Raw genomic sequence first — 51,781 nt, 5'->3', positions numbered from 1 at the left:
TAGCTATGAAGATTTACATGAAATACAAGGGAAATCTGGATAAATAGAACTTGAAAATGCTGTTATTGTTCATATTGCAATGAAAATCACGAACTACAGAACGAAGATAGCAGAATTAGGGTGGTTATTCGAAATCCTCTGGAGATAAATTTACATTATAATTGGAAATTCTATCAAACTGTAATTGGATACACCTAAATCCCCTTTAATTTTCCCTTGATGTACCGTACTATTTTGATCCTTAGGAAGAATAAATAGATTAAGGGAGTAGCCAATTTTAATAAGTAGCTTTGTATAATCCCTCACGTACCAGGCAGATAAACCTATAAAACCGGATACTCCATATGTCAAAATTGATAGGGAAAAGTGGAAAAGACTGCGAAAACGCTTGAAAATAGACCTCACGCAGGAACAATTAGATGAAATTCAAGGTCTGAATGAGAAACTCTCTATGGAAGAAGTAAGGGAGATTTATGCCCCGCTGTCAAGGCTCCTCAAGGTATATTATGACAATTATCGTAGACTGAACGAAACAAGAAGGGAATTTCTTGGAATAGAGAATGAAAATATACCCTACATCATAGGAATTGCAGGTAGTGTAGCAGTTGGGAAGAGTACGACAGCCAGAATATTGAAGAAACTGATTTCTTTATGGCCCGAAGCTCCAAATGTATACATTGTGACAACAGACGGATTTTTATATAATAACTCTGAACTCGAGAGAAGGGGGATTCTTGACAGGAAAGGATTCCCCGAGAGCTACAATCTAAAAGGGATGCTTTCCTTCCTGTATAGAGTCAAATCAGGTGAAAATAATACAAGAGTGCCAATTTATTCCCACCTTATTTACGACATAGTTGAAGGAAAATATGAAATTATCAAAGATGCAGATATAATAATATTTGAAGGTTTGAACGTATTACAGACTCACACGAGGAAGATAGATGGAGCCAATCCTGACCTCATGGTATCGGATTTTTTTGATTTTTCAATTTATGTAGATGCAGAAGAAGATATGATAAAAAAGTGGTTTATTGAAAGATTTCTGAAATTGAAGAGAACGGCCTTCACTGATCCTCAGTCATATTTTAAGAAATATTCTGAAATAGATGATGAAACTTCCATAAGAATTGCAAGCCAGATCTGGGATAACATAAATGGAAAGAATCTGAAGGAGAACATTGAAGGAACAAAATACCATGCAGATCTTATTATGAAGAAGGTCGAGGATCACAGTGTCAGATTTGTGCTCCTGAGAAAGATCTAACTTTATTGAATATGGTGTTTAAATGAGGAGTGTTTGGAAGACTAAAATTAAGATGGTCTGGGATATTTATGCTTACATTGAATAATGGAGATGTGGATTCCCATATTCAGGTTGAGAATTCGGTAAAATATTCAAAAATAAGATCCAAGTATGGAGAGTGCCTATTGTGACAACGATAGAAGAAAAAATAAAGGAAATAGAAGATGAAATACATAAAACAAAATACAATAAAGCAACTGAATCTCACATAGGTCTCCTGAAGGCAAAGATGGCCAGACTACAGATGGAGGCTGAGAGTCACAGGCATTCAGGTGGTGGATCTGGTTTTTCCGTACCCAAATCTGGAGATGCAACGGTGGCTCTTGTTGGGTATCCAAATGTGGGAAAAAGTAGTTTATTGAACGCGATCACGGGCACTGAGAGTGAGGTTGGAAATTTTGCATTCACCACCCTGAAGGTTATCCCGGGAACTCTAAAATACAGGGGAACACAGATACAGATACTTGATCTTCCTGGAATTATTGATAATGCAGCACTTGGATCGGGAAGGGGAAGAGAAGTTCTGAGCATGGTAAGAGCGGCAGATCTGATTCTTCTGGTAACAGACAATGAATGCAAGGGAATGGATCGTATTATTGAGGAATTGAGGAAGTCTGGAATTGTTGTGAACAGAAAAAGAAAAAACATCTCCATGAAAAGGGCAAATACAGGTGGAATAAGAGTCAGGAAGCCCAAAAGCGTAAACATTGACGATAATAGAATAAGGGAAATGGCAAAGGAATTTAAAATAACAAATGCAGAGATATTCATAAGGGAAAACGTAAACGACGATGATCTGATTGATTTTTTCAGAGGAAATGTTGTCTATCTCCCGGCACTGGTGGTCATAAATAAAATGGATATGCCCCATGATGAAAAACTGGTTGAGGGAATGAGAAAATATGGGGAGATAGTCAAGGTTTCGGCCTCTTCAAGGATGGGTATAGATGATCTAAAGGAGAAATTATATGAATCTCTGGAGCTGGTGAGGATTTTTCTGAGAGATAAGTCAGGAAGGACAGATATGGAAAGACCATTAGTTCTGAGGAAGGGAGCAACCGTCAGGGATGTTTGCAGAAAAATAAGCAGGGAAATGCTCGAATCTTTTAGATATGCCGTACTTTCAAGCACCAGATCAAGGGTAAATGATATGAGAGTTGGTTTGGACTACGAGCTTGCCGATGGTGACATAATCACGATTGTCAGCAAAAACTAGTCCTTCACTATATGGAAATGATATCCAATCTCGCTCAGTTTTTGAAGAAGGCCATCCAGGTGATCACCATCACGTACATTTACACTGAAACGAATGCTCTGATAACCCACAGGAGTATCCTGGGAAAGATTATCGACTTCAGCATGGAATATGTTTGCTCCGGACATGGATATGGCTGATGTTATTCTGTGTAATGTTCCAGGTCTATCAGGAATTTTGCATTCTATCCTGATCAATCCCATATCGGTCTCCATCCCCTTATATATTATCTTTGAAAGAAGTAAAAGATCTATATTTCCCCCAGATACAACCAGTACAGTGGGCTCACCTCTGAGATCAATCTTACCTGACATAAGAGAGGCCAGTGGAGCTGCTCCTGAAGCCTCAACAACTATCTTTTGCCTCTCCAATAACTTGAAAAGTGCATATGCCATCTGTTCGTCGTTAACTGTGACAATTCTGTCAACGTACTTTTGTATCATCCATATGTTAATATCTCCTGGATTTTGAACTGCTATTCCGTCGGCAATAGTGAAACCACGGGATGAGGGATTGGGATTTCCCTCCATGGTCTGAATAACACAATCACAGTTTTCACTTTGCACCCCATAGACCCTAATATCCTTCCCGGATTCCTTTAAGGCCGCGGAAATTCCAGAAATCAAGCCACCCCCACCAACAGGAACTATGACATTTTTAACAGATGGGAGATCTTCCAGGATCTCAAGACCAATGGTTCCCTGGCCGGAAATGATCCAGCGATCATTAAAACCGTCTATGAATGTTCTCTTTTCCTCCACAGAAATTCTCTTTGCCTCCTGAAAGGCCTCCTTGTAACTATCCCCCTTTAGTACTACCTCTGCTCCATAATTCTTTACTGCATTTATCTTGGCACTTATTGTATAAGTTGGCATTACAATTTTACAACTTATTTTACTAATCTTTGCTGCAAAGGCAACCCCTTGTGCATGATTGCCTGCGCTGGCAGCTACAACTCCTGAAGACTTCTCCTCATTGCTCAACTTAGACATCTTAAATAGGGCACCTCTTGTTTTGAATGAACCGGTCTTCTGAAAATTTTCAAGTTTGAGATATATTGGTGCTCCAAACATATCGGAGAATGTTCTGGAGTATATCATTGGAGTCCGCTCTATCTTTTCCCTCAGGAATGCTGATGCTTCCCTTATATCCTCAATCCTTGCCGCTTTTTCATTAACTTCCAGAAAAATCACCACATAAATTCCTTGCCAATTGACTTTCTTACCCTTTCTTCCCCCAAAGACTTTAAGGAATGAACATCCTCCATGAATATCTTGATCTTTATTGCCTCGTTCTCCACATAATCTTTGTTGCCCATATATTTGAGGTTGATGGAGACGTTGTAAAGAGAGCTCTCGAGCGCAGAAACTGCCATATTCATGGATGCAGCAGCATCGGTTATGGCCCCCGGTATACCAATGTCCATCATTCTAAGTGATATGGAGAGAACCCTTCTACAGGCAGATGCAACTCTCCATGGAGAAGATATTGCCGCCTTTGTGGCCTTCTCTATAGCCAAATCTCTCGTTCTTTTCTCCTCATCCGTATTCTTTGGGAGACGCCTTGCTTCCATTATATTATTGAACGCAATGGTATCCATTTCGGCTAAGTCCGAAAAATGTTCCATTAAATCCTTACACTCTCTCACAATGGATTCAAATTCATTTCTCCTGTCTTCATAACCCTTTTTCTTCATGGAAAGGCCTGCCACCATTGAGGAGAGCGCAGCCGCTACCATTCCTGTAATTGCCGATGCAGAACCACCTCCCGGTGCAGGAGAATCTGATGAAAGCTCATTTAGGAATTTGTTTAGATCTATCATTCCCATACCTTCCTTTCAAATATCTGATCACTCTTAAAACTATGAGCCCTCATATAAAACTTCATTGAATCAATAAGAGCATCCATTGGAATTAACCCCACAACTTCAGATTCAATTACATCTATCCCGTAAGATGACGCTTCCATCTTTACCATCTCATATGCTCTGTATACTGGTGTTCTTCTGAAACTGGTTAAATTCATGGATATCTGCACACATTTTTTATCATCCAGATAGAATGCCAGTGCCTTAACAAATGCCAGTCCACCATCTTTGGCCCTGAGTGCCTTTGCTATTTTCTTTCCAATGCCTATATCTTCTGTTCTCAGATTAACATTGAATGCGATTAGAAAATCTCTTGATCCAATAATAGAGGCACCCGCCGATCCAACCTCAGATGGCCCAAAGTCCGGTTTATATTTCTCCTCCTTAATGTGCTCCCTTATCTGTTCAAACTGGAAATTCTTGTTTCTTATATTTTCCAGATTCTTTCTAAATTCTGACCTTGCGGCTTCACCATACAGGAACACAGGAATTCCAAGATCCTTTCCAACTCTTTCCCCCAGATTTACAGCCAATTGATTGCATTCATCTATTGTCATCTCTGATACAGGTATGAATGGAATCACATCAGCAGCTCCAAATCTTGGATGTTCCCCTTTGTGCGTGTTCATGTCTATGAGCTCTGACGCTTTTTTTATCCCCCTGAACGCAGCCTCGACCGCCAATGATGGGTCACAGATAAATGTGACCACAGACCTGTTATGATTCGGATCCATTTCCGAATCAAGGATCTTGACTCCTTCCACTGATGAAATTTCCTTAATTATCATTTCAACTTTTTCCCTATCTTTACCTTCACTGAAATTTGGAACGCATTCCACAATCTTCATAATTACTGTATTGGTAGTTCCCATTAAAAATATTGCAGGTGTGTCATTCCTTTATATGCATTTTTATGCGCCGGTTGATATCATTTCTGACATGAGAGAAAAGATTGAGCCGTTGTTATAGAACAAAATTTAATTAACCGTATTCGATCTTGATATGATAACCCATGAGAAAGAATATAGTCATAGTGGGAATTGTACTTTTGATTATTGGTGTTGGATTATTCTTTGGTGGAGCTCAAATATTGGCCCCCCATGTAAAGATAAGTACCACGCAATCCACTGAGGTAAGCCTCGGAAATAATTTATGGAGAACAAATGCCATAACCGTTAATGGTACAAATTATTTAATTGAAGATAAGTCGTCATCAAGCAGTGTTTACCTTGTATCTGCTTCTTCTTTAAGTAGCCTCAATCAGAGTAACCTTAAAACCCTAGGCATTGCGCCAAGTACCCATACAAGTGTATCCTCAAAAATTCTATACACATTCACTGTAAGCAGCCCTGGAAATTATTACATAGTTTCAAACTCCACATCACAACCAAGCAATTCTGTGAGCGTATTGAATCCTGATTCTATAGTGGGCGACGCAATCATACTTCTGGCCGGTGGTGCATTAGGTTTCATTGGCTTTATAATACTTATAATTGGATTGGTGCTAAAGAAAAAATTGCCGCCAAATCCTGAGCAGTACTAATTTTTTTAAAAACATTTCAAAGCGATCCTTTGGGTCTGCATATGATTCATTTTAATTTCCCTTTACTTTTTTCGTCCCGTGAAAAACGATTACCATTGATCTAATGAAGATATAAAATCAGATAATTTATAATAAACCATATTTCAAGTTAAATTTAAAAAATTTTTTCTATGAAGAAAGTTAATAGTTTCCCTTTGAATCTTTTCTTCCGCCTTCATCTGGGAGTGTAAGCACCTTATAAAAAATAGAGGTAAATATCCACGTTACTGAAATGGCAACCCACAAAGCGTTGGGAATCACTGCTATTGAAACGATGAACAGAATTGCAGGCAACAGGTATAAAACTATACCTGATATAAACTCCTTCCAGTTCATCATTTTTTCATCCGAACAGTGAGCTCAGACCTGCCATTGCATCTTCGTCATTTGCCTCTGGCTTTTCTTCCTTCTTCTCTTCCTTCTTTGCAGGTGCCTCAGCCTTTGCAGCTGGTGCGGCTGCTGCTACTGGTGCTGCAGCAGCGTTCTTTATCACATCGTCTATGTTAACCTCCATGAGGCTTGCAACCAGTGATTTTAGTCTTGCTTCATCTGGTGTGACTCCGGCCTGTACCAGTACCTGCTTCAGCTTGTCCTCATCAATTTCCTTGCCTGCTGCATGTAGCAACAGAGCTCCATATACATATTCCATTTTTCTAACCTCCTTATCCAAACAGGGCTCCAAACCCTGCTCCTGTATCTTCTTCCTTCTTTTCCTCTTCCTTAGTTTCTTCCGCTTTTGGCTTATCCTCGCTTAATTCCTGAATAGCCGCTGCCTGTGATGCAGCTTTCATCAGGAATATCTGGATGTTAGCCTCATCAACGTAGTTACCTGCCATTGCAAGAGACTCTGCCTCTCTCCTTGCTTTCACAATGAGCTCAGGCACAACTTCCTTCACAAGGAATACAGCGCCTGTAGCCAGTGCCTTTGCCTTGGAAAATGCACTTGCAATCTCCAAAGAGAGTGACTCCGGTGTAATAGACATAGCTTCTTTGCTGAATATTACTCCTTCCTCATATGCAGTTATTATGTCTAATCCTATATTAAGGGGCAATATTTCAAGTTTTTCAAGTACTTTTGCCTTTTCCTTGGAAATCTTCTCGCCCTTTTTCACCATCACCATTTCTTTTTTGATTACAATCTTTCCCTTTTCAATGGCGGCCTGTAAACCGACCTTCTGAAATTCGCTTATCATGGGTCCCGGAGGGAAATTTGTTTCCTTGGCAGGAACCACTATGTCCTCGTCAGCGATTTCTCCTCCCCTGGCAGCAGCCTTCTGTCTTGATTTCTCCAGACTTGAGTAAAGAGCTGAAGGTGACATTGATGTTGTGACCAGTGCTATCTGCCCATTTACATACTGGTTAAGCTTCTTTATCTCAGGGAGTTGGACCTTATCAATGGCCTTCTCCAATAATGTTCCTCTCATTACTTTTATCTTAGCCTTCCCCCTTAAGGCCCTCCTTATTCCCTGAAATTGCTTGTTTCTGAGACCTTTAATGCTTACAATTGCTGTGACAGGGCTCTTGCTTATTTCATCAGCTGTCTCATTGACGGCTTCTACCTTCCATTGAGGTGTGTTCGTCATTGTATATCACCTTCCCTGATCCTTACGGCCTTGCCCATTGTGGTCTTAATGTAAATTGAATCTATGTTACCGGAGCCTTTTTCAAGCTTTCCGGTTATTCTCTTTACAACTTCCCTTACATTCGTGGCAATATCCTCATCACTCATTGCTCTTGTCCCCACAGGTATGTGAAAAGTCCTCTTATCTCTGCTTCTTGCCCTTACGGTTTTCTTCAAGGAATTGATGAAAGGACTTGGATCCTGACCTGGAGGTAGTGGTTTTGGAACCTTTCCTCTTGGACCGAGAACCTGACCCAAGGACTTACCAATTGCAGTCATTAAGCTTGCCTCAGCTATGAAGAAGTCAATCTGATTTACTAGCGCCTTGAAAGTCTTCTTATTATCTGCAAATTTTGAAAGATCCTCGGCACCATATATAAAATCTGCTGAATTCTTGGCTTTTTCTTTCATATCTTCGCTTCCAAAAACTGCCACCTTAAGGTCTTTTCCCCTACCCTTGGGTAGTACAATCTCTTCATTTATCCTGTTTTTAGGGTTACTAAGATCAACTCCCTTCAGATTTATGGATAACTCCAGACTTTCCAGGAATTTTCTCTCTGGCCCTGCTTTTTTTGCTTCTTTGATTATTTCTTCCAATGTCATACATTTCCCTCCTGTGGACTGTGCCTCAGTATTACGGGATAACCCTCACGGGTTATGAGTAGACGTATACATACATATGATTAAATAGTTTCCCTCATTCGACGGAAATCTGACCTTCCTTAATCATTTTCTGAACGTCCTTTGCATCCTTTCCGTCAACCTTTATCCCCATTGAGAAGGCTGTTCCAAGGACTTCCAGTACTGCCCCCCTCAGATCGTTGGCCATCATACCTTCCATCTTTGCAGAGGCAACTCTTTTAATCTGTTCCATAGTGGCATCCCCAGCGGTGACCTCTTTTCTCTTTCCTGATGCGGTTTGTATCCCAAGTTCCTTCTTTAAGAGGGCAGATGTTGGGGGTACTCCTACCTTTATTTCGTAGGTTTTCTTTGCAGGATCAATCACCGTTAAAATGATTGGTACCTGCATTCCTGCGAAGTCCTTCGTCTTCTCGTTGATCTCTTTTACGATCTGTCCCAGGTTCAAGCCAAGTGGTCCAAGTGCAGGACCGAGAGGAGGCCCGGTTGTGGCCTTTCCCCCTTCTACCATTGTTCTAACTTCTTGTGCCATGTAATTTCTCTTACCCATATTCATTTCATTTTAATACCTTTTTACCTTCTACTCATATGGATGTAAATATTATTGATGGTCGAAGCACAAAGGAATTTAGCAAAAATAGTAAGATTCTAGTGGATGTTTACAGATCAACATCGACCATGCCCATAATGTTGAAAAACGGGGCATCATACATAATACCGGTTGGAACAATTGCTGAGGCAAAGGAACTTAAAAAAAATAATTCAGATTATATCCTTGCTGGAGAGCGATACGGTTTCAAAGTTCCGGGATTTGATATTGGAAATTCCCCCTATGAATCGTCCAAAATTGATTTTAATGGTAAAATCGTTATTTTCACATCAACCAATGGAACAAAGGTTTTACAAAAGATAAAAAATAGTGAAATAATTTTCATTTCGTCCTTTGTGAACATAGACAGTACCTATAAAGCTGTGAGAAATCTAAATCTGGAAAAAATTGACATAATAACTTCCGGAAGGCCCGACGGAGTTGCTGATGAAGATATATTTTTCGCTCAGAGTTTCAGGGAACTTCTGATCAATAGTAGGGACATTGTGTCAGAATTCATAGGGAAGACTAGGGAAGGAAAAGGGACAAAAAGACTATCCATGATAGGGGGAGGAAATGATGTGGAGATTGCCCTATCCAGAGGAATTGCTGATTTTCCCGTGATATATAGAAACGGAAAAATTGAAAAATATTGAATTTAATTGCTCTCCTGAATTAATCAGGAATTTACACATACAATATCTCGACGTCTTTAACTGATTCTATAATTTTTTTGGCAAATTGCAACTTTTTCATTTTCAATACTGTATTGCCCTTTTCATATGCTCTTTCAAAGGAAAAACCAAAGAGCCTTATTCGTTTAGCACCCAAAAATCTTGCTATCATTACTGCCCTGTCACCGTCCGTAAATCCGCATGGATTAAACATAGACTTGGGTCTTCTCCCCTGCCTTGTAGGGATATAGAAACCATCAAATCCCTTGATATTTTCTTCTATTTTGTTCATATTATCACCATGTGAATGAAGAAATAGAATGCTACCCTCTTGAACCCTCAAGACTATGTCGGGAATGCTTCCATCCAGATCTGAAACGATTATTTCTGGCACAATCCTACTTGGGATTAGCCTGAGTGCACTGTCTCCAACCACTATCACTTCATTTTTTTCATATGCTTTGATGAAGTCCTCCTGGGACACATCAGGACTATTCCCAATCACTATGAAAGGTCTTCCAGTCAGATATTTGAGCCTCTTCCATAGGAAATGAGATTTGCTTTCAAATTTTGAAAGATATAGTGCGGATATATCATCATCAAGACAGTTTATTTCCAGATTTCTGCAAATTTCGTCATATGTGAGGGACCAGTCCAAATCACTGACCATCCTTACCAATGGGAGATATTGCTGTAGCGATATCCTTTCTTTTGTGAATTCCGGCCGTTATAAGAGCAATTGAGACACCCAGCACAATTAAAACTATGGAGAATAAGGAATAACCAAAACCTGTGAATTTCAGGGCATATCTGATGTAACCTATGATACCGAATAATAATATCTCTGCTGAAACAGAGAATGATATGGCATAGTAAAGTGTGGATGAGGATTTTGAACCACCTACATAAATATCTGCAATCTTAAAGAGTGCCCTTGAGATGATCGAGGCATATACCCATAGACTGAATATCTGGAAAAAGTACAATACACGGTTCAGAGGGAGCATGGATGTATTATAGAAAATACTGTAAGTGGATGCGATACCCACAAGTATTATGCCTATGGATATTATGGAAGATATGAACATAAGTCTGGCCTCCTCTGAGTAGGTCTCTATATCCCGTATCATAACCATCAGATGATCCTTTATGTCAAACCCTCTCTCTGTAAAATAACCACCTATTACAACTGTTACCAGAGTAAAGGCATAAAATGATGGATTTACAGCGCTCTTTCCTATAAAATCAAAAAATATGGCAAAGGAAAGTGCTGTTACTCCATAGGTAAGAAGTATGAGGCCTACAGGGATATATATTTTCTTTATCAGCTTCTTATCCTGCATTGCTTTTACTATATAATAGTAAAGAGATTCTATGTTTTGATTGTGCCTCACTATTATATGCTTCACATATCTTATCTTGGCCCTTGACAGAATAAGAGGTATTATATAATCATCCTCTGCTCCATCAGATATGAGCACCACATCATTATATTTCCCAGTACCAATCACCTGCTCAATTTGGGAGGAAAGGATCTCATCTGACTTCTCCCCAACATCTTCGTCGCCTGTTATTAGGGCTATATCTACATCCTCACCCTTCGACTGGAGATGCTCGTAATGTTTCAGTGCGCCAAAAAGAGCGTTCGCATCAGAATCCTCAGGATCTACCGTAATAAGTTTAACTGCTGCATTATAACATTGGGAATAACCAATCAGCGGCCCCTTAATGCCGGCCTTAACACCGAAGTCGTTGTCCCTATCAACATTCAAAACCAAAGTAGTCATTGCAGCAGTTATTTGATAAAAAGTCAATATTTAAAAGTATTGAATCTTAATTATTTAGAGGCAAAATATCCGGCGCTTTTTTGCCTTGCTACCCTCTTCACATAACCCTTATTTGTCAATTCTTGAAGGGCTGATGCTACAAGAGCCTTTCCAAGACCGGAAGCTTTCATTATATCGTCAGCAGTTTTAAGCTTCTCTTCAGAAACCGCGCCAATTTTTTTTAGCGATTCATAAACTTTTTTTGCGTTTGGGGACATTTCGTCCATAAATACACCTTAAAAGGTATTTTTAAAGACTATTTAGAATTTATGAGTACATTGTATACCTTTTTTGCCTTTATATTTTAACCATTATCTTGCTGAGTGCACTTTCCTTATAGGCACACTTCATTTCTTAAAGAGGGATTAATTAGACAATTGCCGAATACATATTCAGCAATTTTTAAATAAAATCATGAAGTGTTTGGCGGATAATAATGAGTGGAATCGTTAGTTATGGGAGCTATATCCCCAGATTCAGGGTTAAACCTGATGAAATAGCAAGGGTCTGGGGAGAAGACCCTGAAAACATCAAAAATGGGATATTCATATTGAGTAAGTCTGTTCCTTCGCCTGATGAGGACACCGCAACCATATCGGTTGAAGCTGCAAGGAATGCTCTGAAAAGGGGAGGAATGAAGGGAGAAAGTATTGAATCAATATATGTTGGTTCTGAGAGCCACCCCTATGCTGTCAAACCCACTGCAACCATAGTTTCTGCAGCCATAGGTGCCAACTTTAGCATGTTCGCTGCAGACTATGAATTTGCCTGTAAGGCTGGAACTGCCGGTATTCAGAACGTGATGGGGCTTGTTGACTCTGGAATGATAAAATATGGAATGGCCATAGGTGCAGATACTTCTCAGGGTGCCCCGGGAGATGTCCTTGAATACAGTGCCTCAGCAGGAGGTACTGCTATGATTGTGGGTAAAGAGAATGTTGCAGCAGAGATAAAGAGCACACTTTCAGTTACATCCGATACACCAGATTTCTGGAGGAGAGAAGGCCAACCCTATCCGACTCACGGTGAAAGATTCACGGGAGAACCTGCATATTTCAGGCATGTAACAAGTGCCGCCAAATTGATGATGGAGAGAATGAAGACAAAACCTGAGGATTACGATTATGCTGTATTCCACCAGCCAAATGGAAAATTCCCAACAAGGGCAGCCAAGGTGCTTGGCTTCCAGGAAAAGCAGTACAAGGAAGGCCTTTTGACACCAGTGATTGGAAATACATATTCCGCATCTATGATGACTGGTTTATCCGCCATACTTGATGTGGCAAAGGAAGGGGATAAAATACTGGCCGTTTCTTTTGGATCAGGTGCTGGTTCAGATGCTTTTCACATAGAGGTTACAGATAAGATAGAGGAATTGCATAGAAGGAATGTAATAACCATTAGAAAAATGCTTGAGGATGTTAAATTTGTTGATTACGCAATTTATGCTAAATTCAAGAAAAAAATAGTTTTTGGTGAGGAAATTGAATAATGTATACATAATTGGAGCAGGAGAGGCCAAATACGGAGAACTCTGGGATAAGTCTCTCAGAGAGATAGCTGTTGAGGCCGGACTTAAGGCAGTAGAAAGTGCAGGAATAAGGACCAAGGATCTGGGTGCCATTTACATGGGTAATGCCCTGGGTGGTGATATCAGTATGCAGGAGCACCTCAGTGCACTGATGTCTGATCACGCAGGAATTGCCTCTGAGTTTATACCATCCGTGAGAGTGGAGACATCCACAGCTTCCGGAGCATCAGCATTCAGGGAGGCCTATCTCGGCATAAGGTCAGGTGAATTCGATCTGGCCATGGTTGGAGGGGCTGAAAAGATGACTGAACTTTACGGCAATGAAATCATAGATATCACCTCATCCATCATAGACAGAGAATGGGAGGCGTTCATTGGAGCAACACCTGCTGCCCTTGCAGCCCTATCTGCAAAAAAATATATGACTGATTTCGGTGTTCCCAAGGATATTCTTGCACAGATTTCGGTAAATGACCATTTCAATGCAGCACTTAATGAGAGTGCCCATTTCAGAAACAAGATCACAATCGAGCAGGCTCTGGGAGCTACACCAATTGCCGAACCTCTGAACCTTATGGACTGTGCACCCCTTAGTGATGGGGCTTCAAGCGTTATTCTTGCCTCTGAAAAATATGTGAAGGAACACGGAATCGAAGGAGTTAAGGTCATGGGCTCCGGAATTTCTCAGGGTCCCTTTGCGTTGCATTCCAGAGAATCACTTTACACGGTGGAGCCAACAAGAATAGCTTCAGAAAATGCCCTTAAGCAAGCTGGTCTGAAACTGAAGGATATCTCCATGGTTGAGATACACGATTCTTACAGCATTTATGGCCTCATGGCTCTGGAGGATCTTGGATTTGCAAAGAAAGGAAAGGCATCGGAACTCATTAAGAACGGTATTGGTTTGGATAGCGATCTTCCTGTAAACCCGTCCGGCGGTCTAAAGGCTAAGGGATTTCCATATGGAGCATCTGGAGTAGGCCAGATAGTTGAAGCTTACTATCAGCTGAAGAATAAGGCTGGCAAGAGACAGATAAAGAATGCAAAGTATGCCATGACACACAGTCAGGCTGGTTCCGGAGCTGCTGCTCTTGTTCATATACTGGGGGTGGAATAAATGGGTGAGCTTTCAAGAATGTGGAGAGAAATGCCAAGTAGATACAGAATGGTTGGCAGGAGATGCGAAAACTGCAAGAGAGTATACTTCCCACCAAGGGAAATATGCCCTGTCTGTCACAGAGACTCAATTGGAAAGATGACGCAGGTGGAAATCGAGGGAAATGGGGAAATTGTCTCCTATACAGTAGTTCATGAGGCGCCTCCGGCCTTTGTGAGACAAAAGCCATATGTACTTGCCATAATAAAATTGAATGAGGGGCCAACAATTACTGGACAGATAGTGGACTGCGAACCAGAGGATGTAAAAATTGGTGCAAAGGTAAAAAGCGTCTTCAGAAGAATTTCTGAAGACGGCAAAAGTGGTGTTATCCACTACGGTTACAAATTTGTCCTGGACAAATAATCCCTTTTATTTCAATAATAAAATAATATATTTTTTTAGATAAGATTGAGTTCCCTTATTTTTCCAATTACCTCTGAAGAATGGCCTTTTGGTGAAACCTTTGGAAATACGTGTCTTATCTTACCCTCCTTGTCCACTATGAAGGTAACCCTCTTTGCACTTCTTTCCCCAAGCACACCAAACATTTCACTTATCTTCTTGTCCTTGTCTGCAAGAAGGGTAAAGTTTAGTGAATACTTGTCAGTGAATTTCTTGTGAGAATTTTCACTGTCCACACTTATTCCGTAAACTTCTATGCCGTTCTTTCTGTACTCTTCCATAGAATCCCTGAATTCACAGGCCTCTGTTGTGCATCCGGGTGTGTCATCCTTTGGATAAAAGTACACCACTGAGACTTTCCCCTTAATGTTCTTCGAACTAACCTTATTTCCATGCTGATCTACGGTTTCAAACTCAGGTATTGTACTACCAACACTCAATAATTCTGCCATAAATAATCAGTATTTCTATAGATTTAATTTTTTCTCAAAAACGGAATTACATCTGACAGGGATCTTTGCCACTCACAAGCAGGGTTGTTGCGGCTATTCCCTCCTTCATATCCTTCAGTTTGTCATAGGAGGCTTCCGATCGGGCGACGGCAATGAAGTGATTATCAGGACCCTTAATGTAAACAATGGAATCCTTTTCAATATTCTGATCCATTGCTGTTACACCCTTGATAAAAAGATTTGAACCGTTAAGAATATGGGGGACAGCTCCTTTATCAACTGTAATCACACTCCTTGAAGGTTTAACTGCATTTAGAAGTTCAACAGATGGGAGAAGGATTTTGTTTTCCACAGCTATTATGATATTTCCAACAGAATAACATTTTTTTCCCTTCTTCTCTTCGACCTCTATTTGCGCATTTTCAAGAAAACCTGCCCATAGACCAAAGGTTTCCATATTCTTTGAAAAAATTTTCATATCCTTTTTTGAAAGCATGTGTCTAGCCATAATTACCTCAAAAATTTTTCAGTCTCAAGAAAGGCTGACCTGGCATCCTCCGGTGTTCCATTAAGCATACGTCTTACATAAGGTATAAGCATTTCACCCTTTAGCTTCGCATTATCTGATGCCTTCCATGATTCAGATTTGCCTGTTTCTGTAACAATCACAAATGCGTGATCCACTGCCATAGCATCCGGGTCAGATATTTTCTTCGAACCCATCACCTCTAGGATCTCATCCTTTCCTCCGTGTCTGCCTGCAATCACCAGAGATGCCAGATACTGGGATGCAGGTGACCATGGCTTGAGATCAATTTCCTTTGATACCTTGGATATTTCCTGAATCTTTCTCGCCTTTTCGATCATTTCAGTTGGGTTTCCCTTCAGTGAACTGATCTGTTCATCTGTGAGACTGGGGGAAAGCATCTTTAGAAGATCTGTACCTATTTTATCCCAAACAGCCTCGAGAAATTTTCTTCGAGTTGAAGTTTCAATGTAAATTCCATTCTTGGTTGACCATAATGTTTTTATTGCATCCCTTTCAACTTTTTCCAGAGGAATTGCAGTCAGAAAATCTTCAAAATTTGGAAATATGCTTTTGCCAATTATAAATTTTCCAGAATCCCTGGCTCTGTTTATTCTCTCGTTCATTATCTCATTTATGAATTCTGAGTCGTTCATTTCTCCATTTACATACTTCTGAAACAACACATATTCTGACTTTGAACTGAACTCATTGAGGTTCTGGAAGAGATAGGAATAAGTTTTCATTGGATCCTGACACAATATGTGCTTCATTAATTTCCAGAGTGTCTTAACCTTTGAACTGGAATATACCCTCACTACCGGGTGGTTGTATATGGATATTGTAAATGACTCGTCCCCCTGCCCAATAGACTGAAGACCATCATTGTCCTCTTTATGCTCTATCATTTCTTCATCCAGTACCTTGACGATGAACTCATCCTCCGGTGGACTTCTTTTACATGAACCTTTGAAATAGTCACCTGCGGAATATATGGTGAGCTTTCCATTTATTACATCTCTTGAAAATGCAAGCATTCTGAAAATATCATTCTTGCTGTTTTGAATTCCTGCAAGAACGTACTGATCCGTATCACCTTTTTTGTAAAACGTTGCACTTCCATGTGGGGTTTTCAGGAGACCAGAAAATGATACATCCTTATCCCTTATTGCCCTTGCAGTTTCTCCTATTCCTCTGAGAAACTCATCCTTTGACTTTCCCAATTTTTCCAGTTCCTCAATACCGTGAACATTCCCCAATTTTTTTGCGTAGGAACCAAGGGGACAGAACATTCCACCATCTATACATTCTGGAACCAAGGAAATTGGATTCTCAAGAGATTTCTCAATCTCCATTATCCTTGAACTGTTTTTCTCTTTGGATTCCCTCTTATATCTCATTATTACTTTCCCGAATCTATGACTCTTATATCCTCTGCCCTTACCTTTACTGGAATCAGCATAGCGGATTCTATAAACTGTACAGTCACTTCCTCCTTTTCGTGATCTATGTTCATTATCCTGGCCTTTTCTCCCTTGAATGGACCTTTTACCAATTCTATGAATGATCCAAGTTCAAGGCCAGCAACAGCAGGCTTCGGTGTGAGCTGCTCTGAGATTTCATCAATCTTAATCTCACCATTCACAACACCCTTGAAGTTTCTCATCTTCTTTGCAATGTATGTTATCCTGTCAGGGTGCATTGTCTCCAGATAAAAATATCCCTTCAGTTCATAGGGTGACATTATGGCCATAACCTCCCTTGTGGCAGAAGGGTTTATCTCTTTCCTCTCTTCATAATCTTTTTTATCCTGATTTACAAGATTCTGTGCCACTTCGAATTCCTTACCCACGTTGGTTTTAACAGCCATTATTATGGGTACAAGCTCAATAGTCTTGGAATAATTGGCCCTGTGTATATCGTCCTCAGAAACAACGCTTATGTTGAGTGTCATGGTATCTCCCATGCTACCTCCCTTTGGAGTGTCCAGTTTTATCTTAAATTCTCTTATACCTCTTTTGTCTATTTCAAGGCGCTTTTCTATGACCTTGGGATCATCAGGACTCATCTGAACAATATCGCCTTCGTTACCTGAGTAATCGATTTCCCATGAAACCTTTGGATCATTCTGATTAAAGCCCGGGGTAATTTTGACCCTGAAATTCCTCTTTTCTGACTGTATATTCTTAATTACCAGAAGCATGCTCAGTGTCTTTCCGCAAGAACTCTTGACCTCTGAGTCATCGAATTCGATCCATTCATATTCACTTTCCTGTACCATTTCTATCACTTAAACATGAAGAGTTGTCATAATGTAGTAAATTGCAAAACCAAGAGCTCCAAGGAGTATAAGCCCTACCCCCGTTATGGCAAGAACCTTAACATATTCCTGTTCGTTTGGCTTCTTAGCCATCTTGATTATTCTCGCGTACTTGCCTTTCCCTATTCCAGAGAAACGCCTCTCGACTTTTTTCTGAACCTCTATAAGGTCTTCCTCTACTGACATGTAAAATCTTCCTTCCACAAAGTCAATCAATCTTAAAAAAGTTTATGAAAAAACTCACTTATTACAAAAAACTTTACAAATACCTAAAATAAATAAAAAAACTAAAATACGCATAACCTGAAATGAGTATGCTTGTGGCCCGCCATAATTATATTTAGGAGGTGATCCATCCGCAGGTTCCCCTACGGATACCTTGTTATGACTTAACCCTCCTCACTGACATCAGATTCGAATTTACCCTTAAGAGCAAACCCTCATCCAACACCAGCTCGGATGGTTTGACAGGCGGTGTGTGCAAGGAGCAGGGGCATATTCACCGCGGGATGTTGACCCGCGATTACTACGGAATCCAGATTCATGAGGGCGAGTTACAGCCCTCAATCCTGACTACGAACAGGTTTCGGGATTAGCTTCCCCTTTCGAGGTTGCAGCCCATTGTCCTGTCCTTTGTAGCGCGCGTGTAGCCCGGAAGATTCGGGGCGTACTGACCTGCCGTCGACCCCTCCTTCCTCCTGCTCTGCGCAGGCGGTCCCCTCAAAGTGCCTCCGACCTCGCGATCAGACTGGCAATTGAGAATGGGGGTCTCGCTCGTTATCACACTTAAGTGAACGCCCTACGGTACGAGCTGACGACGGCCATGCACCACCTCTCCTGCTATCGAGTAAACTCATCAGGTTGACTCTCATCCACAGGTCGCCTCCGGTGAGTTTTCCGGCGTTGAATCCAATTAAACCGCACGCTCCTCCCGTTGCGGTGCTCCCCCGCCAATTCCTTTAAGTTTCAGCCTTGCGACCATACTCCCCAAGCGGCCCACTTAACACCTTCGCTCCGGCACTGCACCCCCTTACCGGAGATGCAACACCAAGTGGGCAGTGTTTACAGCTAGGACTACCCGGGTATCTAATCCGGTTTGCTCCCCTAGCCTTCGTTCCTCACCGTCGGATCCGTTCTAGTTGAACGCCTTCGCCACCGGTCGTCCTTCCAGGATTACAGGATTTTACCCCTACCCCAGAAGTACATTCAACCTCACCCGGTCCCTAGATCCGCAGTCTCTCCAGAATTTCTTCTGTTAAGCAGAAGTATTTTCCTAGAGATTTACGAATCCGGCTACGAACGCTTTAGGCTCAATAAAAGTGACTACCACTAGAGCCGCGGGTGTTACCGCGGCGGCTGGCACCCGTCTTACCCAGCTCTTATTCCACAAGCTTTTTAGGCTTGTGAAAAGCCTTAACAAAAAGTTAAGGCACTCAGGCTTCCCGTGTCGCGCTTTCGCGCATTGCACAGTTTTCGCGCCTGCTGCGCCCCGTAGGGCCTGGACTAGTGTCTCAGAGTCCATCTCCGGGCTCCCTCTTTCAAGGCCCGTACCCGTCTTAGGCTATGTGGTCCTTTACACCACATACTACCTGATAGGCCACAGACTCATCCTCAGGCAAAAAATCTTTCATCGCCAAAGCATTCCAGCATATGGCAACTATGGAGTATTAGCCTCAGTTTCCCGAGGTTATCCTCCACCTGGGGGTAGATTGTCCGCGTGTTACTGAGCAGTACGCCAGTGTCTTGCGACCCTTTGACTCGCATGGCTTAGTCGAAACCTGATAGCAGTAGCCGCCGGCAGGATCAACCGGAGTTAATCCGATACCGGACAATTATTATATTTAGAAATTGGCGAGCCACAAATTGCACCATTATCTCTCATTTCAGCTGTAAAGCCACTTACAGCCACATCTTTACCCAATCTTGAATCAATGGATCATCTAAAGATCACTCTCATTCACCATATACGCCTAGATTGGTTTCTTTTCAGGCTTGTGCGTAATTCACAGTATGTTAACGTGGTATATAAGAATTATGAACAATGAAAAATAGTGGATTATTAGTAGTAACCTTTCTCCAGGATTCCACTGGGAACATACCCCCTCCGAGGTTACTCTTTCCTATATTATCCACCTTCAGTTGCTAATGCAGTTATCAATTAAAACCGTGAGCCAGGCCCACTTACCCTATCTGGATGCTCAGGCTTTCATCCGGACAACTAAGATAAAGAGCATTTTTGATACACTTTTGTACGACATCAGTTACGTATTTTTATTAATGAAATAGATCAACGTGCTTTACATCTTCTCCTTATTAGTATATCGTGGAATGAGCATTTTTGAGATTTTCTGTAAACCTGTCTGTGGGTACACATTATTTTCATTGCTTTCATGTTCAATTTATTTCTTATTATCACATGCACACAATGTATTTAGAGAGAAGAGTTTCTCAGTGGAGTGCACTTTTATCTGTGATAGTTAGATCTTTTAAAAGCTTTCAGCTATGAACAGATACCTTGTTTTAGGTTGAAAGAAATGCATCAATGTTATTCAAACAATTGTGAAAGAGGTCAATGTGAGTAAAGCGGATGATTTTGCAGAAACAATTGAGGGTAATCAGGCTGGGATCAAAATATGGGTATATAATGGATAAGGCAATAATATAACTTGAATCTGAGAATCTGAATGAAACCATAATTCTTCCATCACTTGAGTGGATCAGAAGAAAATGGATGAATGTCTATCCACGATGGAAAAGAATGTCATATTCGCAAACATTATGTATGTGGATTCTGCTTCAATAATGGACCCTGTAAGAAAGGAAACAGTGTGTAAAACTGCTTCCGAACCATAAACAGCATGGGCATTCAATTTCCATTATATCACATAAATCCACAGAAGATTAGGATTCACATTTTTATGTTTCTTCTTGACTTTTGCTTCCCATCACTGATGTATGATGAGATGCACAGGATATGGGAGAGTCTATCTCTTCCATCACCAGTTGATGTTGTGAAAAATAAAATGGATGTAAATGGTTGTAGGCGAAAAAGGTGGGCGAGGGATTGGATTTCAAGACAGAAACATGAAGGAAGATTGAAATGAACATGAAACTTGATCTTGTATTGAAACAGTATTGCACTCACAATGGCGGTTTGGAAAAACAGCCTGAAAATTATATTGGGAAGTATACAAAATTAAAATAGACGTAAAGTCGCGGATCAATATTTTTCAAAATTTCTCATTTCCTTAACCTCTTTGAAATTTCAGTAGTGACGGCATACGCAAAATCCCGTTAAAACACCTATTTTTGCCATAGGAAAGGATAATGTGTTTAATAAAATGATAAAGATATGGTTTGTTTTTATCCCCTTCCTTCGAAAGGGGGTTTAGGCTCACAAAGGTTAAAACTCTTTCAGAGGCACCCCCTGTTCTGCCAGTATATCCTGGACATCAGCCTCATCGTATCCTGAACTCACTGCAAAGTAGAAGAACAGTATGGAAACAAAGATCACAAGTATCGTGTCGTATGGGAATGGAATAACTGGAGATATGGGGAATGCACTTCCAGGAAGAGGCGTCAGGTACGGTCCAAAGGCACCTATATAGGTCATTAGAAGCATAAAGAGCATGTAGAATATGAGCCAGACACCAGACTTAATCTCCTTCTTTCTTTCATCTGGCACCCAGAGAAACATGAGAACTGTGACGATAAGTGTGGCCATTACGACGATTGGATACATTATTCCAAAGTAATTGAATATAGAACCTGGAGCCTGAATCTGATTTCCAAGGTTAGCGGCGGCTGGCACAATTATGTACTCATAGAATACAAACAGGGACAACCCCATTACTATCCAGTATGCTATACCGGCGACATAAACTTTAAGTGGTGCAATTTTGAAACTACCTATACCATAGTATATCATGTAAACTGGCAGACCGAACATTATGATGAACAGGAGGATTGTAAGTGTTATGTAACCTGACCAGTAAACTATCAATGAAGCACTTATAAAGGCAATTGGCGCTATGTATCTGCTGTAGGATAGCCTGAATGGTCTTTCCACATTCTTGGCTGTCTTTCTCAAAACTCTCAGACTCACTCCGCCCATAATGTAAGTAAATACTGTTGCACTTGATATGAAACCTACCAGTATATACCATGACGGAAAAGGCGCTATGAATATGCTACCCACTACTACCGAAAGTATCAGTGCCAAAACCGGAATTCCTGTTTTCTTTTCCACTGACATAAGTCTGGATGGGTAATATCCATCTGTTGCTAATCCATACAGAACCCTTGTGGAGGTACCCATATACACCCAACCGGTTCCAGAGGGTGATATCACGGCATCAATAAGCAATATTTCTGCCCATGCACCAAATCCTGCTATATCGGCCTTTATGAATACCGTATATATAGGTGCCGCAGAATAGCCTGATGCATTTGTGGTCAATGCCCCCCATGAGAATGGATTCAGATCGGATACACTGGCCCTTATGGCTCCAGTATATGCTATCTGAAGTACTGTATAGATTATCATACCTATAATCACTGATAGTATGAGTGCCCTTGGCACATCTTTCTGTGGATTTTTGGCTTCACCACTGAATTCCAGTGCCTGCCTGAAACCTAGATATGAAAAAATTATACCTGCACTTGGAATTGCAGTGAATATGAATGGTGTTCCTATTGGGTTTAGGCCTCCTCCAAGAGTGGTATAATTGCTTGGCCTGAACAGCAAGAAAAGCAGTATAAAGGTAAGTGTAGGTATCACCAGCTTCCAGTATACAAAGTATTCATTCCACTTTCCAAGGAATTTTATTCCAAAATAGTTGAGGAAAAAGAAACCAATCATTAAAAGAATTGCTATTATTATACCATAAAGTGTTAATGAAGTAAAATTTCCAAGAACTGTCGAGCCTGATTCTACAAGTGAAATACTGTTTGGGAATATGGATGAGATATAGGTAACGGCTGCTATTGCCTCAATTGCAGGAACAGTTATGGCCGAAAGTAAATATGACCATCCAAGTATATAGCCTGTGTAACTTCCGTGGGTGAAATGAGGATATCTTACAATAGCACCGCTCCTTGGTATCATTGAAGATACCTCAGCATAGGTCAGCGCAATGAATATAACCATTATTCCACCGATTATCCACGACAGAAAGACTATTGGACCTGCAGTGGCAGCAGCGGCGTTTACTCCAAATAACCACCCTGAACCAATAATTCCTCCGAGTGATAGGAACAGGAGTTGTATAAATGTTAGATCCTTCTTGAGCTTCCTATCCTCTTGAACAACCATGTTTTCGTTAGAACTGTTAGTATCCATTACGATTGATAACACGTATCACATATTTAAATTCTTTCATTAATTTATCTTCATCTGTGTTACTAATACACATTCCACCCATTCTGTTAAACTCTTAAATGAATATAAAAATTTAATTGCTATAAATAAAAAATTAAACAATTTACGATACTGGATGACCTTTTCTTGGTGATGACTTAATGATCTTAACATCTCTTGTTTTAATTTTATTAAGAGACGTGTTTATATCTTTAACGAATATATCAATCATGTCCTTTGTAAAATTTTCCCTAACAACAACTCTCATTACAGTCATATGTTCTGCATTTTTTGGAAGTGAATAGGCTGGTACTATCCATCCCCTCTCTCTTAAATTATAGGATATTTCAAAGGGTGAAATTTCTAAGGAATCCTTAGGTTTAAATGTTACTACAGGCACATGGACACCTCTGTTTATTATATCAAATTTGCCAGTTTTCTCTAGTTCTTGGGCAAGATAATGTGCGTTGTCCATCATACCTGACACAATTGCCCTGTACCCACTTACCCCAAGTCGGATTATGTTGTAATATTGCGCCACTATCATAGAACTGCCCTCTGAAAAGTTCAGAGTGTAAGTGGGCATCTCATCTCCTAGATAGTTTACATTAAAGCCTAAATCCTCAGGCAATGCACTTTCGTCCCGAAATATTAACCACCCAATACCTGGATATACAAGCCCAAACTTATGTCCCGATGTATTTATGGATTTTACCTGTTCGAGACGGAAATCCCACTTAAAATCAGGCTCATAAAAGGGAGTTATAAAGCCAGCACTAGCTGCATCGACATGAATTGGGACGTCCAGACCCCTATTCTCTTTCAATTGCACCAAAGCGTCGTTAATATCCTGAACGGGATCGAAATCCACTGTAAACGTTGTTCCCAGAACTACACCCACAGCAATTGTATTTTCATCCACTAAATTTACTGCATCTCTCCAGTCTATATTGAAACGAGTTTCAGATATTGGAACAATTCTGGGCTCGACATCAAAATATCTTGCAAATTTATCCCATGAAATATGTGTGTCTCCTCCAAACACTATATTGGGTTTATCATAGGGAAGACCAGCTTTCTTCCTTTTCTCTCTCCAGTTAAATTTATGGGCTAACAGACCTAACATTATTGCCTCAGAAGAGCCGATAGTAGATGTTCCTGCAAAATTGGCCTCCTCAGGAGCATTAAAAAGCTCAGCCATAATATTTACTATTCTTTCCTCAATCTCCTTAATTTGAGGATATTCGAAGTGATCTATGAAGTTCTTGTGCAAATTTTCAATTATTAACTTATCTGCTTCAGGTTCCATCCAGGTGGTTACAAAAGTAGCAAGATTAAGATCCGGATTTCCGTCCAGATTAAGTTCATCATGTATAAGCTGATATGCAACCCGTGAGTCTATTCCGTCTTTGGGGAAACTATATTTCGGGATTTCACCAATATTGTATCTGCTTCTTAACCTTGAATGACCTATACTTCTTTCCTTTCTTCCTTTCTCAATCTTCTTAGATACCATGTATTATCTCCATCCTTATATGTGAAGCATTTTACTTAACCCTATGCCAGGATTCCAGAAGGATCAATTTTTTCCAGAAAAATGTAATTTATGCTACATATTCATTATAATATGAAAATAACAATTTTCCACATATGAATTTTCAGTATGGGCTTGAGGTAAAGTGATTGATAAGACTTCCCATCATAGATAAAAAAATATCATGTTTGATAGAAAAAAACTTATACTGACATTCATTACCTAAAAGCCATTGATTTATATGAATTATACTAAATTCGAAAAAGCAAGGATAATTGGTGCAAGATCCTTACAAATTTCTATGGGTGCCCCCGTTATCATAGATCTGCCAAGAAATATAATAGATCCCGTGGATATTGCAATGCTTGAATTCGAAAGAAACGTGTTACCAATTACTATAAAATCTTAAAGTCTTTATTATTTTTTAATGAAAAATGTTTTGATGGCCTTTATCTTATCTGGGATTTTCCCTCAACCTTACTATCGATGTATATCTTCTTTCCGTTTGCCATTAGATAGTGACGATCCCTGCCAAGTACGGCAGTTGGAAATAGGCCCTCATTGTCAACCTTTAAGTCGTATCTCTTTAAATCGTCGATGGAGACCTTTCCTTCTCCAGAGAATTTGTGATCACCTATACTGATCTGTGTTCCCTCTTTCTCTTCTGAAGTCAGTAAATGGGCCCCCTTAGAATCCTGAGCAGCCAGAAGCATTCCCTGGGATTCTATCCCTCTTATCTTGGAATGCTTCAGATTTTCAACCACTATAATCTTCTTCCCCAGAAGATCCTTCAGATCATAATATTTCTTTATTCCTGCAACAAGTTCAATGACCTTGGTTCCCAGATCCACCTTCAGATGAAGCAAGGTATCGGCATTTGGATGATTCTCTGCCATGATAATTTTTCCAACTACAAGATTCAATTCGTTGTGCTCTTCCTCTTCAATTTCTATTTTGTGAAACAGTGGTCCATCATTCCTGATTGAAAACGTGCATTTTTCATCAAGATGTTCCATTGGTTGATGCGGCATATTTTCTCCATGAAGTGAGTTCCATACTCTTTGGGCTCCCGATGGCACAAATGGATATAGAGTGACAGTGAGGTATTCTATTGCTTTCAAGGAGTACCATATCTTGGATTCTACGTTTCCTTTCCTGTTTTTGACCATATCCCATGGCTTAGAATCATTAAAGTATGAGTTTACAGCCTTCACAGATTCTAGCCATAGATTAAGGGCATTTCTGAATTCCAGTTTGCCCATGGCATCCTTATAAGAATCTATGAACAACCTCAATTTACTCTCAATTTCACGATCAAGCTCATCACCCTCACCATACATTGGGTTTATTCCCTTACTGGCTGCAAATGAAACCACCCTGTTTACAAGATTACCATATTTGCCGTTTAATTCTGAATTTACCTTATCCTTCATTTCAGGTAGTGTAAAATCTGAATCAGATGATTCCGGCAGAATTGAGGATAGATAATATCGGAGTGAATCCTTATCAATTATCTTCAGTATATCATCCACAGAGTACCCTATCCCTCTCGATTTTGAAAATTTTTGACCATTAAAGCGAAGATATTCGTTTGCATTAACCCTTTCAGGCAAAGGATATTTGCCTGATGCCATATGCATGGCGGGAAGAAGAATCGCATGGAAGAAAATGTTATCCTTACCCAGAAAGTAGTATGTGTTTCCCTCGGAATACATTTCTCTCCAGTACTCCTCATTACCACTTATCTTTGAAAACTTTTTCGCAAATGAAAGGTAGCCGAGTAAAGCCTCGAACCAGACGTATATGCGTTTTCCTTCCATTCCCTCCATTGGGGCAGGTACACCCCAGTCTATATCTCTTGTTATTGCCCTGTCCTTCAAACCACCCTGAAGCATGTTGAGGGAAAAAGCTCTGACGTTCTCCCGCCAGTCCTTCTTTCCCTCTAACCATTCCTTAATCCTTTCCTCGAGCTTACTGGCAAGGAAAAACACATGATCCGTTTCTCTGAATTCGGCAGGAGAACCGCATATGGCACATCTTGGACTTATCAGATCCTGTGGATCATTTGTTCTACCACATTCATCGCATTGATCCCCTCTCGCATTTTCATAGCCACATCTTGGGCATGTTCCGTTAACATATCTGTCCGGAAGAAATCTCTTTTCATTGGGACAGTAAGCAGAAATCATCTTCCTTCTCTCAAGATATCCTGATTTTTCAAGGTCTATGAAGAAATTCTGGACAAATTCAGTGTGTTCTGGGTCGGTTGTTCTTCCAAAATAGTCGAAGAATATATCAAGACTCTCAAAGGTGTTCATGTGTTCCCTATGATACTTTTCAACAACTTGGGTCGGCGAAACGTGTTCCTTTTCAGCCTGTATTGAAATGGGCGTTCCGTACTCGTCACTGCCGCATATGAACATGACATCCCTACCGATCATTCTCTGGAATCTGTTGAATATATCTCCGGATAAATAAGCGCCAGCTATATGCCCTATGTGCAGCGGACCATTTGCATAGGGAAGAGCGCAATTAATAACTATCCTCTTTTTATTCATTTTTAACACCGCAGATGAATGATAATCTGCCTTTTACCCTGTTTTTTTCCATACTTTCAAGAAAGAAGCCTATTCTTGGCCCTCTTTCCTTTCCAATAAGCGCCTTATACAGTGCAACGAATCCTTCCGATGGCGAAAGACCCGATTTTTCAATGGCATTCCTGGCAGCCTCATGAATCAAATCTGCCTTCCACTCATCCATAGAGTTGATGTTTTTAAGGAAACTGCATATAACCTCTTTCTCTGTTTCACTCATGTTTACCTGATCAGTTTCGCCAGAAACCTGAAACTTTGAAGATTCCGGGGCATAGTGATTAACCCAGTATCTTGCCTGTTTTATCCTTCTTTCAAGTAATTCATCTGGATATGTCTTTCCACTCCTTGCGAGAACATTTTTTATCTGTTCATCCTTACTGTAAATTTGAACCAAAGTTGTTAGGTGCCTGTAATCGGGCAGATCATCCAGAGCATTTTCTGTTGATGATATGTGTAAAAGTGTCTTCTGATCCTCGTCAAGCTTGTTATCCTTGCTCAATTTGATCAATCTTTCGAACTCATCCATCAAATTTAAAAAGCCTACCTCCGGATCGAACTCGATATGCCGGGATGGAGGGACTCTTGCCATCATATATCTCACTATTTCAGGAGGTGCAAAGTCAAGAATTTCTGTTGCTGGAATGTTTACTCCTGTTGATGAATGCATTGCTCCCTTTCCCTTGAGAAGTATTCTCTCAAACATCTGCGGAAGTGGAGCGGGATAGTTAAGTATGGCCTCACTAATTGCCTTTCCTGTGTCATACGAACCACCCTGAGTCCCGTGATCCTTTCCAAAGGGCTCTATGGTCACGCCAAGAATTTTCCATTTTGCAGGCCATTCAAGTCTCCATGGAAGCTTGCCTTCATCCTTATAAATATCACTTTTCCCCTCGTTTCCACAGCTGCACCTGTAGTATACAAAACCATCAGAATAGTCGTATGCCGTTGCACTGTTTATTCGTCCACACTTGCTGCATTTTGGATTATAGGGAAACCAGTTATCTTCAAGCTCCCTTCCAGATATATCCTGAATTATATTTCGAATCTCTTCCCTCTTTTTGATCATAAGATCAATTATATCTCCAAATTTCCCTTCTGCATACAGTTGTCCAGTTCTTATTACCTCTGGCTTCACATCCAGAGTTTCTATGGATTTTAGAAAAGGCCTAAGAAAATACTCAGAATATGAAAGATCACCCTCTGGTGCCGGTATGTCCCTTAAGGGTTTACCCACGTGGACTGAATAGGATTGAGGCAGGAACGGATATACCTTCCTGAGTGGATCTATGTCATCGCACAGATATATGAATGAAGCATCCTTTTCTGATATGACCAGAGACTTATAAATTATGTCCCCTGTAAGTATCTCCCTTAGATTTCCGAGATGTATTGGCCCTGAAGGTGATATACCTGTGGAGACTTTCTGCTTTCCCTTCTGTTCCTTAATTAATGAAAGACCCCAGTACATATTTACTCTTTTCCAATAAGGGAAGCTCTGAACAGTGACCTAATTCTTACACCATCAAGTTCGTCTTCCTGCATCTTTGATGTAAGAACCACTGCAAGCTTCACTTCTCCTCCCTCGTCTCTCACATCTCTTATGGTTCTTCTCAGAGTTTCGCCAGTACTTGAAACGTCATCAATTATGACGACCCTTTTGTTTTTAACGCTAGCAAAGTTACTGCTAAAATAACCATCCTTTCTTGATGGATGAGGCCTGTAAACAATGAGCTCCTTGTTCATAAAATAGGAGGCCATTGTGGCATAGGGAATTCCATTTACGGTAATTCCAAGTATGGAATCGATTTCGAAATCCCCAATTGCTGATTCCTCCTGAATTATGTCGCATATTACTTCTGAAATGGAGGCTATTCTTCCGCCATTTACACCAATACTCCTCCAGCCTATCTTCACATCCTGAACGTTCTTCTGCTTTGTGAACTCCCTGCTTAAAAGCCAGGTCACAGTGTTAACTGAAAGATGAAGCTCTGTTGATATTTCCTTATCTGACATGCCCTTACTCTTTAATTCTACTGCTTTTTTATACAATTCTTCAAGGCTGTACATGATTATACGAAACTCAAATTTCTCAGGCGTATTATAATTTATCCTTTTTAACTGTCACCTAAATCACAGTGAAGATTTTCTTAAAATGTCAGCATTCTTCCTTCATAATTCTATCCAGTGATTTTTTTATTCGACCTGCCTGATCTTCCAGTTCTTTTGGAGTCATTTTGAGCCGGTCCCATCTTATATCATTTCCACAATGCCGGGGGATAATGTGAAGGTGATAGTGCATGACAACCTGCCTGGCACATTCCCCGTTGTTCTGACCTATGTTGATCCCATCGGCGTCAAACACCTCCATAAGTGCCTTCGACAGATATCTTGCCAGATTCTGTATTTCCAGATATACCCCTTCCTCAATTGAAAATATGTTCTCATAATGCTTTACCGGTATTATGAGGGAGTGTCCAGCCTCCACCGGAAACCTATCCATAAAACCTATGATTCTTTCATTCTGATAAAATATGTATGCCTCTTTTCCAGAAACTATATTCGTGCAGAATACGCATTCTTTCAAGGATCATTCCTCTGAACATGATTTTTTCAAGCTTAATAAAAAGTAAGGTACACATAAAAAAAAGATATGATTTTTATTAACTATCTGCTGCAGTCTCTTCTTGCTTCCCTAAATAGTGAAGACGTAAATAGTACTTAATCCATTCTGCATGTTGATATGCCCTGTCTGCGGAAAAATTGGTGATGCCAAGGCCATTGATAGTTGGAATATGGGCAGTTACAAGCTCGTAAGATACAGGTGTAAAAGTTGTGGAGCAATGTGGAATGATTACGAGAGCAATGATAGTCTACGCCCAAAGAACTTTTATTCCTGATCATATCATAATCTTTCTCTTATAATCGCTGAGGCGTTTGGCATCATAAGATATCTGTTTCCATCTATGGGTGCTGGTAAACCCTCTACGTCTGGCAGGTTTGTATCTGCGTAAACCTCCCACCTCTTTCCATGATCCGGCAGTTTGAACATAACCTCATTACGGGAGCTGTTGAAAAGTATCAGAAGATCGCCTCCTGTTATGGAGTTATCCTCATATTCAATCTCTTCTGTCATTCGGCCATTTAACCACACCATAAGGGTTGATCTATGTGGCTCATTCCATTTTTCTATGGTCATCTCCTCGCATTCCGGTGTCAGCCATGTTACATCCTTGAGTGAAGTTCCGGTTACGGTGCTTCCCCTGAAGAAATTTTTTCTCGCCAGAACTGGATTTGATCTTCTCAGGGAGATAATATGCCTGAGGAATTTTCTGAGATTTTTCTCTTCCTCGCCTATGTTCCAGTTATACCAGCTTATTTCGTTATCCTGGCAGAATGCATTGTTGTTTCCCCTCTGGGTTCTACCGATTTCATCCCCTCCAAGTATCATAGGTGTCCCCTGAGAAACAATGAGTGTGAGAAGCATGTTCTTAATCCTCCTGTACCTTAACCCTCTTATAAATGGGTCATCTGTGTAACCTTCGACCCCAAGATTATCACTGTAATTTTCAGACGATGAATCCATGAAAAGAGGTCCGTTTGCTTCATTGTGTGGATGGGAATAGGATACAAGATCCATCATTGTAAATCCATCGTGACATGTTATAAAATTTATACTGGAGTGGGGTCTCTTGTTACTTGCTTCATACAGATCAGGGGAGCCGGAAAGTCTTGTCGCGAATTCACCCAGGAGTCCAGGTTCAAATCTCCAGAATCGCCGCATGGAATCCCTGTATTTTCCATTCCACTCAGCCCATTTCGGTGGAAAATTTCCCACCTGATATCCACCAGGACCTATATCCCATGGTTCTGCTATGAGTTTTGTTTTTGAAAGTATAGGGTCCTGGTGAATGGTTGCCATAAATGGGGAGAGCATATTAACGCTGTAAAGGCTCCTTGCCATTGTGGAAGCAAGATCAAATCTGAATCCGTCCACTTGCATCTCCGTAGCCCAGTAACGCAGGCTGTCCATTATGAGCTGAAGAACCTGTGGATGGCTTGAATTGAGGCTATTGCCAACACCTGTGAAGTCGATAAAACTTGATTTATCCACAGGGTCAAGAATATAGTATGTCCGGTTGTCAAGGCCCCTGAATGAAAGAGAAGGGCCCATGTGGTTACCTTCTGCTGTATGATTATAAACCACATCCAGAATTACTTCAATACCCCTTGAATGAAAGGCTCTTACCATCTCCTTGAACTCCCTGACCTGATCCCCTGGTTTTCCCTTGGAATACCGGATATCAGGTGCAAAATATGCAATCGTATTGTAACCCCAGTAATTTGTAAGGCCATGGTCCACGAGAATTCTATCGTCAACATGATGATGAACTGGCATCAATTCCACTGATGTTATTCCAAGATCAGTGAAGTAATCCAGCATCCAGTCCTTTGACAATCCGGCATATGTACCCCGTTCATCTATGGGAATTTGTTCGTTTTTGTAGGTTATTCCCTTCACATGGGTTTCGTAAATTATTGTATTATTCCATCTACGCTCAGGTTTTTCTATACCTTTCCAGTCAAAGGAACTGTCAATCACTATACTCTTTGGAATAAATTCACTGTCTGGTCTTTCATCCATCTTCAGAACGTTTGAGTTCTCAACATCATAAGGAAATACCGCATCATTCCATCTTAAAGTGGAATCAAGAGCACGGGCATATGGATCTATTAGAGTCTTATTTTCGTTGAAGAAAAGGCCCTCTGATGGATTATACTTACCTTTTGCACGGTATGCATAGAGCTGCCCTGGTTTTATTCCAGGCACTTCCATATGCCACACGTATGAATCCTTCTCCTTTATCTCAATGGTTTCAGATGGTTCTTTCTGGCTTGAAGATGAATACAGATCCAGATATATACCACTTGCATTTTCAGAGTAAACCGCAAAATTTACGCCCTCCTGTGTTATGGTAGGTCCAAGTGGATAGGGTGATCCTGCCCTTACTTTAATCACACCAAGGGTAGTAGTATTCCGGATTAATCCTTTTTGTCTTTAAATAGACTGATTCAGTGAGAAATATGCTGCATTTTTCATCCTATAATTTAGATACCGTGTGTCTCAGATATTCCATGGGTATCCAGAGCATCTCAGGGCGGTTATTCCATTCATATACCGCCTCGTAGATGGCCTTTTCTGTTTCGAAAAAGGATAGCACATCTTTCCATCCTTCTTTCATGTTTCCACCTGATCTTATGACTTCCTTCTCATAAGCCTTAATCGTAATGCTTCTGAATTCATCAGCTATTTTTTCAGGTAGTTCGCCATGGCCCAGGATGAAATGCCAGATGTAATTCCATGACCTTGTCAGGCCAGCCAGATCTTTCATGGGTGATCCTTTGGATATTCGATCTTCCATACTTGCCATTGGTTCTCCTTCGAAATCTATTATTACTGGGCCATTTTCAGTTTTCAAGATCTGACCAAGGTGCAGATCACCATGTATGGGTTGCTTCATCTCCCCGTTTTTTGAAAGGTTAATTGTGAAAAATTTTTCTGTTAATGGTGAAATATCCCTGTAAAGTACACCGTATGAGGATGAGAGAATTCTGGAGAATTCATCCAGGAGATATTTATCCTGCCTTTTCATTCTTACATAATCAGACTGGCTGAATGGCTCCTGCCTGTAATTATCCTCATCAATTTTTCCCATAGCCATGTGCAGGGAAGCCACTGCCTTCCCTATATTCTCTGCTTCTATCCTGGCCTCAATAATGAAGTCCCCATGATCCTTTGTTCTTGATGCATCAAAAAGATACTTCCAGTAATCACCGCTGTTTTCGATATATGAACTGAATACACATATACATAGATCCTCCGTTCCGTGATAGATTATGGTTCCAAGATTCTCTGGAACACCCTTAAAGTCACTGTATTTTCTAATGAGCAATGGTAACTTATAGTCTGGATTATCTATACCTGATGGTGTTCTTAAAAATTTACCTATAATCTTTGACCCAAGAAGAAAGGAACTGTTTGACTGTTCCAGCTTCAATGACTTAAATTCCTCTTCCTCCACTATGGCTTTTCTTAAAGCTTCAACAGGATTTTGAATCTCAAACTGGCCATGGTCCCGAAGCATCCTTTCCAGCAGTTTTGGGAATCTCCCATCTTCTATGCTATCAGTAAAGTGAAAATTACCCTTTGTATCCTGATGAAGAGTCAGTGCAAGATCCATATATCGTTTTCCTTCCTTTGTGTCCAGGGAAAGAATTATGATTAATGGGTCTCCATCTTCAACCTCCTTTGGATAAGCACAGAGCACTTCTGCAGAAATTATCTCTTCTGGCCTCAGGAAAAACCATCTTCTTGAACTGAATTTCCTTATTGTTTCATCCATTAATTGGTCAGTAACTATTTCCTCAATTTCACTCACTTTGTATCACCTGGATTTTCAAGAGTGAACCAGAAGAAGGAATTCCTCGGTAGTGTAAGAAAATAGGGCAGTTCTCCTATGTCTGGAAAGAGCGCAGAAGAGATCATTTCCCTCACGTGCCATCCATTGTACTCCCTGAGGTCCAGTTCTACATATGATGGTGTCCTGGACATGTTGAATACACACATAATGTGTTGATTTTCAAATATTCTCAAAAAGGCCAGTATTGGTTTCTGCTTTACCTCTATGAATTTGATGGACCCTCTGCCAAAAACCTTTGAGTTCTGCTTCCTTACAATCATTATTCTTCGGAACCAGTTTAGAAATGAAGAACTCAACCTTGACATGGATTCTACATTATTTGATTCGTAGTGATAGTTGGGATTCACAATTACCGGTGCATAGAGTTGTTCAGGATCCACCTTTGAAAAACCGGCATTTCTGTCGTAAGACCACTGCATAGGAGTTCTGACTCCGTTACGATCTCCAAGGTAAATGTTGTCGCCCATATTTATCTCGTCACCATAATAGAGTACAGGGGAACCCGGGAGACTCAGGATGAGAGCGTGGAGTAATTCCAGTATATACCTATCGTTATCCACCAGAGTGGCAAGTCTTCTCCTTATGCCAAGATTGAGACGCATCTTTGGTATTTTGGCATATTCACCCCACATAAGGTCCCTTTCTTCTGGTGATACCATTTCCAGCGTCAGCTCATCGTGATTTCTCAGAAACAGACCCCATGTACATGCATCGGGAACAGGAAGTGTCTGTTTTATGATATTTTCTATTGGAAATGAATCACCCTGCGCAAGTGATATGAAAATTCTTGGCATCAGTGGGAAATTAAAATTCATGTGAAATTCGTCCTGGTTTCCAAAATAGGCCTTTGCATCGCTTGGCCACTGGTTAGCTTCTGCAAGAAGAATACAGCCAGGAAATTCTGTATCTATCATCTTTCTTATCTCTTTGAAATATTCATGGGTTTCTGGAAGATTTTCGCAGGATGTGCCTTCCCTTTCAAAAAGATATGGGACAGCATCACATCTGAAACCATCAAGCCCTTTGGAAAGCCAGAATCTTATAACATTCTTCATCTCCTCCCTGACCTCAGGATTGTCATAATTAAGATCAGGCTGATGAGAATAGAATCTGTGCCAGTAATATTGTTTTGTTACAGGTTCATAGGTCCAGTTTGATTTTTCAGTATCTATGAATATGACCCTGACTCCTTTATATTTTTCAGGTGTGTCAGACCACACAAACCATTTTCTGTAAGGACTGTCAGGATTTTCCTTTGCATCTTGAAACCACTTACTCTGATCAGAAACATGATTTAACACAAGATCTGCAATTACACGTATGCCTCTGTTGTGTGCCTCCTCTATGAATTTTTCAAAATCCTCCATTGTTCCATAATCCGGTAGAATACTGTAATAGTCTCGAATATCGTATCCGTCATCCTTCAGTGGAGAGTCATAAAATGGCAGTACCCATATGCAATCCACACCAATGCTCTTTATGTAGTCAAGTTTCTCTGTAAAACCTTTAAAATCACCGATTCCATCGTTGTTACCATCATAGAAACTTCTCACAGGCACCTCATAGAAGATTGCATCTTTATACCACAACGGGTCATCTATTTTCAGCATTAAGTCACCCTTACAAGTATGTGTGCTGGCATATACTCAGGTATTAATTTAACATAATTCATGGAATCTGACCATTCATATTCTCCACCCCCTAGAAGATCATGAACACGAAATGTTCCCTTACACTTCCAGGAATCGGGAATATCAACCATAGATTCCTGAGTTGCGAATGGATCAATATTGACAACAACCATTACATCCATGTTATTTGCCTTCCTAACATAAGATACAACCGATGGATTGGTTGACCTGAGAAACTGTAGATTCCCATAAATGCTGAATGCTTCAATCTTGCTTCGGATTTCATTTATCCTGCCTATTAACCCTGAAATGCTGTCATCGGAATCAAAGTCCCGGTGCTTGATCTCATACTTTTCCGAATTGAGATACTCCTCTTTACCAGGTATTGCCTCATTTTCGCAGAGCTCATAACCACTGTATATTCCCCACGAGGTGGAAAGTGTTCCGGCCAGAATTGCCCGCATTATAAATGCACTCCTTCCACCGTTTTGCAGAGCATAGGGCAATATGTCCGGCGTATTTGTAAAAAGAACTGGTCTGAAATAGGATGCCTTATCCGAAGAATTTAGTTCTGTAAAGTAATCTCTTATCTCCCAGTCATAATTTTTCCATGTGAAATAGGAATAGGATAGTTGAAAACCAATCTTGGAAAGCCTGTACATCAGCTCGGGCTTTGTGAAAGCCTCTGCAAGAAAAATGACATCTGGATGTTCTCCCTTCACCTTTCCTATGAGCCATGACCAGAATGAGAGTGGTTTTGTATGAGGATTGTCCACTCTGAATATCCTTACCCCTTGAGAAATCCAGAAATCCACAATTGATTTTAGTTCATTCCAGAGTTCCATCCTATTTTTGCAGTAAAAATTCAATGGATAGATATCGTAATATTTCTTCGGAGGATTTTCCGCATACCTTATTGTGCCATCAGGTCTGTGATAAAACCATTCCGGATGTTCCTTGACGTAAGGATGATCAGGGGAACACTGATAGGCAAGATCCATTGCTATCCTGATGCCTTTCCTTTCAGCTTCCTTCACCAGTCTTTGAAAATCATCAATATTTCCAAGTTCCGGATTTATTGATTTGTGACCTCCATATTTATTACCTATAGCCCATGGACTACCAGGTGCACCTTCTTCTGCTGGTATTTTACCGTTTTTTCCCCTTCTAAACGTGACGCCGATAGGATGGATTGGAGTGAGATAGAGAATATTGAAACCCATGGATCTGACGTAATCAAGTATACCAATAGTATCCTTCAATGTCCCTGACCTTTCTGGATCAGGAGAGCATGACCTTGGGAATACCTCGTACCAGGAAGACACGACCTGTTCTCTTTCCTGAATAATAAGTGGATACCACTGAGTTGTGGATTTCCCCTTTTTTGGCTCCTTTTCATATATTAATGTCATGAATGGCTCAAGGATTGAAAGGCCGCGTAAGGGTTCCCTGCCCATTATCCTGATTGCTTCCATTACCTTCTTTTTATCCTCTGCAGGTATGTTTCTTGCGTATTTCCTTATTTTTTGTTCCCCATCTTTCAAATCCGAATCGATTTTTTCCCCTGCTGACAACCATTTTGCCATGTTTTTTGCCCAGGTTTTTATATCTGAAATCCAGGCCTCTATCCTGAAGCTGTAAGCACCCACTTCAAGACCATCAACAGTGGCTTCAAAATGATCACTGTTGAGGCCCTGTCTCATAGGTATACGAATAAATTTGTTCTCTCTTCCCCTTTTCAAAACAACTGCCGCATTTATCTCTTCGTGACCTGAACAGAATATAGTCCCGGAAAAAACAAATGGAGACATATTTTCCTTTCTCGCAGGCAAATTTCCATTATCTACTGTTGGCATAACATTCTCTATCTGAACATCTTCAATTTTTTTCATAATAACCTCCTCAAATAAACGGCCCCCAGAGGCGGAAGGTCCAGTTCTAGTGAAAAGTCCCTACCATGATAGGGTATTTTCTCTGCTTCAATATCACCGGAACTACCGAACCCAGAGCCACCGTATTTCTCAGAATCTGTATTCAGTACAACTCTGTATTTCCCAATCTCCGGAACTCCAATCCTGTATGATCTCCTTGGAACAGGCGTGAAATTCATCACAAATAAAAACAGATTTTTAACATCCCTTCTGTAATAACATATTATACTCTGATCCCTGTCTGAATAATCTATCCATCCAAAGGAACTGCTATCAAAATCGTGCTCGTATAAACATTGTGAATTTCTATATATGTAATTCAGGTCTCGGATTAGATCTGGAATAAATTCACCCTTAACTTCTGCGTTCTCCCTAAGCGAATCCTTAGAGTGAAAATCCCATTCCTCTCCTGCAGGTATTTCATCACCCATGAACATAAGTTTTTTACCTGGAAATGAAAACATAAAGGAAAAAAGAAGCCTTACATTGGCCAGTTTCTGCCATGGATCTCCAGGCATCTTATGGTAAATTGATCTCTTCCCATAAACCACTTCATCATGGGAAAGAGGTAATATATAATTCTCTGAAAAACCATACCAGAATATGAAAGTAAGCTGGTTATGATGATATTTTCGATATATGGGATCAAGAGAGATGTATTCCAGTATATCATGCATCCAGCCCATATTCCATTTCAAAGAAAATCCGAGCCCTCCCTGATCTACCCTTTTTGTTACACCATTCCAGGACGTTGATTCCTCTGCTACTGTAAAGGATCCTGGATATGATTTTTCAATATGATTGTTCAATTCCCTAATAAAGGATATGGCCTCCAGGTTTTCATTCCCCCCATATATGTTTGGCCTCCACTTTCCGTCCCTTCTTGAATAATCCAGATAAAGCATGGATGATACCGCATCTATTCTTATTGCATCAGCGTGATATTCCTCAATCCAGAAGGAGGCACTGGATATAAGGAAATTAATCGTGCTCCTCTTACCGAAATCGAAAATGAGAGTGCCCCAATCAGGGTGATCCCTCTTTAGGGGATCGGAATATTCAAAGAGATTTGTTCCATCGAAGTGCTCCAGAAAACTCTCATCCCTCGGAAAATGTGCCGGAACCCAGTCAAGTATTACTCCTATATCGTTTGAATGCATTATGTTTACGAACTCCTTAAAATCATCAGGATCGCCATGCCTCGATGTTGGAGAGAAATATCCCGATGTCTGATAGCCCCAGGAATCGTCAAGAGGATGCTCCATTATGGGAAGCAATTCCACGTGCGTAAAACCAAGTTTTTTGCAATAACTGGAAAGCCTGGTTGCAAGTTCCCGGTAGGAGAGAAAATTTCCATTCTCATCCCTTTTCCACGAACCAAGATGTACTTCATAAACTGATATTGGTGACTTCTCCACTTTAAATACAAACCTCTTTTCAAGATATTTACGATCTCTCCATTTAAATCTAGATGTGTGGGTTTTTGAGGCTGTTCCAGGTCTCAATTCATAGGAGAAACCGAAGGGATCTGATTTGACCAATGTTTTCCCCTCCTGAGTAATAATGAAAAATTTGTACAGTTCATTTTCTCCTATATCCGGTATGAATAGAGACCAAAAGCCAGTATTTTCAATTCTAAACATTGGATTAACTGATGGCTCCCATCCATTGAAATCCCCTATGACGGAGACACCTTTAGCAGAAGGTGCGTACAATATAAAATTAAAACCGCCAACACCACCATAACCAAGATAGTGGGAGCCCATGTATGTGAATGCCCTATAGTCTGCACCCGTGTAATAGTTTGAAATATTTTGAGGAATAGCTGGCTTGAAGGCATATGGGTTGTGCCTTCTTGAAATATATCCTGACTCAAACTTCTTGCCTATTATATGTTCTGCTGAATCAATATCAGAATCAATTTTAGTGTACCATATATTATTACTATTTTTTCTCAAATTTTTCTTCTCTTTTCCATATTCCACCCATACTTCAGTCGCCTTTGGATCTGAGACTTTAATTTCCACAGTTTTACCATTTCTTTTTGGAACAAGATATATCTCCGGATCAAAGTAAGAGGTTTCTATCATATTTCACTTCTTGATTTTATAAATAATGTTATTTTATTTAGTGTTTATTGAACAGCTTTAAATATATGCTATTTGCAGTGGTATATTCTAAAGAATTTCCGATCTTTCATTATGCTTATTATAGAAAATTTACAAAATCTAGTGAATGTAAAATACTGACCTAAAATGGATTGCTAAATCAGTTTGTTTAGGCATCTAAAACGTTCACAAATTGATTAAATAAGCAGGATTAATCATGTGAACATGGCAAAAGGAACAATAAAAATTAACACACCTCCGCCGCCTGTTCAGACACCACCTCAACCAACAACCAAGTATAAGGGAGTAAAGCATACCATAATGGTTATGAGTGGTAAAGGGGGCGTTGGCAAAAGCACATTCTCTGTAAATCTTGCGGTGACTCTTGCGAGAAAGTACGTAGTGGGTTTAATTGACGCAGATATAAACGGACCTGATGATCCCATGCTCCTGGGTGTATCAAAGGAAAAGGTATATGCTAGTGAGAAGGGAATTGAACCCACGAAGACCAAATATGGCGTGGACGTCATATCTATGGCCTTCTTTCTTCCAGACGAGAAGACCGCAGTTATATGGAGAGGCGCCCTTAGGCATAAAGCTGTTCAGCAGTTTCTGGAAGATACAGTTTGGGAAGGTAAGGATTATGTGATTCTGGATTTCCCACCTGGTACAGGAGATGAGGCACTTACGGTTTCACAGATGATCCCAAAAAATGATGGTGTCATTATAGTTGTAACACCACAGGAGCTGGCCCTTTTAGATGCTAAAAAAGCAATCAATTTTGCTGAACAGATGCATCTTAGGGTATTGGGTATAGTGGAGAATATGAGTGGATTTGCTTGCCCTCATTGCGGTACAGTAACAGAGATCTTCAAATCGGGAGGTGCAGAAAAACTTGCAAGAGAAATTGGCGTTCCATTCCTTGGTAAAATCCCCATATACCCTGAGATAGTCCAAAATGCTGATACAGGAATACCAGCAGTTGCAGCTTCAGAAGAAATAAGAAAAATTTATGAAAAAATAGCTGACAAAATAGAAGAGCAAATTAATATACAATAAATTTCAATTATTCCAATTTTTATAAATAATAATCAATCCCATCAAAAACTACAAAATTTTAAATAAATTTTTGATTGAAACACTTTCTCATAAAAATATAAAAAATATATAAAACACACTTGGTATGTTTGACCGATCATTAATCAAGAAACATGGATTGTGCATTCGGCCTGTTAGTGACTGTGGACTGAATACCTCGGCGAACCTCGATACTTACATCCCAGTTCTATCAATCTCCTCTTTTAGGAGAGGCCTCAAACGATGTCTCTTTTCAGGGACGGCTTCAAGCTTAGATGCCTTCAGCTTTTATCCGTGTATGGCGTGGCTACCCGACATTTGCCCTGCCGGACAATCGGTAAACCAGAAGCCACGAACCCCCGTTCCTCTCGTACTAAAGGCTCCTTCCCTTCAGACATCGAACACTCCCACAGAGAAGCAACCCTACTGTCTCGCGACGTAGTGAACCCATCTCAGGATCCCTTTTAATGGGCGAACAGCCCCACCCTTGGCACCTTGTTCAGCACCAGGATAGGAACAGACGACATCGAAGTAGCAAACCCTCGGGTCGATGTGAACTCTTGCCGAGGACAACTCAGTTATCCCTGGGGTAACTTCTCTCTTATCACCCGCCCTCATCAAGAGGGGACTGGGTGGTTCGTTAGACCCTGCTTTCGCATCTGCGTTCCTTGTTGCCCGGAACACAGTCAAGCTGGCTTTTGCTCTTACACTCTACGGAGGATTTCTGACCCTCCTGAGCCAACCTTTGGGGGCCCCTGTTTGATTCTCAGGGGCGTGGCGCCCCACCCAAACTGCCCACCAATAGTTGTCCTTTTTCACAAAAGTTAGTAACGCAGTCTCCAAAGGGAAGTGTTTCATTGTCGCCTCCGTTTGAACCAAAATCCAAACATCGACAGCTCCTTCCTACGCTACGCATTGAAAACCGTATTACAGCTACAGGCTGCAGTAAAGCTCCACGGGGACTTCGCTTTCATGTGGGAGAGACTGGATTGTGCACCAGTGCATCAATTTCACGGGGCTGAACGCGGGGACAGTGGGACTCTCGTTGAACCTTCATGCAAGCCGCCAATTAAGCGGCTAGGTATTACGCTACCTTAAGAGGGTCATAGTTACCCCCGCCGTTTATCGGCCCTTCTTTCCCTTGAACGGGACTTTCAGGTACCGACACTGGGCAGGTTTCGACCGCTATACACATCCTTTCGAACTAGCAGCGGCCTGTGTTTTTGGTAAACAGTCGGGGTCCCCTTGCCACTGCGACCTGTTCCCTCCCGGAACAGGCACTCCTTCTACCGAAGATACGGAGCTATTTGGCCGAGTTCCCTCGCGTCCATTATTCCCAAACGCCTTGGATTTCTCATCCAGGGGCACCTGTGTCGGTTCTTGGTACGATCTTGAACTTGACCTGTATATATCTTTCACAGGATCCAGGAATTGAAGGACTTCCTATACAGGAATCAGTAACATTTCACCAACTTTACGTCATTACGACTCTCCATCAGTTTATAGTTACCTACACACAGGCTAGTGTGCTCCCCCTATCCCGAACCAATATACACAGCAAAACATTCAAGGTAACGGAATATTAACCGTTTTCCCATTCGGTCATCTCCAGTTAGGGATAACCTTAGGATCGACTAACCCTCGGCTGACGAACATTGCCAAGGAACCCTTAGCCCTTTCGGCGGAATTGATTCTCACAATTCTTGTCTGCTACTTTTGCCAAGATCCGCGATACCATTCGGTCCATTCCTCCTCTCGAAGAAACTTCTGCCCAAATGGCACGCCCCCCTACCAGATCACCTTTCGGTGCTCGAAGGTCTCGGTAACTAACTTTAGCCCCTTCCATCTTCGAGGCATATAGCCTCGGTGAGTGAGCTGTTACGCACTCTTTAAAGGATGGCTGCTTCTAAGCCTACCTCCACACTGTTTTAGGCCATAAACCTCTTTGATTTGCACTTAGTTAGTTTTAGGGACCTTAACCCTCGTCTAGGATGTTCCCTTCACGGGTACAGAGCTTATCCCTGCACCCTAGCACCCAGCTTCTACGATTTTAACAAGTTCGGAGTTTGATAAGTCGGCGCAGATTTTCACCTGCTAACCAACTATTCGGTCGCTCTACCTCGCTAAACATCTCCGCTGAGGTCTACCTGCGGGTAGTATCGGGGGGAACCCGCTATTACCGGCCTAGATTAGCCTTTAACCCCTACACCCAAGTCATCTGAACGATTTGCACATCAGAACCAGTTGGGTCCTCCACCAAGTTTTCACTTAGCTTCAACCTACTCAGGCGTAGATCGACCGGATTCGGGTCTTCCTCGCATGACTAAACGCATTTATTACGTGACACCTCCATTGCTGTGCGTGTACTTGCTTTCGCTACGGCTACCTCTCATAAGAGTTAACCTTGCCATACGACAAAACTCCCTGGCCCGTTCTTCAACACGGATAATAGAACACCGCTCTCCTTCTGTTGAAGGATCATCGCTTAAGTGCCCTATAAGTTTATCACTGCCTGGTTTCAGGTACTTTTCACCACCCTTCCGGGTTACTTTTCAGTTTTCCCTCACGGTACTTGTTTGCTATCGGATTTGAGAAGTATTTAAGGTTGGATGTTGATGCCACCCATCTTCCCGCGCGAATAACGACGCACGGTACTCGGGGACATTCTCCTCATAGCTTTCACTCTTACTCTTACAGGGCTATCACCTTCTTTGGCCGATCTTTCCAGATCGTTCTGATTGGAGTGTTAAGCGTTGGGAGAAGCCCATACACCACATCTCTTTTTCCTTATCGAAAAAAGATTCGGTTTGCCTTATACCGCTTTCGATCGCCTTTACTAACGGTATCTCGATTGATTTCTTTTCCTTCAGGTACTAAGATGTTTCAATTCCCTGAGTTCCCTCTCCTTTCGGAGTGTCTTACGACAGGAAGTCCCATTCGGAAATTCTCGGATCAAGGGCTCCTTGCGCCTCCCCGAGACATATCGCAGCTTGGCACGTCCTTCATCGGCTCCCAAACCGAACCATCCCCCAGACAGTTTCACAGACTGCACAATCCATTTTGCTCTCTATTTAACATTGATCGGTCTCATCGGTTATTTCTAACCTCATACCCTTCCCTTATGATATTATGCTCATAAGGTGCATTTAAACGTGCGTATCACACGTATTGATTGCTCTGATATTAATGTTTTGGTAAGTATACATTTTTCACAGAGGAAACCAAGCTTACCCTGAGATAATAGGATTTACCAAAATTTTTTAAAAAATATAGCAAGATTGATATTCTTCAGAAAAAACTATCGCTAAAATTCTAAAGAGATTAAGATTAAAAATTTAAAAAATTACTCTCTGTATAGATTGAAATCGAGTTCATTCACAGCTTTTGATTCCAGTTCTTTCAGCTTGGGTTCTACCTCATCCAGCTTCTCTTCATCCACTGGAATGTATTTCATTCTGCCCTTGGACATATGATATGACCCGGGACAAAGGAACCCCTCTTTTACCAGTATGGAATCGGCCTTTAAGGTAAGTATTCCTGCCATAGCTCTTTCCTTGCCCTGATAGGGTGATCCATAACCTGGGTTTTCGTACATTTTCTTTTCACCGGTCTCTGTGTCTATTTGCACAATAGTATTACCGTATTCTAATGGCATCAGGACATTCTCATCATCGACAACTGCTATTACTTTCATTAGTACTTACATGCAGATTTCTTTTATTAACTTTATTAAGTTGGAAATGATACAAATTTTCAATGAATTCTCTTTATATCCTAAATGGAAATGCAAGGCTTCAATCTAATGATGCTCTGGCATATGCATCAAAAATGGGAAGGAAAGTTATACCTATTTTTCTTGACGATACAAAAATATTTCCAGAGGGAAGTGCCTCAAGATGGTGGTACAGTGAGATAGGAAACTCCATGGTTAATGATGGAACAGGGAACTCAAATTTTATGGTTAGAAGTTCAGGTGAATACGTACTTTTACTGAAAAAAATAATTGAAGAGAATAAAATAGGAGAAATACTTATTCACGAAATACCAAGGAACAATTTCCTGAACGCTATCGAAATTATGAGGGAAAATCTACAAAAATTTGTAAATGTTAGGGTGTTTCCTTCAAATAATCTTCTGAAAACTGAGGAAATGTTAAAAATGAAGGTAAATTTTCTGAATTTTAGTTCATTTTATGAAAAAATTAAGGAGGTGAAACTTGAAGGTAAGGTTGACGACATATATGCTGAACAAGACTTGCCTGAATTTGCAGATCTTGATGGAAAATTCGATCGCTATAATCCAAAATGGGCCTTAAAACTAAGGAAAATTTGGAAACCGGGTATAAACCACAGAAGGGTAATTGAGAAGCTAAGAGAATTTAATTGCGATAACAAGATTGATGGAAGCAGGATATCTCCCTATATCAGCCATGGGCAGATTGACGTGAAGGGAATTTGGAAACATGCTGAGGAACTGGGAGAGGGATCTGAGAGAATTAAAAGGAATATTGCGTGGAGAGAGTTTTTTTACATTGCATATTTGAGGAGGCAAAACATGGATCGCACTGAGTGCAATGCAAAATTCAGGGATTTTCCATGGTCTGACAGTAGTGAGAGTTTCCTATCATGGAGAACAGGCTCTACGGGATTTAAGATTGTTGATGCAGCAATGAGACAACTCTGGACTGAAGGATGGATAAGCAATGAACTGAGAATGATAACCTCGGATTTCCTAACAAAATGCCTTTTGGTGAAATGGGACTTTGGTGCCAGATGGTTCATGGACACCCTTGTTGACGCTGACGAATCTGTTAATTACTCTTCCTGGCAATATATTGCCGGTGTTGGTGGATTTTCATGGCCCTTTTTTAGAATATTTAATCCCATTAAAAAATGGCATGAACTCGACCCAACGAGTGAATACTTTGAAAAATTTGTAGGGAAGAGTGCAGGGAACTATGAAGAGTTAGGGGAAAAAGAGCAGGAAAAAATTTACAAAGATATGAGAAAAAGAGCCATTGAGACTTACAAAAGTTTCAGTAATAGCCATCCAACTTAACTTCATATTTTGGTATGTAAATTCCGCTACCGTTTTCTACGTGGCCTATTTCCTTGACCTGCATCCTTGTCCTCAAGGTTGTAATAAAATCACTCTTGCTTTCTTCATTTATTACAACCATGAATCCTGTTCCCATGTTAAATGTTTCATACATCTGGGTCCACGATAGGTTTCCCATGTCATGGAGTTGCTTGAATACATTTTGGGGTTCCACGGGATCATCAAAAACATATTTCATATCCTTAAGTCTCACAATATTTCTGAAACCTCCACCAGTTATGTTTGCCATGCCTTTTATATCCACAATATTCACTATATCCAGAATATCTCTTACATATATTCTTGTTGGTTCAAGGACCACCTCAGAGGTCTTCTTGTTTTCTCCTGGAAATTTATCCTCCATTCCTATATTATTTTCCTTCAAAATTTTCCTTACTGTTGTAAAACCATTCGAATGTAACCCACTACTCTGCAATGAGTAGATTATATCGCCCTCACTTATTCTTTCACCGGTTATTATGGAATTTTTCTGAACTATCCCAATAACACTTCCAGCAATGTCTATTGGGTTTATAATATCTGGGACCAGAGCTGATTCGCCACCTATGATAGAAATATTTGCCATTTGTGCACCCACATTTAGACCCACTCCAAGTTCCTTTGCAACAATTGGGTCTGTATTTCTTAGAGAAAGATAATCAAGCATGGCAATGGGCTCAGCCCCAACAGTGATTGTGTCATTTACATTCATTGCTACACAATCTATCCCAAGTCCTTCCCACTTGTTTGCCTCTGCGGCAAGCATAACCTTAGTCCCAACACCGTCGGTATTGAACGCAATCGCTATATTTCCAAGATCTATTAAGGATGTAAATCCACCCATTGGACCCATTGTTTTGAAATCTTCACGCCTGTACTTAAGTTGTCTTACAAGGATGCTAACGAATTCTCCAATCGCACTTCGATTCAACATCTTATCATTGGGATCGCTCATATCAATAAGGCATCACTTCATATCTTAAAACTTTATCAAAAATATATATTATTTTAATAGCCTATGAAACTAATATGATAAAAATGATTCAATTAACAAAGAAAGATTAAAAATAGTATATAATTTATGGACTTTTTCTCTTCCAGATCACTGCGACAACTGCTACTATTATAACAGCCGCAATTATTGCGATTATTATATAGAGATTGCTTGACAATGTGTTGGAACTTGATGAAGTCTTTGTTTGAATCAAGGTGTAGGTTATGCTTACTGTTACATTATTTCCCTTCACATCCACGTTTCCATTCAAAGGAGTGACATTATAGCCACTTACATTTCCGGTCTTATATGAATAAGTTCCATTAGTTACCACAAAGGACAAAGTGGCATTTTTCGTTGAAACATTCTTGTTATCAAATATTATATACCACATCGTTCCATTGCTTAAACCTTCCTCTTTGAAGGTGACAGTGTACTTAGGGGGTAAGACAGGTACAGGAGTGAATGTTACGTTAATAGATGTGTTTTTTCCGTTTATCTGGAAACTACCAGAACCATTTGACAAATTATATCCTTTTATGTTGCCGACGCTGTAACTATAGGTTCCGTTTGTCAGATTGACGTATATATGGTTTGCAGTAGAAAAGTAAATAATAGTTCCAATGGTAACAGACCAGGCTGTACCTTTTGATAAACCTTTTTCCTGGAAAATTGCTGTATATTTTGTCTGAACTTTTTGATACATTTCGAAGGAAATTGTTATGTTTAATTCCTTTCCTGAAACAGTAAAGTTACCCATTGAATTAGTTGCTTTATATTCCGAGCTGTTCACTTGGACTGTATAATTGTAGGAGCCATTTGGCAGATTGAAATATATACATGAAGTGTTTGAAGAAGCATTCACGCTGTTTGAGGATGTTTTATTTAATATAGTAACTTTCCAATACACACCCTTTCCTAGATCTTGGGCTATGAAATTTACCCGGTATTCCTTTACGGGACTGAATGATGCTGTAACACTAAAGTAATTTATAGAATTTTCTGTGTATAATGATTGCTCCGAAGGACTCACATAAACACCGGATATACACGTAGATGATGAGATTGTTACTTCCGTGTGTATAGGAACAATAAATGGTAGAAATGAAATCGAAGACAAGGAGAATATTCCGGGAAGAAAACCGTTACCTGAAAATATTCCAGGAGAAATTTCTGATGAGAAGTTTTGGCCTGATATTGAAATCCTGGAAGTCAATAGATTTAATCCCGGTTTTTCAAATACGAGAACCGAAAAATCTGGTATCTCTATATTTATTTTTGCTCCTGAGGAAACAGTTACATTTGGAAGCCTAAGCACAGTTTCGGAAATTATAATGGACAATGCCATGTAGGAATAATAAGTTCCAGAGGGCATGTATGCATATGTAGTCCCGTTTCCCTCTAAATGGATCTCGCCTATAAAGGCTGTATAATTAGGTAAAACGGTTGATAAGGAAGAAGATAATGAAATTGGTATTTTGAAGTTGCTGAGAATAAGAACATTGAAAAAACCTATGCGATCAAAGTTTTCTACGTTTAAGTAGAATCCATCTAATTTCGGGACATTTATGTTTGTAATATTTCCATTATTTTTTATATTCAGATTCTCTGAAACACCAAATATTTGGGAGTTGTTTAGAATTATGGATACTTCAATATTGTTTTCTCCCTGAATTTCTGGTACTTTAAAGACAGCGATAGAGGAGTTTGTTCCTTTTATGGAACCATAACCAGAGAAACAACTGTTATTGCTGTGGCTTGTTGAATTTAGGTAAATGGCTTCTTCATTTGATGGTAGATTGCGTACCACTATTTCGCCGCAAAGAACATTTACAGGCGAAAATGAGAAGGAATTGATCTTGGATGGATTTATATTGACCTCCTCAGTATATCTACTTGACATGTTGAAATCGGAAAGTAACACTTTCACCTGGTGATCTGGAAGTGTGACATTCATGTAATTATTAGAGGAAAACAACTGAATGTAATTATTAATCGCTGACGATGAAAGATTGAAATCGGATTGACTGATTATTCCCATTCCAAAGGTTCCATTTTTATAAATCGCCGGAGTGGAGAAACTGACCTGTGAAAAATTCAACGATAGGGATTGGAAGTTGGAAACAAATGTCTCCTCCGAGTAGTTGCTTATATATGATTCGTACATTAAATTGAATATGGAAGTTGAGGTAAAACCATAAACGTTCATAGTTCCGGAAGAAGATAGTGAGTTATAATCATCCAATATGGAGATTGATAAATTCTGATTTGCTGAGCATAAGGTAAGATCTTTCTCACCATTTACAGGAATTGCATATTCTTTCATTGTGGGAATTACATAGTCATAAATTGAAACACCAGTAAGATTCAAAACCTTTTTTGCTTGAAGGATTTCTGAACCTAAGAAACCATTAAATTGAACCTCAATCATAAAGGTCCCATTGGGTAAATATATTGGGGATAACTGAGCATTTGTCAGGGTGATACTACCAGCGGTTCTTATTGTAAATAGACCTTTGATTAATTCCAGACTGTAGTTGGCTGAATATGGAAAATTTGAAAATTCTAAAACAAATGCATGGAAATAAGGTAATGTAACCGTCTCCTGACTTACATATGAGCCACTGAAGGTCAAAGTTGTATTAACAACTCCCATATTAAGCATTATTTGGGAATTATAGGTCCCATTAAGGAGGATAAATTTTGGACTTAATGTGAACATATTATAAAAATTTACTTGCGTAGATATTTTGTCGGTTGGACTATAGAATGCCAGGCTTTCGGTCAATATTTCTGCTGGAATAATATTAGTTTTCAAATTCAAGGACTCTACATAAAACCTCGGTATTGTAACTGTATAGTTTAGTGTGACAGAAGTGTTGATGGTTCCATTCAGTTCATTAAGTCTAATCGATTCTGAAGAATAAGATGTATAATTAAAGAAAGAAATTGAATAGTTATAAATTCCTGAGTTTGTTGAAATATTAAGGTAAGGAGTGTTTGTTCCTTGAACCGATCCCCCTAACTTAGTGATTAATGTCACATATATTTCTCCAAGAGAAGAATTATAGTTTTTAAACTTGAAATGCACCGTTACGAAGTGAGATGACTGTGGCGTCTTATTATTCTGACTTATAGACAATTCCGGCTGTTTGTAAGAAAGTTTATGAACTTCTAAGCCCGACATACCAGAGTTTTCCAGCACCATTTGACTGTTTGCTACATTATTCTTTAAATTGTTGCTTACCTTATCCTTCTGTCCCTCAGAATTAATGAAAAAAAGGCCTGAAAATAGGAAAAGCAACACGACCATTACTACCATGATTTTTCTATTTTTTTCAAACATTATTAAAATATGAATTGGGAATATTTAAATTTTATTTTTTGGTATGCTCTGTTTAACAAATATCCCTGAATCCAATAATCAGCTGATTATTTTCTGTTTTTCTCTCCTTTATCGTCGGTTTAGTGATCTCGCCTCTTTCTTTGCCCCCTGATTCATGTAGTTATACACCCAGATCCTCTGGTATCCCTCACTTATTAGACCATTAGTGGACCTGCTTACACAATTTTCACCGAACTTTCTCTTCACCGCAGAGAATATTCCTTCGGTACAGGGCCATCTCATCCCATAATCGTTCTTTTCTGACCATGATCTGTATCCCTTGTTCTGGTATTCCCTGATCGCCCTCCTGCGGTATTTCGATCCCTTGTAATGATCTGGAGAGGCATTCTTCCTTATCTTTATCACGGGCTGGGCACCAATTTGATGCATCAGCGTGAACAGATCATTCGTGTCGAATGCACCGTCACCATAGAAGCCTCTCACATTGATATTATTCATCACAGCCTCCATGGTATGTTTCTGTGCAGTCTCTGGTTCCGATGGACCCTGGCCCTCTATGTGCACCTCTATCCCGATAACATGTTTTGTCTTCACATCTGCTGTTATTATGACAACGAGATGCTTTCTCCTCTTTGCATCCTGATCGCCGTATTTTGTTACCCTGTAAGCTCCGGCATTGTTTGTTTTAAAACCAGTGCCATCTGTGCCGATTGATATGCTTTCCAATCCGGATACGTCCAGGCATGGTCGCATGTTATGTATCCGATGCCATATTGTTGTATAATCACCGTAATATGGCATTATCCCAAGATCCACAAGAGATCTTGCCATTCCTTCCAGTCCACGGTAATCAAGGTACTGCTTCCATATCATCATGAACCTCATGAACGATTCCGGAAAAAGATAAGGTGATCCCCTCTTTCCGGAATTCATTCTCTTCAGCTCAGCATCCCACTTCTGAACGAAATCAAGATCAAAGATCATCCTCCCTCTTATGACAAGTTCCTCGTTGTATTCGACCCAGTTCCTCTTATCTTTGTACTGCTTGCCCCATCTGCCATTCTTTTTAACCTTTGATTTTTCATCTTCGGCGTGAATACTATGCATGTGCATAGTATTAATTGCAAAACAGTATTTACATGTTTGTGCATTCAAGATCATTGGAAACAGCTATTCTTGTACATGTGTGGATACCTTTCAGGCGTAATGGAATGGGGAGAAAGGAACAGGCGAGGATATACAGGAAGCTTTACGGTTACAGATCATCTTCCAATTACGGGAAATATCATTACAATGTGAAAGGAATTCTGGATTCCATACCTGCAATCAGGTATGAGGATGGCAATTTCATTGTGAGGGAAGAGGATTTTCCCGCTTTAAAGAAATTCCTGGAAGAAAATGGATCTAGTTACAGGACATGGAGAGTCATACCCGGGGATGAAGAGGCAGAAAAGCTAAAGCTACATTCTGTTTAAGTATTTGTTCAACACAGCATTTTTGGTAATCGTAACTCAATAATAACTTTTAGTTTATAAAAAAAGTTAAAAAATTATCAAAAGAGGATTTCTAATAACCCCCTCATTAAACACCGTAACATTTATTCATGAAACACGCATGTTGCAGTATGAGTGACCTTCTTGATCATGCATTAAAAAAGAAATACGACTCAATGAAGATAAATGAATCCATTGGTATTCATTAAGAATGCCATTTACTGGGATGCATTCACACCATTATTGAGTGATCTGTATCACAATGATACAGATAATGGAGGAAGGCCAAACATACCTGTGAAAACCATGATCAAGGTACTGTTCTTACAGAGCATGTTCAACATGGTTGATGAGCAGGCTGAGATACTCATAAAAGATAGAATTTCATT

The 51,781-nt window shown here is 40.2% G+C and carries 44 protein-coding genes and 2 rRNA genes; 13 read left to right on the top strand and 33 right to left on the bottom strand.

Annotated features, from left to right (window positions below; genetic code table 11):
* The first annotated feature begins 325 nt into the window (after positions 1-325).
* Positions 326-1,267 carry a type I pantothenate kinase gene (gene coaA / locus ACNF42_RS01570; RefSeq protein WP_443338166.1) on the top strand — a complete coding sequence of 314 codons (942 nt, stop codon included), beginning with the start codon at positions 326-328 and terminating at the stop codon, positions 1,265-1,267.
* Positions 1,268-1,433: 166 nt separating this feature from the next.
* The gene (locus tag ACNF42_RS01565; RefSeq protein WP_443338160.1) at positions 1,434-2,522 is read left to right on the top strand and encodes an OBG GTPase family GTP-binding protein; all 1,089 of its coding nucleotides are present in this window, start codon (positions 1,434-1,436) and stop codon (positions 2,520-2,522) included.
* Here the strand turns inward: ACNF42_RS01565 and ilvA are convergent.
* Genes ilvA through ftcD form a run of 3 tightly spaced genes read right to left on the bottom strand, consistent with a single transcriptional unit; the run spans position 2,519 to position 5,279 of the window.
* Positions 2,519-3,757, bottom strand: a complete 1,239-nt coding sequence (gene ilvA / locus ACNF42_RS01560) for a threonine ammonia-lyase (RefSeq protein WP_443338158.1) — start codon at positions 3,755-3,757, stop codon at positions 2,519-2,521. The two genes, ACNF42_RS01565 and ilvA, sit on opposite strands and share 4 nt — an antisense overlap.
* Positions 3,751-4,383 (bottom strand): cyclodeaminase/cyclohydrolase family protein, encoded by a 633-nt coding sequence (locus ACNF42_RS01555; RefSeq protein WP_443338155.1) that lies wholly within the window; start codon positions 4,381-4,383, stop codon positions 3,751-3,753. The genes ilvA and ACNF42_RS01555 overlap by 7 nt, the downstream gene beginning before the upstream one ends.
* Positions 4,380-5,279, bottom strand: a complete 900-nt coding sequence (gene ftcD / locus ACNF42_RS01550) for a glutamate formimidoyltransferase (RefSeq protein WP_443338164.1) — start codon at positions 5,277-5,279, stop codon at positions 4,380-4,382. The genes ACNF42_RS01555 and ftcD overlap by 4 nt, the downstream gene beginning before the upstream one ends.
* Before the next feature lie 161 nt (positions 5,280-5,440).
* Between ftcD and ACNF42_RS01545 the strand changes: the two genes are divergently transcribed.
* Positions 5,441-5,971, top strand: a complete 531-nt coding sequence (locus tag ACNF42_RS01545) for a hypothetical protein (RefSeq protein WP_443338152.1) — start codon at positions 5,441-5,443, stop codon at positions 5,969-5,971.
* Positions 5,972-6,151: 180 nt separating this feature from the next.
* Here the strand turns inward: ACNF42_RS01545 and ACNF42_RS01540 are convergent, their stop codons facing one another.
* The 5 genes from ACNF42_RS01540 to ACNF42_RS01520 all read right to left on the bottom strand — a co-directional run bounded on the left by ACNF42_RS01540 (position 6,152) and on the right by ACNF42_RS01520 (position 8,802).
* Positions 6,152-6,349: a hypothetical protein gene (locus ACNF42_RS01540; protein WP_443338150.1), complete on the bottom strand. Its 198-nt coding sequence runs from the start codon at positions 6,347-6,349 to the stop codon at positions 6,152-6,154.
* A gap of 4 nt (positions 6,350-6,353) precedes the next feature.
* Positions 6,354-6,659 carry a 50S ribosomal protein P1 gene (rpl12p, locus tag ACNF42_RS01535; RefSeq protein WP_443338148.1) on the bottom strand — a complete coding sequence of 102 codons (306 nt, stop codon included), beginning with the start codon at positions 6,657-6,659 and terminating at the stop codon, positions 6,354-6,356.
* A 13-nt stretch (positions 6,660-6,672) separates the two neighbouring features.
* The gene (locus ACNF42_RS01530; protein ID WP_443338146.1) at positions 6,673-7,593 is read right to left on the bottom strand and encodes a 50S ribosomal protein L10; all 921 of its coding nucleotides are present in this window, start codon (positions 7,591-7,593) and stop codon (positions 6,673-6,675) included.
* The gene (locus ACNF42_RS01525) at positions 7,590-8,234 is read right to left on the bottom strand and encodes a 50S ribosomal protein L1 (protein ID WP_443338144.1); all 645 of its coding nucleotides are present in this window, start codon (positions 8,232-8,234) and stop codon (positions 7,590-7,592) included. The genes ACNF42_RS01530 and ACNF42_RS01525 overlap by 4 nt, the downstream gene beginning before the upstream one ends.
* Positions 8,235-8,328: 94 nt before the next feature.
* Positions 8,329-8,802 carry a 50S ribosomal protein L11 gene (locus ACNF42_RS01520; protein ID WP_443338142.1) on the bottom strand — a complete coding sequence of 158 codons (474 nt, stop codon included), beginning with the start codon at positions 8,800-8,802 and terminating at the stop codon, positions 8,329-8,331.
* Between the two features lie 56 nt (positions 8,803-8,858).
* On the opposite strand from ACNF42_RS01520, the gene ACNF42_RS01515 reads away from it, so the two are divergent.
* The gene (locus tag ACNF42_RS01515) at positions 8,859-9,515 is read left to right on the top strand and encodes a 2-phosphosulfolactate phosphatase (protein WP_443338140.1); all 657 of its coding nucleotides are present in this window, start codon (positions 8,859-8,861) and stop codon (positions 9,513-9,515) included.
* A gap of 31 nt (positions 9,516-9,546) precedes the next feature.
* Here the strand turns inward: ACNF42_RS01515 and ACNF42_RS01510 are convergent, their stop codons facing one another.
* The 3 genes from ACNF42_RS01510 to ACNF42_RS01500 are packed head-to-tail and all read right to left on the bottom strand — an operon-like array spanning position 9,547 to position 11,586.
* Positions 9,547-10,203, bottom strand: coding sequence for a 6-hydroxymethylpterin diphosphokinase MptE-like protein (locus ACNF42_RS01510; RefSeq protein WP_443338138.1), 657 nt, complete (start codon positions 10,201-10,203; stop codon positions 9,547-9,549).
* A complete protein-coding gene (locus ACNF42_RS01505; RefSeq protein ID WP_443338136.1) occupies positions 10,193-11,320 on the bottom strand; it encodes a DUF373 family protein in 1,128 nt (375 codons plus the stop codon). Before ACNF42_RS01505 ends, ACNF42_RS01510 begins: the two co-directional genes overlap by 11 nt.
* Before the next feature lie 50 nt (positions 11,321-11,370).
* Positions 11,371-11,586, bottom strand: a complete 216-nt coding sequence (locus tag ACNF42_RS01500) for a transcriptional regulator (RefSeq protein WP_443338134.1) — start codon at positions 11,584-11,586, stop codon at positions 11,371-11,373.
* 209 nt (positions 11,587-11,795) lie between these two features.
* Between ACNF42_RS01500 and ACNF42_RS01495 the strand changes: the two genes are divergently transcribed.
* From ACNF42_RS01495 to ACNF42_RS01485, 3 genes are read left to right on the top strand one after another with little or no spacing between them, the layout of a single operon-like run.
* Positions 11,796-12,851, top strand: coding sequence for a hydroxymethylglutaryl-CoA synthase (locus tag ACNF42_RS01495; protein ID WP_443338131.1), 1,056 nt, complete (start codon positions 11,796-11,798; stop codon positions 12,849-12,851).
* Complete coding sequence (locus ACNF42_RS01490; protein ID WP_443338129.1) at positions 12,835-14,007, top strand: thiolase domain-containing protein; 1,173 nt, start codon at positions 12,835-12,837, stop codon at positions 14,005-14,007. Before ACNF42_RS01495 ends, ACNF42_RS01490 begins: the two co-directional genes overlap by 17 nt.
* The gene (locus tag ACNF42_RS01485; RefSeq protein ID WP_443338127.1) at positions 14,008-14,412 is read left to right on the top strand and encodes a Zn-ribbon domain-containing OB-fold protein; all 405 of its coding nucleotides are present in this window, start codon (positions 14,008-14,010) and stop codon (positions 14,410-14,412) included.
* A gap of 35 nt (positions 14,413-14,447) precedes the next feature.
* On the opposite strand, the gene bcp is transcribed toward ACNF42_RS01485, so the two are convergent.
* From bcp to ACNF42_RS01455, 6 genes are all read right to left on the bottom strand, one after another.
* Entirely contained in the window at positions 14,448-14,903 is a 456-nt protein-coding gene (gene bcp / locus ACNF42_RS01480; RefSeq protein WP_443338125.1) for a thioredoxin-dependent thiol peroxidase, read from the bottom strand.
* 46 nt (positions 14,904-14,949) lie between these two features.
* Positions 14,950-15,399, bottom strand: a complete 450-nt coding sequence (locus ACNF42_RS01475; protein WP_443338123.1) for a PUA domain-containing protein — start codon at positions 15,397-15,399, stop codon at positions 14,950-14,952.
* 14 nt (positions 15,400-15,413) lie between these two features.
* Complete coding sequence (locus ACNF42_RS01470; RefSeq protein WP_443338121.1) at positions 15,414-16,829, bottom strand: hypothetical protein; 1,416 nt, start codon at positions 16,827-16,829, stop codon at positions 15,414-15,416.
* 2 nt (positions 16,830-16,831) lie between these two features.
* Positions 16,832-17,710, bottom strand: coding sequence for a transcription elongation factor Spt5 (locus ACNF42_RS01465; protein WP_443338119.1), 879 nt, complete (start codon positions 17,708-17,710; stop codon positions 16,832-16,834).
* Between the two features lie 9 nt (positions 17,711-17,719).
* Entirely contained in the window at positions 17,720-17,935 is a 216-nt protein-coding gene (locus ACNF42_RS01460; protein WP_443338116.1) for a protein translocase SEC61 complex subunit gamma, read from the bottom strand.
* Positions 17,936-18,091: 156 nt separating this feature from the next.
* A 16S ribosomal RNA gene (locus ACNF42_RS01455) occupies positions 18,092-19,563 on the bottom strand.
* A 913-nt stretch (positions 19,564-20,476) separates the two neighbouring features.
* Here ACNF42_RS01455 and ACNF42_RS01450 point away from each other — a divergent pair.
* Positions 20,477-20,602 carry a hypothetical protein gene (locus ACNF42_RS01450; protein ID WP_443338114.1) on the top strand — a complete coding sequence of 42 codons (126 nt, stop codon included), beginning with the start codon at positions 20,477-20,479 and terminating at the stop codon, positions 20,600-20,602.
* A 550-nt stretch (positions 20,603-21,152) separates the two neighbouring features.
* Here ACNF42_RS01450 and ACNF42_RS01445 read toward each other — a convergent pair.
* Complete coding sequence (locus ACNF42_RS01445; protein WP_443338111.1) at positions 21,153-23,090, bottom strand: APC family permease; 1,938 nt, start codon at positions 23,088-23,090, stop codon at positions 21,153-21,155.
* A gap of 142 nt (positions 23,091-23,232) precedes the next feature.
* Entirely contained in the window at positions 23,233-24,624 is a 1,392-nt protein-coding gene (gene gad / locus ACNF42_RS01440) for a glutamate decarboxylase (protein WP_443338109.1), read from the bottom strand.
* 259 nt (positions 24,625-24,883) lie between these two features.
* Here gad and ACNF42_RS01435 point away from each other — a divergent pair, with 259 nt between their 5' ends.
* The gene (locus ACNF42_RS01435; protein ID WP_443338106.1) at positions 24,884-25,051 is read left to right on the top strand and encodes a DNA-directed RNA polymerase subunit K; all 168 of its coding nucleotides are present in this window, start codon (positions 24,884-24,886) and stop codon (positions 25,049-25,051) included.
* A gap of 40 nt (positions 25,052-25,091) precedes the next feature.
* On the opposite strand, the gene metG is transcribed toward ACNF42_RS01435, so the two are convergent.
* The 9 genes from metG to glgB form a co-directional block, all read right to left on the bottom strand.
* On the bottom strand, positions 25,092-27,200 hold the full coding sequence (metG, locus tag ACNF42_RS01430; protein ID WP_443338104.1) for a methionine--tRNA ligase: 2,109 nt from the start codon (positions 27,198-27,200) through the stop codon (positions 25,092-25,094).
* Entirely contained in the window at positions 27,193-28,704 is a 1,512-nt protein-coding gene (gene lysS, locus ACNF42_RS01425; RefSeq protein ID WP_443338101.1) for a lysine--tRNA ligase, read from the bottom strand. Before lysS ends, metG begins: the two co-directional genes overlap by 8 nt.
* A 2-nt stretch (positions 28,705-28,706) precedes the next feature.
* Positions 28,707-29,303, bottom strand: a complete 597-nt coding sequence (locus ACNF42_RS01420; protein WP_443338098.1) for an orotate phosphoribosyltransferase-like protein — start codon at positions 29,301-29,303, stop codon at positions 28,707-28,709.
* Positions 29,304-29,391: 88 nt separating this feature from the next.
* Positions 29,392-29,820, bottom strand: coding sequence for an HIT family protein (locus ACNF42_RS01415; protein WP_443338096.1), 429 nt, complete (start codon positions 29,818-29,820; stop codon positions 29,392-29,394).
* A gap of 318 nt (positions 29,821-30,138) precedes the next feature.
* A complete protein-coding gene (gene glgX, locus ACNF42_RS01410) occupies positions 30,139-32,253 on the bottom strand; it encodes a glycogen debranching protein GlgX (RefSeq protein ID WP_443338093.1) in 2,115 nt (704 codons plus the stop codon).
* 82 nt (positions 32,254-32,335) lie between these two features.
* Positions 32,336-33,673 carry a hypothetical protein gene (locus ACNF42_RS01405; RefSeq protein ID WP_443338091.1) on the bottom strand — a complete coding sequence of 446 codons (1,338 nt, stop codon included), beginning with the start codon at positions 33,671-33,673 and terminating at the stop codon, positions 32,336-32,338.
* Positions 33,670-35,325 (bottom strand): maltose alpha-D-glucosyltransferase, encoded by a 1,656-nt coding sequence (gene treS, locus ACNF42_RS01400; protein ID WP_443338088.1) that lies wholly within the window; start codon positions 35,323-35,325, stop codon positions 33,670-33,672. The genes ACNF42_RS01405 and treS overlap by 4 nt, the downstream gene beginning before the upstream one ends.
* Positions 35,325-37,238, bottom strand: coding sequence for a maltotransferase domain-containing protein (locus ACNF42_RS01395; protein ID WP_443338086.1), 1,914 nt, complete (start codon positions 37,236-37,238; stop codon positions 35,325-35,327). The genes treS and ACNF42_RS01395 overlap by 1 nt, the downstream gene beginning before the upstream one ends.
* Entirely contained in the window at positions 37,235-39,367 is a 2,133-nt protein-coding gene (gene glgB, locus ACNF42_RS01390; RefSeq protein ID WP_443338084.1) for a 1,4-alpha-glucan branching protein GlgB, read from the bottom strand. Before glgB ends, ACNF42_RS01395 begins: the two co-directional genes overlap by 4 nt.
* 243 nt (positions 39,368-39,610) lie before the next feature.
* Here glgB and ACNF42_RS01385 point away from each other — a divergent pair, with 243 nt between their 5' ends.
* Positions 39,611-40,444: an Mrp/NBP35 family ATP-binding protein gene (locus ACNF42_RS01385; protein WP_443338082.1), complete on the top strand. Its 834-nt coding sequence runs from the start codon at positions 39,611-39,613 to the stop codon at positions 40,442-40,444.
* 153 nt (positions 40,445-40,597) lie between these two features.
* Here the strand turns inward: ACNF42_RS01385 and ACNF42_RS01380 are convergent.
* Positions 40,598-43,520, bottom strand: a 23S ribosomal RNA gene (locus ACNF42_RS01380).
* Positions 43,521-43,805: 285 nt separating this feature from the next.
* Positions 43,806-44,156 carry a hypothetical protein gene (locus tag ACNF42_RS01375; protein ID WP_443338080.1) on the bottom strand — a complete coding sequence of 117 codons (351 nt, stop codon included), beginning with the start codon at positions 44,154-44,156 and terminating at the stop codon, positions 43,806-43,808.
* A 62-nt stretch (positions 44,157-44,218) separates the two neighbouring features.
* Between ACNF42_RS01375 and ACNF42_RS01370 the strand changes: the two genes are divergently transcribed.
* Positions 44,219-45,520: an FAD-binding domain-containing protein gene (locus ACNF42_RS01370; protein ID WP_443338077.1), complete on the top strand. Its 1,302-nt coding sequence runs from the start codon at positions 44,219-44,221 to the stop codon at positions 45,518-45,520.
* On the opposite strand, the gene purM is transcribed toward ACNF42_RS01370, so the two are convergent.
* From purM to ACNF42_RS01355, 3 genes are all read right to left on the bottom strand, one after another.
* Positions 45,498-46,514, bottom strand: coding sequence for a phosphoribosylformylglycinamidine cyclo-ligase (gene purM / locus ACNF42_RS01365; protein WP_443338075.1), 1,017 nt, complete (start codon positions 46,512-46,514; stop codon positions 45,498-45,500). The two genes, ACNF42_RS01370 and purM, sit on opposite strands and share 23 nt — an antisense overlap.
* A gap of 124 nt (positions 46,515-46,638) precedes the next feature.
* Positions 46,639-49,899, bottom strand: coding sequence for a hypothetical protein (locus ACNF42_RS01360; protein WP_443338074.1), 3,261 nt, complete (start codon positions 49,897-49,899; stop codon positions 46,639-46,641).
* Positions 49,900-50,007: 108 nt separating this feature from the next.
* A complete protein-coding gene (locus ACNF42_RS01355; protein ID WP_443338162.1) occupies positions 50,008-51,006 on the bottom strand; it encodes an IS5 family transposase in 999 nt (332 codons plus the stop codon).
* A 53-nt stretch (positions 51,007-51,059) separates the two neighbouring features.
* Between ACNF42_RS01355 and ACNF42_RS01350 the strand changes: the two genes are divergently transcribed.
* A complete protein-coding gene (locus ACNF42_RS01350; protein WP_443338072.1) occupies positions 51,060-51,374 on the top strand; it encodes a hypothetical protein in 315 nt (104 codons plus the stop codon).
* Between the two features lie 204 nt (positions 51,375-51,578).
* On the top strand, positions 51,579-51,781 hold a 203-nt coding region (locus tag ACNF42_RS01345), incomplete at its 3' end, for a transposase (RefSeq protein WP_443338071.1).

This window comes from Cuniculiplasma thermophilum (genome assembly GCF_052315355.1).
Lineage (GTDB): Archaea > Thermoplasmatota > Thermoplasmata > Thermoplasmatales > Thermoplasmataceae > Cuniculiplasma.
This window is presented reverse-complemented; position numbering and strand designations above follow the sequence as displayed.

Bases quoted from the DNA above. Each gene is read 5' to 3' on its own strand.
- ACNF42_RS01555 (WP_443338155.1), bottom strand. From the start codon at position 4,383: ATGATAGATCTAAACAAATTCCTAAATGAGCTTTCATCAGATTCTCCT.
- ACNF42_RS01545 (WP_443338152.1), top strand. From the start codon at position 5,441: ATGAGAAAGAATATAGTCATAGTGGGAATTGTACTTTTGATTATTGGT.
- ACNF42_RS01540 (WP_443338150.1), bottom strand. From the start codon at position 6,349: ATGATGAACTGGAAGGAGTTTATATCAGGTATAGTTTTATACCTGTTG.
- rpl12p (WP_443338148.1), bottom strand. From the start codon at position 6,659: ATGGAATATGTATATGGAGCTCTGTTGCTACATGCAGCAGGCAAGGAA.
- ACNF42_RS01530 (WP_443338146.1), bottom strand. From the start codon at position 7,593: ATGACGAACACACCTCAATGGAAGGTAGAAGCCGTCAATGAGACAGCT.
- ACNF42_RS01525 (WP_443338144.1), bottom strand. From the start codon at position 8,234: ATGACATTGGAAGAAATAATCAAAGAAGCAAAAAAAGCAGGGCCAGAG.
- ACNF42_RS01520 (WP_443338142.1), bottom strand. From the start codon at position 8,802: ATGGCACAAGAAGTTAGAACAATGGTAGAAGGGGGAAAGGCCACAACC.
- ACNF42_RS01515 (WP_443338140.1), top strand. From the start codon at position 8,859: ATGGATGTAAATATTATTGATGGTCGAAGCACAAAGGAATTTAGCAAA.
- ACNF42_RS01510 (WP_443338138.1), bottom strand. From the start codon at position 10,203: ATGGTCAGTGATTTGGACTGGTCCCTCACATATGACGAAATTTGCAGA.
- ACNF42_RS01505 (WP_443338136.1), bottom strand. From the start codon at position 11,320: ATGACTACTTTGGTTTTGAATGTTGATAGGGACAACGACTTCGGTGTT.
- ACNF42_RS01500 (WP_443338134.1), bottom strand. From the start codon at position 11,586: ATGGACGAAATGTCCCCAAACGCAAAAAAAGTTTATGAATCGCTAAAA.
- ACNF42_RS01495 (WP_443338131.1), top strand. From the start codon at position 11,796: ATGAGTGGAATCGTTAGTTATGGGAGCTATATCCCCAGATTCAGGGTT.
- ACNF42_RS01485 (WP_443338127.1), top strand. From the start codon at position 14,008: ATGGGTGAGCTTTCAAGAATGTGGAGAGAAATGCCAAGTAGATACAGA.
- bcp (WP_443338125.1), bottom strand. From the start codon at position 14,903: ATGGCAGAATTATTGAGTGTTGGTAGTACAATACCTGAGTTTGAAACC.
- ACNF42_RS01475 (WP_443338123.1), bottom strand. From the start codon at position 15,399: ATGCTTTCAAAAAAGGATATGAAAATTTTTTCAAAGAATATGGAAACC.
- ACNF42_RS01470 (WP_443338121.1), bottom strand. From the start codon at position 16,829: ATGAGATATAAGAGGGAATCCAAAGAGAAAAACAGTTCAAGGATAATG.
- ACNF42_RS01465 (WP_443338119.1), bottom strand. From the start codon at position 17,710: ATGGTACAGGAAAGTGAATATGAATGGATCGAATTCGATGACTCAGAG.
- ACNF42_RS01460 (WP_443338116.1), bottom strand. From the start codon at position 17,935: ATGTCAGTAGAGGAAGACCTTATAGAGGTTCAGAAAAAAGTCGAGAGG.
- ACNF42_RS01450 (WP_443338114.1), top strand. From the start codon at position 20,477: ATGGATGAATGTCTATCCACGATGGAAAAGAATGTCATATTCGCAAAC.
- ACNF42_RS01445 (WP_443338111.1), bottom strand. From the start codon at position 23,090: ATGGATACTAACAGTTCTAACGAAAACATGGTTGTTCAAGAGGATAGG.
- gad (WP_443338109.1), bottom strand. From the start codon at position 24,624: ATGGTATCTAAGAAGATTGAGAAAGGAAGAAAGGAAAGAAGTATAGGT.
- ACNF42_RS01435 (WP_443338106.1), top strand. From the start codon at position 24,884: ATGAATTATACTAAATTCGAAAAAGCAAGGATAATTGGTGCAAGATCC.
- metG (WP_443338104.1), bottom strand. From the start codon at position 27,200: ATGAATAAAAAGAGGATAGTTATTAATTGCGCTCTTCCCTATGCAAAT.
- lysS (WP_443338101.1), bottom strand. From the start codon at position 28,704: ATGTACTGGGGTCTTTCATTAATTAAGGAACAGAAGGGAAAGCAGAAA.
- ACNF42_RS01420 (WP_443338098.1), bottom strand. From the start codon at position 29,303: ATGTACAGCCTTGAAGAATTGTATAAAAAAGCAGTAGAATTAAAGAGT.
- treS (WP_443338088.1), bottom strand. From the start codon at position 35,325: ATGCTGAAAATAGATGACCCGTTGTGGTATAAAGATGCAATCTTCTAT.
- ACNF42_RS01395 (WP_443338086.1), bottom strand. From the start codon at position 37,238: ATGAAAAAAATTGAAGATGTTCAGATAGAGAATGTTATGCCAACAGTA.
- glgB (WP_443338084.1), bottom strand. From the start codon at position 39,367: ATGATAGAAACCTCTTACTTTGATCCGGAGATATATCTTGTTCCAAAA.
- ACNF42_RS01385 (WP_443338082.1), top strand. From the start codon at position 39,611: ATGGCAAAAGGAACAATAAAAATTAACACACCTCCGCCGCCTGTTCAG.
- ACNF42_RS01375 (WP_443338080.1), bottom strand. From the start codon at position 44,156: ATGAAAGTAATAGCAGTTGTCGATGATGAGAATGTCCTGATGCCATTA.
- ACNF42_RS01370 (WP_443338077.1), top strand. From the start codon at position 44,219: ATGAATTCTCTTTATATCCTAAATGGAAATGCAAGGCTTCAATCTAAT.
- purM (WP_443338075.1), bottom strand. From the start codon at position 46,514: ATGAGCGATCCCAATGATAAGATGTTGAATCGAAGTGCGATTGGAGAA.
- ACNF42_RS01360 (WP_443338074.1), bottom strand. From the start codon at position 49,899: ATGTTTGAAAAAAATAGAAAAATCATGGTAGTAATGGTCGTGTTGCTT.
- ACNF42_RS01355 (WP_443338162.1), bottom strand. From the start codon at position 51,006: ATGCATAGTATTCACGCCGAAGATGAAAAATCAAAGGTTAAAAAGAAT.